We start from the raw sequence: 46,344 nt of genomic DNA, 5'->3' as shown, positions 1-46,344 counted from the left end.
CTGGTAGTGCTGTGCGGCTTCCGGAATATTACCGATAAAATTTGAAAGTTTACTCGATAGCACAACTTGACTCAGCTCTCTAAACCACTAGAGTTTTGTAAGGGCGATCGCGGCGAGGATCGTACAGATAAAGCTGGCTAGGCTGCGGCAGGAAAAACAGCATATTCAGGCCATAGCTGCTGCTGTTCTCCGTCTCGCTGTTGCTTTTAGCACCGCTAACATCGCTGGTAATACTGCCACCGTTGACAGTAGCAGATTCTCCATCGGTTAGTTCGATGAAGAGTGAACCTTGTTGATTTTCTGACATAAATAACTCCTATTAATACCTATGTACTTACTTACTATCTACGCATACAGGAAAAACCCGGTAACAGTGCCAAAACTCATGGCGGAAACGCCGTATTTTCATGAGACTGGCCCGCTGGCTTCACTCCTCTTGATATTTGGCGAAGTTTGTGGGTGGGAACGGCAAAGCTGTGCGGATTTTTACCTTTACCCTGTGAATTTTGATTTAGACTTCTAAACCTATGCTTGGTTTCCGGAAAGGTGAGAGTAAAAGTGACAAAAGAAATCAGCGATTGAGCTCTCCCTCTCCCCCAACTCAAAACTCAAAACTCCAAACTATTCCCCTCTCCCCCTTGCCGCCATGTCTCTCACTCCCGAAGCCACACCCACTGAAACCTTTGATAACGACCAGTTTTTGCCCCCTGTCAGCCGCTGGACGACTTTGGGGGGCATTTTGATGGTGGCGACCTTTGGCGGGGCGATCGCCCTCGCTAGCGTCACCAAATACAGCGCTACAGTCAAAGCAGACGCGATCGTCCGTCCAGCAGGAGAAGTGCGCGTCGTGCAAGCAGCAACCGAAGGAACCGTCGAAAGCATTGCTGTCAGCGAAAATCAGACAATAAAAGAAGGAGATGCGATCGCCGTTGTAAATGCTTCGCGTTTGGACGATCAAAAAAAGCAGTTACAAGAAATAATTAATCAGTCTCAAACAGCAGCACAGCAAATCAACCAGCAACTGCGCGACTTAGAAAATCAAATTTTGGCCAGCGCCCAATTTAAAAGCATCCAAAGTGAAAGTTCGGCTCAACAGGAATTAATCGAAGCCGCTTTAGTAAAATTCGCCACATCGCTGCCAGATGTCGCCGAAAGACTGGGCAGAAGTCGGCGGGTTTTGCTCGTTAAGCGATCGTCCCTTCAACAACAATTGATTCAAGCTAAAAAAGAACTAAATCAAATTGACTTAAAACTCGAAAATAGCGTGATCCGCGCGCCCGCTGATGGTACAATTCTCAGATTGGAAGTACGAAATACCGGTCAAAGCGTACAAGCCGGCAGCGCGATCGCCCAAATCGTCCCCAGCGACGTACCCCTGGTAGTCAAAGCCAAGGTGACATCCCAAGACATCGCCCGCATCCAAATCGGCCAACCCGTACAGATCAGGATTTCAGCTTTGCCTTTCCCCGATTACGGCACATTAAAAGGAACTGTCAGCGAAATCGCCCCAGATGCGATCGCCACTCAAAATCCCACTAATAATTTAGGTACAGCTTATTACGAAGTGGCAATTAAGCCCGAACAAACTTATTTAACAAAGCTCAAATCCGCCAACGGCCAATTCTTCGGAAACTCCCAGGCTAATGTCCCCCGCCAGTATTCCATTCAATCGGGAATGGAAGGCAGAGCCGATATTATTACCGGCGAAGAAACAGTTCTGACATTTGTTTTGCGGAAAGCAAGGTTGCTGACAGATTGGTAATTAGTCAGTTGTCAGTTGTCAGTTGTTAGTTGTTAGTTGTCAGTTGTCAGTTGTTAGTTGTCAGTTGTTAGTTGTCAGTTGTCAGTTGTCAGTTGTCAGCAGTCAGCAGTCAGCAGTCAGCAGTCAACAGTCAACAGTCAGCAGTTAACAGTCAACAGTCAACAGTCAACAGTCAACAGTCAACCGCCAGAAAATTAGAGGCTCTGAAATTGAAATAACGTGTCAATATAGAAATGTGAGTTCAATTCTATTCTTTCCTCATGGGCAAACAGCGCGTTCTTTCGGGAGTTCAGCCAACCGGCAATCTTCACCTCGGCAATTATCTCGGTGCCATTCGCAACTGGGTAGAAAATCAAAGTCAGTACGAAAATTACTTCTGCGTAGTCGATTTGCACGCAATTACCGCACCGCACAATCCAGCAACTCTAGCCTCCGACACTTACACGATCGCCGCACTCTATTTAGCTTGCGGCATCGATTTAGAATATTCTACTATTTTCGTGCAATCCCACGTCTCGGCGCACACAGAACTAGCATGGCTGCTCAACTGTATTACGCCGATTAACTGGCTCGAAGATATGATTCAGTTTAAAGAAAAAGCAGTTAAACAAGGCGAAAATGTCAACGCCGGTTTGCTAAATTATCCCGTGTTAATGGCAGCCGATATTTTGCTTTACGATGCCGACAAAGTGCCAGTGGGAGAAGACCAAAAACAGCATTTGGAACTCACCCGCGATATTGTCATCAGATTAAATCACCAATTCGGCACACCCGAAAAGCCAGTATTGAAACTTCCCGAACCCTTAATTCGGACTGACGGTGCGAGGGTGATGAGTTTGACTGATGGCACGCGCAAAATGTCGAAATCTGACCCTTCCGAACAAAGTCGAATTAATTTATTGGATTCGCCAGATACGATCGCCAAAAAAATCAAGCGCTGCAAAACAGATGCCGTGCGGGGTTTGACTTTTGACGACCCCGATCGCCCCGAAGCTAGAAATTTGCTGACACTTTATCTCCTGCTTTCCGGCAAATCTAAGGAAGAAGTAGCAGCGGAGTGTGAAAACATGGGTTGGGGAGATTTTAAACCCTTGCTGACAGAGACGACAATTAATGCCCTCAAACCAATTCAGGATAAATACAAGGAAATAATGGACGATCGGGGATATTTGGAGTCTGTACTACGTCGCGGAAGAGAACAAGCAGAAGCTATTGCTAATCAAACTCTAACTAAGGTTAAAACAGCTTTCGGTTATTCTCTGCCTAATTAGTCTTCCTTCTTCCTTCTTTTTACTCTGAACAAATCATGCAAAGCGTAGCCGAAGGGAAGTAAGTCGAAGGGTTTTGTTCCTTCATCCTCAGAAGGAACCCTCGATAATTAATCCGTGTATCCGTGTCAAAATCAGTGTCGTGCCTTCTTCCTTGAAATAACTATGAACCGTTTTCGCACAGCCTGCACCACCCCCGGAGAATTTATAATTACCGCCGAAGTTGCCCCCCCAAAAGGCGGCGACATAACTCACACAATTCAAATGGCGGAACGCCTCAAAAACAGAGTGCACGCCATTAATGTCACAGACGGGAGTCGCGCAGTTTTGCGAATGTGCCCCCTAGCAGTTTCGGCGATTTTAGTGCAGCACGGAATTGAGCCAATTTGTCAAGTTGCTTGTCGCGATCGCAATCAAATTGGCCTGCAAGCCGATCTCATGGGAGCCCACGCTTTAGGAATTCGCAATGTATTAGCACTTACAGGCGATCCCGTGAAAGCCGGCGACCATCCGAAAGCAAAAAGTGTATTCGACTTGGAATCAGTACGACTGTTACAAGTCATCCAAAAAATGAATGGCGGCAAAGACTGGAATGACAAACCTTTAACAGACGGATTTACCGATTTATTTGTCGGTGCTGCCGTCGATCCGCAATGCCCCAGTTGGTCTGGTTTGCAAAGTAGATTTGAGAAAAAAGTAGAGGCGGGAGCCCAGTTTTTTCAGAGTCAATTAATTACAGATTTTGAAGTTTTGGATAAGTTTATGCACCACGTGGCTGCGGGCTGCAACAAGCCAGTTTTAGCAGGAATATTTTTGTTTAAATCAGCTAAAAATGCTGAATTTATTAAAAAATACGTGCCGGGAGTTCACATTCCGCAAGAAACGATCGATCGTTTAGCAAAAGCTCCAGAACCATTGCAGGAAGGCATGAAAATTGCTGCCGAACAAGTCAAGCTAGCGCGGCAGATTTGTCAAGGAGTTCACATGATGGCCGTCAAACGAGAAGATTTAATTCCTCAAATTTTGGATTTGGCAGGAATCGAGCCACTAAGCTAAAATTAAACCTAGGCGCGGGTTTTACCAACTATCAATACCTAAAACTAACGAGTTCGTAAACTCGTAAACCCGCCCAGTCCCGCGCTACCATTTTGAACATCAATAAAACAATCATGCTTCAAACTGTAGACAATCCAAGCAGTTCTCCCGCAGTCGAACAACGTTTCACTTGGCGCGGTTTGACATGGCATCAATTCAAGACCATTCAAGCTGGTTTTGAAGACGTTCCGGGGGTGGGATTATTTTACTGCGATGGAGTGTTAGAAATTGTTGGGAAGATGGCACTCTAGAGCTTTACCATCGGCCAGAGGAAGATTACGATCGCATTGCTAGCAGTGAAATACTGCCGGATTTAGACTTGTCTTTGCTTAAACGCTGCATTTTGTTTGCTTCCCCTTTGGATGCGCTTGAGGAGTTTTCTAGAGGAATGGGCGATCGGCAAAATTGACCAATAAACTACTTTTGAAAGTGCTCGATCGACTAAACGGTTATTAAATAGGAGCAACTGGCAATGACTGACTCAGAAATACTTAATTCTGATACCCTCAAAACACTAGATACTAGCATATCAGAAGTTACAGTTTACACCGATCGCGCTTTGGTGACGCGCCGCGGTACAGTCGCTTTGACGGGAAACGAGCGAGAATTGGCGATCGTATCTATTCCCGCAACCCTCGAAACAGAGTCAGTCAGGGCTACGGGTGCGGGTACAGTTGCTGTGCGATTGCTGGGAGTACGCAGCGACAGAGTGTTTAGCAGGGAACCTGTAGCGGATCGCATCGCCGAATTAACCCAACAAATCCAAGAATTAGAAACCCAAAAACGGGCAATAAAAGACAAGTTAGATGCCCGAAGAATTCAACTCAAATTTGTCGAAGATTTAAGCGAAAAAAGCGTCCGTTTCTTTTCCCGCAGCATCGCCAAACAGCAGGTAGGTTTAAACGAAACTGGCGAAATGCTCAACTTTTTAGGAACTAATTACCTAAAATATGTAAGTGCGATCGCGCAGCACGAAAGACAACAGCACGAATTAGACACTCAAATACAAATTTTAAAGCATAAGTTAGTACAAGTAAGGACTTCCCATTCCCAGCAAAGTTTTAACATCATTGTCGCCATCGAACCAAGCGGCAGCGGCAACTTTGAACTAGAACTTTCCTATGTAGTAAAGCGAGCATCTTGGACTCCCCTTTACGACTTGCGAGTCAATACCACCAACAACCAAATTAATCTCCATTACCTAGCCGATGTCAAACAAAATACAGGCGAAGATTGGACAGGAGTAGCGCTGACATTATCTACAGCAAAACCCGGATTGGGAAGTCTCCCACCACAACTAAAGCCTTGGTATATCGAGATATTCGAGTTAATGGCACCCGCTGGTCGGGGTTCATCAGAGGATGATTTATGGGACCTAGAAGAGATCCTAGAAGAAGGTTATGCAGGCGCTTCACTCCCCAGTGAAGGACGGCGCATAGAAGCTGAAATAGCAACAGCTCAAGTATCCAGAGAAGGCGGCACAGTCTCTTTTCAAATAGCCGGAAATACCAATATTCCCAGCGACAGTTCGAGGCAGAAAGTGACTATTTTTAGCGAAAATTATCCCTCTCAACCTGAATATATTGCCGTCCCACACTTAGTCAGTTTTGCCTATTGGCAAGCAGTTGTTGTGAATCCGCTGACAGGTGCAACTCTTCTGCCCGGTAAAGCAAATATCTTTCGCGACAACACTTTTGTCGGCACTGTGCAGTTAGAAAATGTTTCCCCCGGGCAAGAATATAAGCTGAATTTAGGAATAGATGAAGGGTTAAAAATAGAGCGGCAATTAGTGGAAAGACAAGTAGATAAAAAACTTATCGGCAATCAGCGGCGCACGAGTTACGCCTATCGTTTGAGTGTGACTAACCTGCGGCAGGTGCAGGTACGCCTGACACTACAAGAGCAATTGCCAGTCAGTCGTAATGAACAAATTAAAGTGCGGTTGACTCTCACTAATCCGAAGATAGTAGCAGGTGAAATGGGACTACTAGAATGGATAATGTCTCTGCCGCCGCAAGCAAAGCAAGAGTTATATTACCAGTTTGTTGTCGAACATCCTCCCGATTTAACAGTCATCGGTTTAGATATTTAATATTAAGTCGATAAAAACTTGTTTGTAGTCAGGACTTTAGTCCTGATTCGTCACCACGTATGAGGACTGAAGTCCCGAAAAACTCTCAAATCTAGCGGTAATTTGTAAACTGCAAAGCTACCGGATAATCTTCTTGCTTCAAGCGTTGAATCACCAACTGCAAATCATCCTTGTCCTTAGCCGAAACGCGCACTGCATCACCTTGAATCGAGCCTTGAATCTTTTTAAACTCATCTCGAATTAATTTAGTGATTTTCTTGGCAATTTCCTGGTCAATCCCTTTTTTCAGCTTGATTTCTTGACGCACCCGACTGCCGCTAGCAGCTTCAACTTTGCCGTAATCAAAAATTTTCAAAGATAAATTCCGCTTCGCGGCTTTAGTTTGCAAAACAGTGTGAATCGCGTCGAGAGTAAATTCACTGTCGGTATTGACAGTAATTGCTTCAGCGCCCAATTCTACAGTGGTTTTGGTATCTTTCAAGTCGTAACGGCTTAGGATTTCTCGCGTTGTTTGGTCAACAGCATTGACTAATTCTTGCCGATCGAAATCGCTGACAATATCAAAGGAATAACTAGCAGCCATAAATTAGTAATTGGTAATGGGGCATTGGGCATTGGGCATTGGGCATTGGGCATTGGCAAAACAGGGCATTGGGCATTAACAACTAACCAATAACCAATAACCAATAACCAATAACCAATAACCAATGACTACTGAAAATTAGCCGTTAACAGCCATTAAACTGAAATAGAATAAAGAAACAGTGCAAGAAGAACTAATCGCAAACATGAGCGATCGCCCCAGCGGCACATTCAGAATATAGAAAACCGAAAACAACAACCGGGCGATCGTAAAAGCGATCGCAGCCCAACCCGCCGGTTCCGAATCTACCCCCGTCACAAAAGCCATCAAAGCCGCCGCTGAAAACAGCATAAACGTCTCAAACGAATTTTGGTGAGCCCAAGTTGCCCGCTGAGCGTAAGCAGGCAACCTCTCAAACATAGCGCGGGGGGCTGCTTGGTCATAGCCTAGCTGCAAGCGGGCGAACGCAACCACCAAAAACGGTGCGTACACCAGCGCAGCAGCAGCAGCAATACAATCAAGCAGAATAACCGACACAGGTAATCCCAACAGCATCATCCGCCTCGCAGTTCAATCAAAATAGAACAGAGTAACCACCTTGCGCTGTTCCTCCGCATCCTGGCAAGTTTTCAGCAAAGTGTGGCTTTCGTGAAAAGCAAAACATATCAGTTGCTGGCAGCGAGAAATAATCTCCTGATTGCACATGGCGCTTGCTTCCGGGAGAGACAAGCTATCATTTTTGGGATTTTCTACCAAATGTATCACTTGTTCGAGTTGCTCGCGAGACTCCCGAGGCTGGCGGCTCATGCTTTGCGGCAAAATCACCGTCAGCAGATTAGGATCTGCTCGCATTGCCCCCCGAATTGCTGCTGAATTGGTGCCTGTTGCGCCAGAAGTGATGAGCTGATTGCCTCCCAGAACTATGGCGTAGCTCAGCATCTCAATTAGCTGCTGGTGGGTAATAGGAACGTGGCGAGAACCCAAAAGAGCAAGCCGCTTGGAGCTGGTTTGCTGGATCGCCGCTAGTTCTTGTAAAAAATCATCTACTCTGGGTAGCTCAATTGATTGACTCAAAGAATTTATTAAATTAAATAAAACTACGTTGTGGATTTTAGCAGACTCACTAGCCATTGCCGCCAAAAAGAAGTTAAGAATTGCTGATTTACGGGATCAGACTAGAGGATCGGGAGATTTGAGGAAGCCAGAAGGCAGAATGTCTTCCGACATTGGCCAGCCGGAGCTCAAGGTAGAATTCAAGAAAAATTGAGAATTTAAGAATTTTAGCTTTTTATTTATTTAAACAAAAAGTTCTCTCTGCCGAATACCTTCTTCCCTCAGCTCCGGCTCTCTTCTTAATGGACTCGATCGCTCAGGCCCAAGGATGCCATCATGCCATCAAGGTCAAAATGTTCTGCCATTAGCTGAGTAACGCATTCCACCTTGATCGGTTCGTGCAGGCGCACGCTGCCAAAGGTGCTGTCGATAATTTCTACCGTGGTTAAGGTATCCAAATCAACAGACAAAACCGGAATTTCCATTTCTTCTGCCCTGCCGAGCACTAGGGGAGAAGGAGGCAAGTGGCCTGTCAAAATTAAGCACTGAGTCGAGCTCTCCAGAGCAGCTAGCTGAATGTCCGTGCGATCGCCCCCCGTCACCACCGCCATATTTCTCGCTTTGCGGAAATACTTCATAGCCGAACTAACATTCATCGCGCCAATTGTCAAGGTTTCCACCATCAAGTCCAAACGGTCTCGACGGCACAGCACATCAGCTTTCAATTGGTGCACCAATTCTTTGACGCTGACACTTCGCAGCAAAGCACTTCTCGGCAGCATTCCCAAAACTGGAATACCCGCAGCCTCCAGAAAAGGCCGCACAGTCGCCGTTACGGATTCGAGTTTGTCCGAGGGAACGTCGTTGAGTACCACGCCCAGCAACCGCGAACCCAAACGCTGTTTAGCCGACAGCAAATCGTCTACATACAGATCGATCGGGCGGGCTACCAACAGCACAGAGGCATCAATTGCCTCAGCGATTTGAGCCAAAGACAAGTCAAACAGACTGCCTTCCTCCAAATTAGCTGGGCCTTCTAACAGCGCCAAGTCTCCGCTGGGAACTTGCAAATATTGCGCTAAAGACTGGCGGTAATCTGTCTTGTCTTCTCCCCGCAAACGCTTGTGAACCGTCTCTTCATCCAAATACAGCAATGTTGACGGCATCTGACTTTCTGAGAGATTCAGCGTCTCTACCGCGAACCGCACGTCTTCGTCCTCGATCCCAGCTCCTGGCGAGCTGAAACAGGTTCCCAGAGGTTTGCCGTAGGCGACGGCCAGTCCTTTTCCCCGGAGTCCGAGTGCCATCCCTAGGGCGATGGCAGACTTGCCACTGTAAGCTTTTGTGGAACCGATCAGCAAATATTTAGTCAATTTTGGTACGCCTTCAATCCTCAATTTGCACCTGTCTATTTCAATAAATTTAGTTTTTTCTACAGTATTTCTGAACTGCGACTCAAATTGGCAATACTATTATACTCGATTTTGTCGCTTTTGGGCACATTGTTTTTTTGCGAAAATTTTTTATTCACCTGTTCGTAACGCTTTTCTTCCCATTCTTTTTACTTGATTTTGGGAAAACCCGTTTTTAAATTGTTTGTTTTACCAGCAGTTTTTGATAAGTATTTATCGCCCCTAATTCCTTTAAAAACCGATTTTAATTGTAATATTTTTCGGCATTCGGATTGCGTACCTTAGATATTAACCTCAAATTTTATCGAGTAAAAATAACACGGTAAAAATGGTTTACCTTACCTTAATAGCCTACTTAGAGGGTTGAAGATAGTTTTTTTAGTGGCTAAATAGAGGATTGTATAGGAAGAGAACACGGTGCTTGCATAGGCAGTTTTGCATAGAATTGAAAATCGATATAGCGGTTCTCAATAAAATGAGGTACACACCGATCGCAACTGATGCCCTATGCCCTATGCCCTATGCCCGCGAGAGCACCTCATGTTACTGAGAAAGGCTATATGTATTATTAGTTATTAATTATTAGTGCGATCGCCCGCGTTAAAACTGAGCGGTGGCACTGCGAGCAATAAGCTGCTTAGAATCGGGCTTCTAGCTTCTCAATACATAAATTGTCGGGCGGCGTTGGCTGGAATTTCGGCAGCCCGAAGGCTGATTGCGATGCTAGGCCCGATCGCCGTCAAGGGCTGTAGATTAATTTTCCTTGGGCGGATCTACAGCGCTTTCCTCTCAGCTACCGAGTCGCAAAATTTGAACGAAATCGGACGGCGCGATTCGCCTCACGGCGATAGCTTCGCTCGCGCGTACTCGCACAGCACCAATATCCGAAACAGGCTTTTGGGCTTGTCCCACAACAAATACAGCAGTTTTCAATTGGATGAAATACAGGTAGGGACTCAGGCTTTGTCTGAATCCCTACGCGAAATCTGTATCACGCTCAACAGAAAACTGCTGTAGATTTACTTTAGGAATGGGGATAAGTGCTGATCCCCAAAGATTATTGAGAATGATCCAACAACTCCCTTACTATTTCCACTTCTCAAATAGGACTGGCGCACCCATCATGTAATGTTGCCGTTCCCGTGACGTTACACTATTGGTGCGCCAGTTATACCGCCCGTCAATCGATTTTAGATTTTAGATTTTAGATTTTAGATTGAAGAAAGCAACCCCACTGATAAATCCGGGGGCTGGCGATCGGGAGCAAGGAGCTTTTTTCTCGATCCACGAATCAATCCGGGGGCCCCGGATTAAATTGCTTGATTGTCAATTGCCGACTTTCGGGAGTGCGGCTGCGGTGAAAGTTATTCATCCATTCGCATCAGCTTGCGGTAAAACGTTTTAGAAAAATCGACGGTACGAGTTCGCTGAAAAGTTAGGAGAACCTCAATTAAGCAACTAACAAACTCAGAGCTTTGCATAGTCACTTCGTAGCTGAGTTCAGCATTGCCGTCAAACAACACCCGACAGCGGGTTAAGTCGATCGGCAGCGACGAGATATTCCAACTAGCGACAAACGGCACGCTCTCCCCGCCGTCAATTTTTCTTGCCCCCTCCAAGCTTTTGAGCTTGTAGAGGGCAATAGCGTGCGGTAAAAACTTGCGCCTGGGCTCTTGACAGAAAGGCGCGTAGACTTTCACTTCTTTGTCATCGGCTGGCTTGAGTTGAGGAATAGACATATTTCCACCTCAGACAATTATTACTAACAGATAGTTTAGATCCCCTGAAAAAACTAGCAGATATTCCCGGTCGATCGCAAGCAAAAGTCAACCCAAATACTCTATGCAGTACCCGTTTACCAAGGCCGTACAAGCACCTAACCCGCTGGTTGTCCTCCCGTCCGCTTTCGACAAAAGCCCAGAAACTGATACAGTAGATGCTTATATCTAAAATCAAAAACTATTGGTGGTTGAATCAAGTAACCTATGCAGGAGAGTTCTTGGCCAGAAAACGACGCTCGCAGCGAGCTTAACTTGGACATCTCTGATTTAGCTCAAGAAGAGCTCAAGAGTTTGACCTCGCACTCGAAGCTCAGCAAAGTATTTGCTATACCAGACATTGGCGACAGGGTGTTTGACGCGGAAACAAAAGCAGAGCTCCCGGTTGCGGTGTCTGTGCCGGGAACTCCCTCCTTTCCTCAAAATCTGTACCGGGGACGCCGCGGAAAAGCCGCCGCAGTGCTGACTGCGATTTGGGCTGGCACGATCGCCCTGCACTTGATTTCTTGGGGTGCGTGGGTAGTGTGGGGGTTGACGGGACTGCTGTGGATGCAAGCATTTCGAGTTTTGTTCGCTTCGCCCAAGCCCGCACTGCCGCCTCTTGCCGATGAAAGTCGAGAGGATTGGCCTTACGTGTCGCTGCTGGTGGCAGCGAAAAATGAGGAAGCGGTGATTGCCCGATTCGTAGAATCCATCTGCAATGTAGATTATCCGATCGACCGCTACGAAGTTTGGGCGATCGACGATCACAGCAGCGACGCCACGCCGCTAGTATTGGAACAGCTAACCAAAAAGTACCCCCAGCTCAAAGTATTTCGCAGAGGAGCAAATGCCAGCGGCGGGAAGTCGGGAGCACTGAATCAAGTGTTACCGCTGACTCGCGGGGAATTTGTGGGAATATTTGACGCCGACGCGACGGTAACGCCGGATTTGCTGCGCCGGGTGCTGCCAGTGTTCGATGGAGAAAAGGTAGGGGCTGTGCAAGTCAGAAAAGCCATCGCCAATGCTTCGGTAAATTTTTGGACTCGTGGCCAAGAAGCAGAAATGGCTCTCGACAGTTTTTTCCAGCAGCAGCGGATTGCGATCGGCGGCATTGGAGAATTGCGCGGTAACGGCCAATTCATGCGCCGCACCGCCTTGGAAAGCTGCGGCGGCTGGAACGAGGAGACGATTACCGACGACCTAGATTTGACGGTGAGGCTGCACCTAGACCGATGGGACATTGAATTTCTCGCTTTCCCAGCCGTGTCAGAAGAAGGAGTCACTAACGCTCGCGCTCTGTGGCATCAGCGCAATCGCTGGGCAGAAGGTGGCTATCAGCGTTATCTTGACTACTGGCGGCTAATTTTGCGGAACCGCATGGGAACTGGGAAAACTTGGGATTTATTTGGATTTTGGGTATCTCAATATTTCTTACCCACAGTAGCCCTACCCGACTTTGTGATGTCAATTGCGCTGCGCCGGATGCCGATCGCCAGTCCCATAACTTTTATGACCCTTACATTGTCGGTGGTGGGAATGTTTGTCGGTTTGCGCCGCACTCGCAAAGAAACCAAATTTGACGTTAAAAGAGTTTTTCTCACCTTGCTGCAAACGCTGCGGGGTACTGTGTATATGTTCCACTGGCTGCTGGTAGGGACTGTGACGGCTCGGATTGCGGTACGGCCCAAGCGGCTTAAATGGGTCAAAACCGTCCATCAAGGCGCTGTTAATAGCATCAAGTAAACAATTCGCAGAAATATCTCGGCACAGTATGGCCGAACGTCCGAAGATTTTCCGAGACAAAAAAACACCAACGCTCGCCAAATATCTCCCCGCCAGAGCCTAAGAGTAAAATTGGGCAAGTCCGAGAAAAAAACACTTTGAAACAGCTTAGGTAATAGGTAATCGGCGAGCGGTAATAGCGAATAAGTAATCGGCCATACAAAAGTCTAAAATTAAAAGATAAAAGCGAGAATTTTTAACTTTTAACTTGACAAAAAACCAATTACTATCTATTAATTATGAATTGCCAATTAGGACGAATTGCTTGTTGCCAACTACCCGTCACCCGTAATTGATAAATGGATTTGTTAGAGTACCAAGCTAAATCTTTATTTCGCCAGATGGCAATTCCGATTTTGCCGTCGCAGCGCATTGACAATCCCGCCGACCTCAAAGGACTGAAAATTCCTTACCCCGTTGTACTCAAATCGCAAGTGCGGGCTGGGGGACGGGGCCGGGCGGGCGGTATCAAGTTTGTGGAAAATACGATCGATGCAGTAGCTGCCGCTCAAACAATTTTTAATTTGCCGATCGAGGATGAATATCCCCAAGTCCTGCTGGCAGAAGCAAAGTACAACGCCGACCAAGAATTGTATTTAGCGGTACTCCTAGACCCCGTAGCACGCCGCCCGGTGCTTCTGGGTTCGAGCCAAGGAGGTATGGATGTCGAAGGGTCGATCGAGCAAATGCAGCAAGTTGCCGTAGATCAAGAATTTTCCCCATTCTACGCGAGGCGTCTCGCGCTGAAAATGGGATTGCAGGGAGACTTGATTCAATCGGTGAGCACCATAGTCGAAAAAATGTACCGGCTGTTTGTCGAAAAAGATTTAGATCTAGTAGAAATCAATCCTCTCGGCATCAGTCCGACGGGAGAGGTAATGGCTTTAGATGGTAAAGTCACCGCCAACGACGATGCCTTGGGGCGGCATCCAGATTTGGCCGCACTATCGGGAAAGAAGCAAAGCAGCGGGTTGGCACGGGAAAGAAGAAGTCCCCATGCTGGGGGCGATCGCTCCCATTCCCAGTCCAAGGTTCAGCAGTCGCCGGAGTTTGACCCCAAATCTAAATCTTCAATCTCGAATTCCGAATCCCTGCAATTAATCGAACTAGACGGGAATATCGCGATTTTGTGCAACGGAGTGGGCCTGACAATGGCAACTTTAGATGCTGTAACCCACCAAGGAGGAAAACCAGCTAATTTTGTGAATATTGGTTCCCTAGACCGCTACTATGCAGCAAATGCCCTGCGCGATCGCACGGAGTTGGGTCTTGAGTTAGTCGCTCAGGATAAAAGCGTTAAGGTGATACTTGTAAATATTTTGGGCAGCGCCTCCAAGACCGAGGAAATAATCGCTGCAGTAGCCGGCTATTTGGAACGGAAAGCTCGCGCTAACCGCCACATCCAGGTTGTGCTGAGGCTGGTAGAGCTCGATGCTGATGCTGTTAAAAAGCGTTTGGGACAGTTGCCGGTGCAGCTAGCTAGCACTTTGGATGAGGCCGCGGCCGCTTCTGTATCCTCCGTCAAGTAGCGGCAGTCGATCGGCAAAAAATGAGATTTCTGTACACATGAAGGCCTTCTGCTTTTTACAGATCGAGTGTCAAGTGGGAAAAAGTCAATCACCCGGCGCTGCTCGGAGTACCGAGACAGCGCGGGCACAGAAAGAGCCTAGTTGACCAGTCTAAGTGGTCCGCCCACTACGTTTAAGGTAAGTGTTGAAGTACCTACCGGAAGATGCGTGCTAGTCTTCCGCTCTAGAACTTAAAAGTTAAACAGGTGTAAGGGTTAAGCCAGTGCTTTTAAGATAGTTACCGACCTTAAACATTGACGAAGCAAACATTACCCCGTAAGGGAGGACTTAAATGTCTAATTTGGTTTTTGTACTTGATACCAAAAAACGACCGCTCAATCCAATCCGCCCCGGATTGGCACGTAAATTGCTAACTAATGGCAAAGCTGCTGTCTTCAAAGGGTATCCATTTACGCTAATTTTGAAAGTAGAGGTAACAGTACCGCAAAAACCAATCACTCTCAAAATAGATCCTGGCTCTCGAACTACTGGAATTGCGTTAATACAAGAAGAAAACGTAATCTTTGGTGCAGAGCTAACTCACCGAGGACAAGCTATTAAAGCCAGTCTGGAGTCTCGCCGTTCATTGCGTAGAGGCAGGAGAAATCGCCATACCCGCTATCGTCGGGCTAGATTCTCAAACAGGACTCGCCCTAAAGGTTGGTTAGCACCAAGTTTGCAACATCGTGTCGAAACAACCCTAACATGGGTAACTAGATTGATGAAACTCGCCCCCATTGCTTCTATCGCTCAAGAGCTTGTGCGATTTGACTTACAGCAATTAGAAAACCCAGAAATCTCTGGAATCGAGTACCAACAAGGCGTTTTGCATGGCTATGAGATCCGCGAGTATTTGTTGAACAAATGGGAGAGAAAATGCGCTTACTGTGGTGAAATAAATACACCATTACAAGTCGAGCACATTCATCCAAAAGCCAAAGGCGGAGCTAATCGCATTTCTAATCTTTGCCTTGCTTGCGATGCTTGCAACAAAAAGAAAGGTACTCAAGATGTTGAGCAATTCTTGTCTAAAAAGCCAGAGATTTTGAAGCGGATTCTATCTCAAGCAAAACGTCCGTTAAAAGACGCAGCAGCCGTTAACTCAACTCGTTGGACATTATTTAATCGACTCCGTACAACTGGCTTGCCTGTTTCTACAGGTAGTGGTGGCTTAACGAAGTTCAACCGCATTCAATTAAATTTACCTAAAACTCATTGGCTAGATGCAGCTTGTGTCGGAAAGGTTGAGTCATTGAAGATTTTAACAAGCAAGCCACTATCGATCAAAGCAACTGGTCACGGGACACGTCAAATGTGCCGCACTGGCAAATTCGGCTTTCCATATCGCTATGTTCCCCGGTTTAAGTTTGTTAAAGGTTTTCAAACGGGAGATATTGTCAAAGCGATTGTAACCTCTGGCAAAAAAAATGGTACATACGTTGGGCGTGTTGCCGTAAGAACCAGTGGCTCATTCAATATTTCCGCCTCAGAATTAGTGTCAGGAATTAGCCACAAATATTGTTCAATTATTCACAAAAAAGATGGTTATTCGTATGCAGCATAAACCTTGCCCCCCTTTTCCTCTCGCCGCTGACCTGGGTACAGGTACAGCGGGAGTCTCCAAGGGGGAAGAAAGATGAATTTAACTCCAGAAAGCAAAGTCCTAGTACAGGGCATTACAGAATCTCCCGCGTCAACCCGCGCAGCCCTGATGATGAAAGCATACGGCACCAATGTAGTCGCCGGTGTCAGTCCCGGTCGGGGGGGGCTGGAAGTGGAGGGAATTCCGATTTTTGATTTGGTAGAACAAGCAGTGGCTGCAGTGGGTCACGTTGACACTGCGGTAATTTTTGTAGACGCTTACTCGGTGCTGGATGCGGCTCTAGAAGCGATCGCGGGAGGAATTCGGCAAATCGCGATCGTCACTGGGGGAGTGCCTCCTCTGGATATGGTGCGCTTAGTCAGAAAAGCAGAGGCCACCGAAACTTTGGTAATCGGGCCCAACAGTCCGGGGATAATTGTACCCGACAAACTGCTGCTGGGAACTCACCCCAAGGAATTCTACACTCCCGGCCCGGTGGGAGTGATCAGCCGCAGCAGCACTTTGACTTACGAAGTTGCCCTAGAACTGACGGAGGCTGGATTGGGACAGTCGATGGCGGTTTGTATTGGCTGCGACGCGATTGTTGGTTCTTCTTTTATGCAGTGGCTGCAAATTTTGGACGAAGACGACAGTACCGAAGCGATAGTTTTGGTGGGAGAAGTTGGCGGGTGGAGTGAACAAGCTGCTGCTTCTTACATCGCCTCGGCGATCGACAAACCCGTGGTTGCTTATCTGGCCGGCCACTACGCTCCCAAGGGGCCATCTTTGGGCCACGCCGGCATCCTGATCAGTTCTCGCGCGGCTGCCCAGAAAGCCTTTGGAGTTTCGGCCCCAAACAAAATGGCTGCCTTTGAAGAGGCGGACATACCTGTGGCGGCTCGACCTTCAGAGATTCCTAAGTTACTCAAAAAATTGCTCAAGAAAAATTGATTGCTTTGGAGTTTCCACAAAAGTCCTAACCCTCTTGAGGGTTGGGATAGGGGTAGGGCGGGGGCGGGTTTGCTCTCATATCATTTCCGGTTACACTCATACATGATGTTGACGGTTGACTGTTGACGCCGTGAACAGTCAACAGTCAACAGTCAACAGTCAACAGTCAACAGTCAACAGTCAACAGTCAACAGTCAACAGTCAACAGTCAACAGTGAACTCGGATTTACTATTCCGATGCTAAGGGATTGGATATCAAAAGTGTCTGCAGAATGCCACAACAGCCGCTTCAACCCGCCTTTAGGACATTTTTATGATTTTTTTACCAAAGCCCTCTGACAGGCGTCACCGGCTGCGGTGCGCGTGCTGGCAAGGGGGCGGCGCGGCGCGACGCTGGAGGCGGAGTTGTTGGCTGCACGCTGCGGCGAGGTTCGATCGGACTTTCGGTGGGAGTTGTTTCAGTTGTGCGAGTTGTCGATCGCGTCACATCTTCAAGCAGGCTTCGCAGAGTTCCGGCTATACTCTGAACTTTCCCAACAGTGGTGCGAAGGCTGGCAACATCTACGTAAACCTCGTTGAGAGGATACTTTTTCAGGATTTCCAGCAGCGATACCTTACCGTCGTCCCCGGCAGCCAGGATCACCGCTGCCCGCAAAGCTTTCCCGCTTTCTGTGCGGCGCTGAGTCCGAATTGCTTGACCGATGTCGTCAGTGATTTTTTCTCCAGGGGTGCTGTAAACTACCCTCGCCAGATTAGCAGGCTTTAAACCAATTTCTAAACCCATGAACCCCCGCAGCATTTGCGCGTCCATTTTGGAGAACCGGATAATTTGTTGGAGGGTTGGCGTCGTCGTGCCGTTTTTAGCAAATTCTTCTAAGTCGCTGACATTGATGCCTTGTCTGATCGGGCCAAATGTGAGGACAACTTTTTCGGCCCCTAATGCTCTACTGCTGCTAGATAATATGCTCCCGCTTGCTCCTAAAAGTAGGGCAATGCCGATCGATACAAATTTTGTTAATTTCATATTCACCGCTAGATTAAAATTATTTTTTCGAGATTTGTACATTTTTGTACATTATAGATGCAGCAGTTATATTCTACAAGGTCGCCCGTGTAATTTGTGCCCGCGTCACACCCACAATCTCGACCGAGACTTTTTCTCGATCTTGACTTGAAAAATAAGTTACCACATCTGCCGAAATCTGTTCGCTTCTATTCCTTCTGCCTTCTACCTTCTAAATCTCCAGTCTTCTATATCAGAGTGTCTTCCGCCTTCTACATAAGTGCCTTATAAAAATTATAGGAACCGCCCTGACGGGAGGACGTTCTTAATTGCACAAACATAAGGACTCGATTGCTTCTTCTTTGTCTCTTAGGCAACTAAATCCCTCTTCCTTCTTCCCTCCTTCTTCCTTCTTCCTCTTCCCTCTTCCTCTTCCTCTTCCCTCTTCCTTCTTCCTGACATCCGTTACAGAATCCGTTGCCGAACTTCCTTCTTCCTTCTGCTATATGTTGAAAACCCAGGGCAAATCCAAGAAATCCAAACACAAGCACAGCGAAAAAACAACAGCGCTAAGCAAAAAAGAAGTCGCTGCACAAAAACGCAAAATTTCAGAAAAGCGCAATGAATTGGTGCAGGCGATCGCCATAAGCTGCTTAGTCACCGTTGCTCTCAGCATTCCCCTGTTTTTCGTAGCCGGCCCTAAGATTGCTATTGCAGGAGGCGCAGCCGCAGCCATCTTGCTGCTTTCCTACAAATACCCCCGTCAAGCTTTGTGGACTTTTCTAATTTACCTGCCTTTCAGCGGTACAATTACCTACGCAATTGGCGGCGGGAATGCTGCATTTCAAATAGCCAAAGATGCTTTCTACATACCAGCTCTCATCGCCCTAATTCAAAGCTGCAAAAAGAAACAGTTGCCCCTGTTCATTCCCAAACAAATGCTTTCTACCTTCAGCATCCTGTTGATGATGGCAATGCTGACTTTAATTTTTGTCAACGGGGAGATGCAGCTCAACCCTAGGGGGGGCGACAAACCAATTCTGCAAGGAATTCTCGGCTTAAAAGTATTGATAGGTTACATACCGCTGATTGCTTGTACCTATTATCTGCTCCGCACCAAGAAGGATTTGGTATTTTTTAGTCGAATGCACATCGTTTTGGCGATCGTTTGCTGCCTTCTCGGTTTGATTCAGTACCTGTTGCTGCAAAGTGGAAAGTGTGCGGGAACCAGAGGCATGATCGGAGCAGAATTATATAAAGCAACGCTGGAAGCTAGATGTTTTGTCGGCGGTTCCTTGGTGTTCAGTCCAGAAGTCAAGTTTGTCCGCTTGCCGGGAACTTTTGTCGCGCCTTGGCAGTGGGCGTGGTTTTTAATTTCTAATGCTTTTTTAACCTTTGCCTCGGCCTTTTGCGATCCTTCATTCTGGTGGCGAGTTATCGGTTTATTTGGCATGGCATTAGTATTTGCCAATGCAGTTATTTCCGGTCAAAGAGCTGCTTTAGTTATGGTTCCCCTTGCTACAGCAATCCTCCTAGTTCTCACCGGTCAATTAGTTAATTTAAAACGATTTATTCCCATCGGTGCAGGACTGGCGATTCTGCTGTTTGTCGGTGCAGCTATTAACCCGGGAATTGTCGAGCAGCGGTGGGAGAGTTTTGTTAGTCGCTGGAATGCTGCACCGCCCCAGCAGTTTCTCTTTAATCAGTTCGAGCAGAGCCACAATTTTATCATTGACAAACCTCTCGGTAGAGGTGTGGGACGAGCAACTAATTCAACGCGAATATTTGGTGCCACGCAGCTAATTGAAACTTTCCAACCTAAGTTGATCTACGAACTCGGTTATCCGGGAATGATTAGTTTTCAGATCATGCTTTTACACTTAGCTTTTCTCACTTTTAGAGCTTACCGATCTGTCAAGGACAAAAGTTTGCGGAGTTACGGAGCTAGTTTTTGGGTGTTTGTTGCATTTATTACGATCAATACTCAATACTATCCGCTGGATGTAGATCCAGTGTCCGTGTATTATTGGGTTTTAGCTGGGGCGATTTTAAAGTTGCCCAAAATTGATAAACAGGTGCAGGATGAAAAACAGCAGGAATTTGAGTCAAATGAATTGCAAGTTCACCAGCGATTAAATGAGAAAAAAATTATTGCATCTTCCCCAATTTGAGAAGAGTTTTGAGTGTTGAGTTTGGTGGATTCTTTCTTGTTCAGTAACCCGCTTTCGCTCCAAGGCGATGCAAAGATAGCCCGCCCTTCTGGGTTGATCTGTGCTAAAACCACCCCTACAGCATATTTTTGCTCTTAATTTTACTGCGGTTGCCAAACCGGATTGCTAGCATTCAAATCTTTGTCGTTTGTCACTTTAGTCAATCCCGAACCGTCCCGATTAATTACATACAAGTTGCTTTTGTCGCCTTCGGTTTCATTATATATAAAAGCCATTTGCTGGCTGTCAGAAGACCAAGCTAATTGAGAAATTCCCGACGGTTTTAGCCGGGTAGCTAGTTGATTTAGCTGGTTCCCGTCAGCATTGATTGTGTAGAGTTTTTGATTGTTGAACTCTCCGGCGACGAAAGCAATAAATTTGCCATCCGGCGACCACGAAATTTCGTCGTAGTTTCTAGGCTTTTGGGTGAGGTTCTTGGCTGTCCCCCGGTTAATGTCGAGCAGGTAAATATCTTGCTGTTCGCCTGATGAATCGCCGGGTTTATTGTAATAGTAAGCAATGCGGCTGCTGTCGGGCGACCAAAATAGTTTGACGTTGTAAACCTCATTTTGCGGGTTGTTTGTCAAATTTTTGATGTGGGTTCCATCGGCATTAATTGTGTAAATTTGCTGTTTCGGATAAGCGCCGAACAGGAAAGCAATTTTTGTGCCATCTGGCGACCAAACAAGTTCACTTCCGCCGGATACATATTCGCCGGCAATTTTAGTTAGTTTGGTCATTTCCGAACCGTCGGCATTCATTTTGTAGATATTTCTATCCTTGACAAATGCTACCTGCTGGCCGTCGGGTGAAATGTAAAATTCCGATGAAATTTCTGTTTTAGGTGGCTCCCCTCCTACTTCCAAATTCCGAACTACTTTAGTTCCTTTAATGCCAGAAGTGTCGCTTATATAAAGTGACTGACTGCCGGGAGTATCAGAGGTAAAACCGTTGCAATAACGGGCAAAAAGAAGTTTCTGGCTGTTGGAAAACCAAGCTATTTCAAAATTAGCTGCTTTGCAAGCATCCCCAGCAAACTGTTTAGTTAGTTGAGAACCGTCAGCATTGACTGTATAGATGTCAGTGTATCCGCTAACGAAAGCCAGTCGCTGGCCGTTGGGCGACCAAACTAGGGTATAGCTAACATCTATGTTTGGGGCAAGTTCGCGGCGGGAGGAACCGTTAGCATTGAGGGCAAATAAACTGTTTCTGAACTCGCTGCCGCGGCTCTGGAGAGCGGTAAACGCTAGTATCCTTGGTTTTTGGGCTGCGGTGGTCGGAGGGCTTTGCCGGCTCAAAAACAAGGTGATTGAGAGTGTTAGGGAGATAAGGGCGATCGGCTTAATTCGCAATAATTTATGCAAACGCATTTTGTCAATATCATCTCCTTACTTTTAAATCTTCACAGTCTTCATTCCTCATATCCCCGACTTCTTAAAGTGCTGGGGGGATATGACAAATTCTAACTCCAAACTATTACCAATGCCGAATTGGCAGCAAGGCCCCATTCCCAATGCCCCATTTAAAGTGTTTGTCTGTCGATATGTCTCGACAGCCTCAAACTCTGTTTAATTCGCCCAATAATTAGCTCGAACATTTTTTTGCGGGACGGATTCTTGCTGCTGGGTGGCATCCCTAACTCGCAACACATCAAGTTCAAGTCAGTTGCACTCATGGCCAACAATTTTTGCCTCACCTCTTCTTCATTACCATTCTTAGCTTGTAAACGCAGTTCTTCATAAACTTCTAGAACATTGGCAGCCGATAAATTAGCAGGTTTATTAACATCAGCACCCCTGGGAATATCCGAAGTTTTTGAGCCAGCAGAAATCACTCCCCGCTTGACTTGAGTCTCAAGCCGGGTTAATTTTCGAGCAACGTCCCGCAAGATTTCCTTAAGTTCGCCAATTTCCTCAACCAACCCCCCGCTTGCTTGTTCGGAAGCAGCCAAAATTTCTTTTTTACTCATTTCAGATACTCCTCACACTCGCGCCATAGTTTTTCAAATTCTCTAACTAATTCTCGCGGCAGTTCTCCCTCATTAATCGCCCGCTTTAGCCCGACGCTTTCCCGAATCGTCGATTCTAAAAATCTAACTTCTATGTTATTATCTTTTGATATCTCATCGCAAAGTCTCTTTACTTCTCTCATGTAAAACTGAACTTCATTTGTCAGCAATCCTCCATAGGTTTTAGCTTTATTCATAAAGACTGCTATCTTAGGAAACGGATAAGGCTCAATCCGTTTCTGAAGCGAGTTTAAAACTAAACTCAATCCCCTAGAACCAAAATAATCGGGATTGACTGGAATTAATATTAAGTCGCAGCAAGAGAGTACGCTGTAGGTGAGGAGACTGAAGGAAGGCGAACAGTCAAAAAGCATCAAGTCGTATTTGGGGAGATTGGCAGAGTTGGCGATTTTGCCGATGAATCTGCGGATAAAGTCTTTAACACTTTTTCCCTCAAATCCATCGATATCTAACCAATACAATTCTTCAACTGAAGGGACAAAATGCAACTGTTCGTCAATCTGATAAATGGTGTCGAAACCAACGGGAAATTTAAAGTTTTGTCCGGCTTTTTTAAAGACTTCTAAAGCGTCGTAAATTGTAAGTCTGTGCTTGAGAGATTTTTCGTACCACTTACCAAATTTGTCATCTAAATGACCTGTATTTTCGTTAAGTCCGATCGCCTCTGTCAGCGACATTTGCGGATCTAAGTCTAACATCAAGACTTCTAAGTCGGTTCCTTGGGAGATAATATTGCCCAGACTCCAAGTGACGGTTGTCTTTCCGACACCGCCTTTGAAGTTGATTACGGCTATTGATTTAGGACTCATGGCTGGCTTTGTTTGGATTTTGCTCAAATATAAATTAAAACATATTGTGTGACTTTGTTCAGCGCGCGATCGCACATTAGGGTCACTAGGTGCCAATTGCTCTATAAAAAGGAAAGTTTGATACTATATCATTAACTAAGTAGAACAACTTAAACGAAACAGAAAACCCAGATACTCGATGGCTTTAAGAAATCGGGGATATAACAGAACATCATGTCACATTAACTAACTCATTCTTTACAACTGTAGCCTTTGCAACTCCCTACACGCATAACGGAGAGAAGGCAAAGCAATGCGATCGACTCCTTGAGGACATATTTCTATAGCCAACTTTTTTGCCGCTCTTTTAGCTAGTTCAATCCTCTCTTCTGCACTCATTTTTTTATCTTTATAATCAGTAATTTCATTACATTCTTGCCCTTCCATATTGTTATTAATGTAATAAAACCACGTTTCAATATTTCGGGCTGGCACAAAAATAGCCACTTTCTCATTAGGCAGTCGCGGATCTTTGTTTAAATTACCTGCTGTTTCGTCTAATGCTATATTTAAAGAACGCATTCGATCGTCCAAGCTATCTTCATCAGCATCAATCATCACTACTACAGCAATATTTCTGTACTTACGGCTTCTATAACTTTTAATCAGCTCTGGATAATGCTTGAGTATCAAAGCATTGTTATTCTTAATTGTTTTCCCTTTAGGATTGCCAAAGTCTTTAATTTTGCGATCGTCCAAGCCGCAGCAGATCAGATATTGTCTGATAAATCGTTCTTGGTCAATATCTTCACAGAGAATAGTTACTTCGGGTAAATCATCTCTACTCGTCATAAATCCATCCAAGTTCTATAAGCTTAGCAACTGATAAACCTTCTTCTTCAGTATCAGTAATTCGCCGCACGCGGACAGCTTCATTATCTCTTCGTTCAAACCAGTAACCTGAATTGCTTGCTAAGTAATTAATTAATGAGGGGTGATGAGAAATTAACATTACTTGTGCTTGATTTTCCAGACAATAGTCCATCACCCTACCCCACCAAGGTTTTATTTCCGGTAAAGCTAGGAAATTTTCTGGTTCATCAATACACAAAGTAAAATTATCATCAGGAGAACAATATATTAAGGTGTATAGAGCAATTAAAGCTTTTTGACCATGTGATAATTCATTAAGCCTATAAGCAGCCTTGCTGGGACGGGTAAAAGATGCTGACAAAATCCTAACATCACCGGATTTAGAATTTTGAAATGAATCAAATCCTTGGATAATCTTTTGTAATTCCAGCGTTAACTTAAATATTTTACCTTGAGATTCTTGAGATAAATAGCTGTACCAAGCTGCATAATTTGACATATCCCAGTTAGGTGAACTTTCCTCCTTAAGACTTTCTGATTCCATTATATAAGGATTGATCTGTACAATAAAAAAGTTAGAAATCCGTTTTTTGAACCATGTAAGCTTTAGATTGTCAGGCCTCTCGTAAATAAAACCAATGCCAGAACGCGACCAATCAAAGAACGGCAAGAAAGCACCTTCGCGATCGGGATCGTCATTATACAGCCTAGCTTGACCTACAGGCATACCTCTATCGCCTGCATCAACCCAGAAATTAAACAGAGGTTGTCCGTCAAAAGTTAAGCTTTCTAGTCGCATTCTAGGAGGTGCATAGTCTCCTTGATGTTCGATCTCTAGGGTATATTTATAAATGCCACCATTTCCTTGAATATCTAATTCAAATTTTTGAATGTTTGATTTTTGCCACCTTGTTAAATCCTTGCTTGCAAACAAATCTGATACTTTATAATCTTGCTGGGAAGCTTGATCGCCTAAAATAAATTTCTGTAGTTTTCTTAAAACCTCGAAAACGGTAGTTTTGCCCGATCCATTTGAACCCAGAAACAGATTTAAGCTATCTACTGTCAATTCAAAATTGACCAGGCACCTAAAATTATTTACATAAATTCTCTTCAGCATAATTTTTACTATTGATAAGCGTTAAGATAAGTAGGTGTGCAGAATTAATTACACAATATTTCTACTGAAACCCTTGCCTAGCAAGGAGTCTTTATGTAATTAATTTTGTGTGGTTACTTAATGAGCAATTTAAGGGCAGATTATAAATACATCCGTTCTCCCACAAGACTTTGTACTTGCAAAGCCAAGCCAATTAGTTATTTTTATGTCTTGAAATGGGTTAAGCGAAAGGCTTCTTTAACCCATTCTTAGTTAAGTTCAACGGTGGTTTTTATGGTTCCATCTGCTTAATTGCTTATCCCATTTAGAGTGGCCTCATAATTACTCTGTTATTTACAATAATTAATATGGTCTTTAAATACAGTTTGAAGTTGACATTAAGGGCTGGCAAAAAATTGCCAGCCATCAAGTTGTTTTAGCGTTTCACCAACTTCTTAGAAACCTTCCGCAAGCGAATTGATTTCGGTGTTACTTCAACCAATTCATCCTGGCCGATGTACTCCAAAGCACGTTCCAAACTCATATCGACTGGTGCTTGCAATTGCGCCAATTCTTCACCGCCAGATGCGCGGTGGTTTGTCAACTGCTTCGACTTGCAAATATTCAGCTCCATGTCTTCATCTCGGTTGTTTTCTCCGATAATCATCCCTCTGTAAACCTTGGTTCCGGGGGTAATGAAAAATACGCCACGGTCTTCAGCATTTTTCAGTGAATAAGTAGTTGCAACTCCTTCTTCAAAGGAAATCAATACTCCGTTGCGACGGGCGATAATTTCTCCACCGAGGGGGCGATAGTCGAGGAAGCTGTGGTTCATAATTCCAGCGCCGCGAGTCAAGCGCATGAACTCGCCTCGGAATCCAATCAAACCGCGAGCGGGGACTGAAAATTCGATTTGGGTGCGACCGGTGCTGCTGACGTGCATATCTTGCATTTCTGCTTTCCGCTGACCGAGGCGTTCGATGCAGCCGCCGACTGCTTCTTCGGGTACGTCTAACACCAAACATTCAAAGGGTTCGCAGGGACGACCGCCGACTTCGCGGAAGATTACTTGCGGTTGGGATACTTGGAATTCGTATCCTTCGCGACGCATATTTTCGATCAGGATTCCGAGGTGGAGTTCGCCACGGCCTGAGACGAGGAATTTGTCGGGAGATTCGGTTTCTTCGACGCGCAAGGCGACGTTGGTTTGGAGTTCTCGCATTAGCCGATCGCGAATTTGACGCGATGTTACCAAACTACCTTCTTGACCGCAGAACGGCGAATCGTTCACCGAGAAAGTCATCTGCAAAGTTGGTTCGTCTACCTTGATTAAAGGCAGCGCTTGCGGGTCGTTCGGACAAGTAATTGTCTCGCCAATATACGCATCAGCAAAACCAGCAACGGCGACAAGATTACCAGCAGAAGATTCTGGGATATCAATCCGCTTCAGGCCTTCAAAGCCCATCAATTTGGTAATTTTTGATTTGACAAGCGCGCCGCTTTCGGTGATTAAGACTGCTTGTTGACCGATTCTAATCGTGCCGTTGTGGATGCGGCCGATGACGATCCGACCGACGTATTCTGAGTAATCTAAGGTGGTTACTTGCAGTTGTAGTGGCTTGTTGGGGTCGCCTACGGGGGGTGGTACGTGGTCGAGGATTTCTTCAAAGAGGGGCTTCATATCTACCCCTTCGTCTTCGAGGTGTTTTTTGGCGTAACCGCTTAAGCCGGAACCGAAGAGATAGGGAAATTCGCACTGATCGTCGTCAGCACCTAGTTCGAGGAACAGATCCAAAACTTTATCGACGGCTTTGTGGGGGTCTGCTCGCTCGCGATCGATCTTATTCACAAAGACGATCGGGCGCAGTCCTTTTTCTAGGGCTTTTTTGAGCACGAACCGCGTTTGCGGCATCGGGCCTTCGTTGGCGTCTACGATCAGCAGACAGCCGTCAACCATGCCGAGAACTCGTTCGACTTCTCCGCCGAAGTCCGCGTGTCCGGGGGTATCGACGATGTTGATCAGGGTTTCTCCGTACCTGACGGCGGTGTTTTTGGAAAGGATGGTAATGCCACGTTCGCGCTCGATGTCGTTGGAGTCCATGACGCAATCTGGGATTTCTTCCCCTTCGCGGAAGATCCCGGACTGTCTGAGGAGAGCGTCCACAAGGGTGGTTTTGCCGTGATCGACGTGAGCAATGATGGCGACGTTGCGAATGGGAAGACTCATAATGCGTCTGGAACGTTAAACGGATCTAACTAAAGATTTCTTAATAATTGTAGCGCATTGAGTCAAGGGTCGATCGGGCGCGGCTGTAAGATTGGAGTGCTGACCCGCTAAAATTGAAATTATGGAAGTACAACCCAAGGAAATTCAAAGTTATAGCCAGCCTGACGGCAGAGTTCCTTTTGATGAGTGGTTGGAATCTCTCCGCGATTTTAAGGGTAAAGCCAAGATTGTGAAAAGGCTGGAGCGTGTTAGCAATGGCAATTTGGGAGATTGTCGATCGGTTGGCGAAGGTGTCTCGGAATTGAAAATTGACTTTGGCCCGGGCTACCGGGTTTATTTTGGACAAGTTGGAGCAATAATTGTGCTTTTGCTGTGCGGTGGAGATAAAAGCACTCAAGATCAAGATATTCGCACTGCTAAGAAATATTGGGAAGAATACAGGAGCCAAGAAAATGCCTAAAAGTGTCCCTTACCATCCGTTTAAAATCAAATCTCTCAAAGATCCCAATTTTTCTGCTGCTTACATCACAGAAATTTTTGAGGAAGAAGAGGGAGATTTGGAATTAAGAATCATGCGAAAAGCGCTGAGAGATGTATTTGAGGCTCTGGGCGAACCAAATATGTCTGCTGATGATGCTAAGTTGCATTTGGAAAAGTTAGATACTTTGTTGTCGGGAGACGGAATTGCGACAATTTATGGTTTGGCTAGTTGGCTCAAGGCTTTGGGATTGAAGTTAACGGTTGCGGTTGATGCAGGAGATGAGCAAATTTCTGCAAATATTGCTGAGTTTGCAGAAGTTGGTAATGTTTGATGAGGCGCAAACTTCCCAGACTTGGCTTTTGAAGTATTTTTGATTTCAGGATAGCACTATGTCAGAAACCGAACTAGATTTAGTATCAATAGCCACGAGAGTATTGCAGCTTGAAGAAGAGCAAGTTATTCTGAAAAAATATTTAGCCAAACTTAAGAGGCAGTTAGAGGCACAGGAACAGCGATTTAACGATCGCCCTGAACCGCAAATGCTAGAAAGTTTGACTGCTGAAATTGCGTCCCTGCAACAGCCGTGTGATTTGGGAAATGGCGATATGTCTGTCATTGCCGATCGACCGATCGAGCTTGACACCGAGACAGAAAAGCCAAAGTCAGACTTTCAGTATCAGTTAGTATGCGATCGTCCCAACAGTCGCGCTGTGTTGATGGAAGCCCTATCACTAGCTCAAGAGCGGCTGATTATTGTTTGCCCTTGGCTTAATTGTAACAGCATTAATGATGAATTGCTGCAAAAATTCAGGGATTGTTTGAACCGAGGATGTTTGATAAATATTGGCTGGGGTTATCTGGGGGATCGGCAAAATATCGGCAAAGGATGGCGCTACAATGCTTTAGTAGATTTGCAAGAATTAGCCAGCGAATATCCCGATCAATTTTGTCTCTCTTTATTGGGAACTCACGAAAACTTTTTAGTCTGTGATTCTAGTTTTGCCATGTTGGGTAGCCATAATTTTCTGACTAACTGCGACCAAAGTGCAGAAAAAGAAGTAGGAATCCGCACGAACGACTGCCAAATTGTCAAGCAATTAATTGAGCGATTTGACAGCAGCGAACTATTAAATGAGGAGGAGATAGAAAGGCGGTTTGTCGCGAGTTCGGATTACTTGGATAGATCGGATTATTTGGAAGGATTGGCGCCGGATGCTGAAGATATGGCTTTAGAGGATAGCTGTGAGGATGTGGAGGATGAGTCTGAGGAATGTCTGGAACCCGTTGTTAGTGTTGAGGATTTTTGGGAGCGTTACACTCAGGGAGAAAGAGATTTTACAGGGATAAATTTAGCCGATGCTAATCTAACCGGTAAAAACCTAGCTTCTGATGTCAACCTGAGTAAAGCTAATTTGAAAAAAGCTAATTTAAGGGGTGTTAATTGGCAGAGCCTCAACCTCAGCGGGGCAATTTTGACGGGAGCCGATATGAGGGATGGCTCTTTCTCTAACACAAATTTTAGCGAATCTAAATTATGCGGTGTCAACCTTTCTAAGGCTAATTTATCCAGTGCCAATCTGAATCAGGCAAACTTAGTCATGGCCAACCTCGCTCAGGCTAATTTATATAGTGCTAATCTGAATCAGGCAAACTTAGTCAAAGCCAACCTCGCTCAGGCTAATTTATCCGCAGCCAATCTGAATCAGGCTAATTTATCAAGAGCCGACCTTGCTCAGGCTAATTTACAATCAGCTAAACTAGAGAAAGTCAAATTAAGCAAAGCAAGCTTAAGATTAGCAAACCTAGAATCTGCAAATTTTAGTGAGGCCGATTTGAACGGTGCAAACCTCAGCGGTGCGAAACTTAATCACCAAACAAAATTCACAACTGCAAATCTCGCTGAAGCTAACTTAAGCGGGCTATACTTGAGGAAAGTAGACCTAAAAAATGCTGATTTGACAAATGCAAATCTGAGTAATTCTAACCTTTTAGAAGCCAACCTCGATCGAGCAAATCTCAAAGGAGTTCAACTTCAAGGAGCGACTTGCAATCAAGCAACTTTATTTCCTACTGATTTCGATCCCGTGAAAGCGGGCGCTTACTTAATTGCTCCTTATGTATCGCTGGCTAATGTCGATCTAACGGGTAGGGACTTGAGCAGTGTTAACTTGATGGGAGCCGATTTACAAGGGGCTAATTTGAGTTCAGCAACATTGAATAGTTCCGATTTGAGAGATGTTAATTTAAGTGGGGCAAAACTTCAGGGAGCAAAACTGGATAGCACAAATTTGAGCAGAGCTAATTTAAAACAGGTTAACTTGAATGATGCAAGATTACACAGTGCCGATTTAACTACAGCAGACTTAACCGAAGCTGATTTGCGACAAGCTGACTTAAACAGTGCAAAACTGAGTGGTGCTGACCTAATTTCAGCCGACCTCCGCGCAGCTAATTTAAGTTATGCACACTTATCTGGCGCTAACTTAACTGGTGCAAAAATAGGAGGAGCAAACTTTACAAATGCTAAACTCACTGGTGCAATTATGCCAGATGGATCTACTCACGAATAAAATTAGTTAAGGGGTTTGCTAAACAAACTCTACTCAAAAAGCCTCAATAAACTCTTTCACCACACAATAAATATTCCGCAGCAACTGCACCTGCAATTGTGACAACCCTTGCTTAATCTTACCTACCAACTTACCCCAGTTGTAAAGTTCTTCCACACTACGAGACTGCCGAAATTTCCCCTCATAAAAATCTACCCAAAATATCGGTGCTTGATGTTGGCTGATTCTCCAGCGTTTCCGCCACCGAATGCAGTCTTGCAGTGTCGGCGGTTCGACTCCTAAAATTGGCGGCATATCTGCGTAGCTGACAAATCGACTAATCCCAACTCCCACAACGTGGATGACGTAAGCCCAGCAGCGAATGTCCCGAATCTGTTCTGGCTTGACTTTCAAGACTTTGGCAACTGCTTCTGTGGTGACAAAGCGAGCAAGTGGATTTATTTGCTTGGCTTCTGAGTTTTGTTTTGGTATCATGGTTGGTGACTCGGTGACTCCGACTTGTTTGGGGTGACTGCGACTTGTTTGGGGTGAATCCGACTTGATTTTGGGTGAATCCGACTTTTTGTTGGTGAATCCTACTTTTTGTTGGTGAATGCCAAATTGTCGGTCATTTGAATAAATAGCTGTTCGCTCTTCAGTTTTCGAGGCCGGGGGGCGATCGCTATTTATGATGTAAATATTTTAAGACCAATACTGGCCTATTGTCAAGAATGGGATTGATTAAGTTGCGGATTCGAGAGCTGGCTGCCGAGAAGGGTTGGACTTTGACAGAGGTTTCTGAGCGATCGGGAGTTCACTACAGCACGCTTAAGAATTATGCTCGTTCGCCCGGGTTAGCAACGGTTGACGTTACTCATTTGCAAAAATTAGCTCGAACTTTTGATTTGTTGATTGAAGATTTGTTTGATGTTGTGGAAGATTAGGCCCCGGGAGTGCGGTTGCGGTGGTCGGCGCTTTATATCTCATAATATACTATAGGTGAAATTTCACCCTAATGTCAAGAGGCGAATTGGTTAAATTGCGGATCAGAGAGTTTGCTGCTAGGGAAGGCTGGACGCTGAAGGAAGTAGCCGATCGCTCTGGAGTATCCTACAATACTGTTAAAAGTTATGCCCGATCGCCCGGTATGGCAATGGCTGACATCGGTGCTCTGCTAAAATTGGCGCGGACGTTTGATGTGTCGATCGAAGAATTGTTGGATTTTGTGGAACAGTAACAAATTACACTTAAAATAAACCAGCGCTACCAGCGCCAACCAGTTCGACCTCGCAGGGACGATCGACTGTGGGCCCAAGTAATAAATGCGAGAGTTGGCGGATGGGACAGGGCGAGGTCAGAAAGAGATGATATATTCTCAGCGGCAATTGTAGCTGTTCGATCGCCCATATCGGTCTACAATTTGTAACGTTGAGCCTTATTGAAGTGCAGGAGTGGAGCTGGCTTGGATAACGCTAGTCTGTCAAGAAAACCCCCGCAAGCCTCGGAGCTTGTCGCCGACGAAATTCCAGAAGCAGTGCGAGATCACCCATACCCCGAAGCAGGGCAGAGTCAGTCTAAGAAAAAAGGGCTGATTTGGAAACTGCTAGGGTTGGCCGCACTAGCCTTTGGGGTCAGCATCTGGCTGCACCTCAACTTTAACTTGTTCCCAGCCACCAGTCAGGCAGAGCAAACTCAACAAAACCCAGCAACGGTGAGTTCGCCGTCTCCGTCTGTCCCAAGTCCAGCTACCACCCCCAAAGTCCCCGCAATCCCAGAAAACCTGCTGGGCCACTTGCCGTACCCAGAAGCACCAGCAAAAGACTTGGTAAGCGTCACCCCCGACGGTAGCGTCAAACTCCGCTCCTCAGCAGCAGCAAAATATCAGGAAATGGTCAACGCCGCGGCAGCATCAGGCATCTATTTCGCTCCCATATCCGGCTTTCGCTCCCTGCAAGACCAACAACACGTATTTTTTGACGTGAAAGCCGAACGCAGGCAAAACGCCAGCAAGCGAGCCGAAGTCAGCGCTCCTCCAGGTTACAGCGAACACCACACCGGTTATGCGATCGACATCGGCGACGGCACCGCCCCGGAACACAACCTCAGCCCCAGTTTTGAAAATACCGAAGCATTCAAGTGGTTAGAAGCGAACGCCGTCGCCTTCAGCTTTGAAATGTCATTTCCCAAAAACAATCGCCAAGGCGTCAGTTACGAGCCTTGGCACTGGCGGTTTGTGGGCGACAAGCAAAGCCTCGAAACTTTCTACAAAGCTCATTCCATGAAAAAGTAGAGGGAAGTTCGGCAACGGATTCTGTAACGGATGTAACGGATGTAACGGATGTAACGGATGTAACGGATGTAACGGATGTAACGGATGTAACGGATGTAACGGATGTCAGGAAGAAGGAAGAAGGAAGAAGGAAGATTTTCCACATCTCCGGCTTTGCCACTCTCCCACTCTCCCACTCTCCCACTCTCCCACTCCCCCACTCTCCCACTCCCCCACTCTCCCACTCTCCCACTCTCCCACTCCCCCACTCCTCCACTCCCCCACTTCGTTGAGCCAAACTCGTGATTGCAATCTATCCAGGCAGCTTTGACCCCATTACCTTCGGTCACGCAGACATTATTGAGCGGGGATCTAAACTGTTTGACCGGGTAATTGTTACCGTAGTCAGAAACCCCAGCAAAACCCCTCTCTTCACCGTAGAGGAACGGATCGAGCAGATCCTGCGCTCTACCCAACACTTGCCAAACGTAGAAGTAGACAGTTTTGAGGGTTTGACAGTAAACTATGCTAAGATTCGACAAGCCAAAGTGCTGCTGCGGGGGCTCCGGGTACTAACAGATTTTGAAATGGAACTCCAGATGGCCCACACCAATAAAACCCTTCTGGGCGAAATTGAAACAGTTTTTTTGGCAACTTCTAACGAGTACAGCTTTTTAAGTAGTAGTGTAGTTAAAGAAATAGCCAAGTTTGGTGGCTCCGTAGATCATCTTGTTCCGAAACACGTCGCCCTAGATATTTACAAATGTTACGCCAGCAGGAACCAACTCGCATCGAACCCGACATTACCGGACGCGGCACTGAGAACGAATCACCTCAGAACACAGCCGCCTTCGGAGATCCCACCCGAACCGCAGGAGTAGACATCCAGCGGGAATTGAACAGGCTTGAGGAAATTGTTCTCGACAGCCCGCGAATTCCCATGACCAGACGCACTCTGGTGGATGAAGAACAGTTGCTCGATCAGTTAGACTTGGTGAGGCTAAATTTGCCGATCGCCTTTCAGGAAGCCGAGACGATCATCCGGCACAAGGACGACTTGCTTCAAGAGGCGGAACTTTACGCTCAGGAAGTGATAGAAGCAGCAGAACAGCGAGCTGCAGAAATTTTAAACGATATGGGCTTGCTCCAGCAGGCGAAGATAGAAGCAGATCAGTTGCGGCAGCAAGTTTTGCTCGACTGCGAGGCAATTCAGCAGGCCACGCTGGCAGAAGTCGAACAAATTCGCTACCAGGCTCAAGAGGAATTGGAAGAGATGAGAGTCAGGGCGATGGCTGAATGCGAGGAAATTCAAAACGGAGCCGATGATTATGCCGACCAAGTGCTCGATAATATCGAGCACAAGCTGAGCGATATGCTGCGCGTGATCCGCAACGGGCGCGATCAGTTGGATAGTGTTTCTGCGTCGCACATCCCTCACAACAACGGTTAGCCCACAGTGAACTCAATGCTTGAACATTTCTAAAAGTCTACCTAATTTAGGTAGATTTTTTTTCGCAATAGTCTCTATAGTCTTGATTCCTCAGTCCCAGCACTCGGTGACTTATTTTTTTTTGCCGAGATAAGTTTTGTGAAGATAGGCGCAAATATAAAATTTTATGCTAGAGTTTGGTGAAAACTGATCAGACAAAAAATTCCTAATTAAATTCAAATTTTTACAATCTAATTGTTACCATGCAAAAAGTTTCTAATCGGTTCGCTGAATTTGATTTGATCCGAGCTTTAGCTATCGTCAGTGTGGTGATTACTCATGCGGGGTTCTTTACATTTCGCGATACCAGAATTCTATTTGTCGCGATCGATACATTTCAACTATTTTGCGTACCTGCATTTTTACTGTTGAGCGGTTTTTTTCTCACCAACAAACTGGAAAATCAAAATAATCCCGCACTGGTAGTCAAAAAAAGACTGTCAAAAATTATACCGCCTTATCTGTTTTGGTCAGTCGCTGTGTACATATTAAATAATTTGGGAGAAATCGAAAAATTTGATTTACTTTCATTACTCAGAGATATCTTGACGGGTTCAGTGATTCCTCCCTATTACTTCATCGTTGTGATTATTCAATGCTACGGCTGGTGGTGGCTTCTCGTGAAATTAAGATTTTTAGAACCCAGAAAAGTTTTGGCTTTGGGGTTAACAATTCAAACAATTTTTACAATCTTCTTCTACTTAACCGCTTTCCAATACATATCAATACCTCTACCTTTGATGGAGCGCTGGATTTTCAGTTGGATTTTGCCATTTTCAACGGGTCTATTTTTGGGCAGCTCCTATGACAGAATTCAACCCGTTCTCGAACGAAAAAAATTGCCAATTTTAGGAGCAACGCTCCTTTTTTATCTAGCTAGCATTTGGGAATATTACCTGATAAGTGGAGTTAATTCGGATGCCTGGTTTTTCCGAGCGTTTTTTAAACTATCTGCTCAAGGATACGCAATTTTGTTCGTATTATCGATCCTCGCATTTTCTAAGAGTATCGCACTTCCCAGTAAAGTATCTGGGTTAGTCAAAATATTGGCTGCTTACTCATTCCCTATATATCTCCTGGATTCGACTGTACTGAAATATGTGTTGTTAGTGTTTTATAAGTTTATTGACCCGGTAAATCCGCTGCTGAAGCTCGGCTTTTTAGTTACGGGGACTTTGCTAGGTTGTTGGGCGATTATTTACCTGTTGGAAAAAGTTTTGCCAAAAAATTACAGGCAGTACATTTTGGGAATTTAATCAAATTTTGTGTTTCAGCGGATGTCTTCATAAAACTGCTTGAGATACCTTGGGGAAACGCCAAAACCCCACAAAAAACCAATCGAAAGATAGATCGCAATAGCTTTAAATTCGCCCCAATTCGCAACTCGACGATCGCTACTTTCCACCACCCGATTGACTAACTGAAGTCTCCCCCGTCGCACTAACTTCAAACACAAATCCGCTTCCTCCATAATTGGCAGCGCGGCATCAAAACCCTCGCATTCCCAAAAATCGGTACGGCGACAAAAAATAACTTGGTCGCCAAACAGCAGGCGTAATCCTTTTAAAAATAAATGAGGTCGAAATAACAGTGGCGCGTAATAAGTTTTCAGGTAATTGTGGAGGGAAAAACCCCATCTTGTTTGCTGCGAACCAGCCATCAGGGAGATAAACCCGCCGCCGGCAATTTCGGCATCGGACAATGTTTTTTGGATGACTGCTACAATGTCGTCGGGAACTAAAGTATCGGCGTGGAGAAAGCACAGAATTTCACCGGTGGCGACTTGGGCACCTAAGTTCATTTGCAGGGAACGTCCGGCTATACTGCTAGAAATAACGCGGATGCCGGCGGAAAGTGCGATCGCCACTGTTTCGTCTTGACTGCCGCCGTCTACCACCAACACTTCCCAAGCGGGAGGATTAAGAATGCTGAGTTGGCGGAGGGTGCGTTTCAGACAAGTCGCTTCGTTAAGGGCTGGGATGATAATAGAAACGCGATCCATCTTGTTGAAATTTGTGCCAGAGCTATTATAATAAACAACTGTGGCGATTCACAACTTACGAGAAAATAGAACTTACGCGCACAGATTCAAAAACCCGGTGTCTGCCTGTGAACTCGTCACAAAACCTCCGATTTTTTACAGAAATTGGATTTTTTGGCGTCAGTCCTATAAAATCACGCAAAAGTGCGATCGCCCTATATATTTTCCACTAATCAGGACTGAGAAAATCGTGCAGAAAACAGAAGTAAAAAATGATTTAGAATTTTATGATGAAAATGCCGATAATTGGTGGGACGAAAATGCTAAAATTTATGCCTTATACCATCTCAACAAACCCAGATTTGAGTTTTTTGACAGACACGCGACTAATTGGCAAGGGCTGAAAACCTTAGATGTCGGGTGCGGCGGTGGCTTTTCTTGCGAGTTTATGGCCGAGAGAGGCGCTATTGTTTCTGGAATAGATCGATCGGACAAATGTATTTTAGCAGCTCAAAATCACGCATTTACCAGCGGTTTCGAGATTGACTACAGGCAAGGTTTTGCCGAAAATATGCCCTACGCGGACAATACCTTCGATGTGGTAATTTGCGTGGATGTTTTAGAACACGTTGCAGATTACAAACAAGTTGTGTCAGAGGTTCACAGAATTCTCAAGCCCGGAGGAATGTTCTTTTTCGATACCATCAACCGAACTTTTTCCTCGCAAGTGGTGATGATTGGCCTGATGGAAAATATTTTGCAAGAAATTAGGCGGGGGGTTCACGATTGGGAAAAGTTTATTAGCCCGGAGGAACTGTCTGCGGTAATGCGAGATACGGGTTTTGGGAATATTGAAATTAAAGGTTTTGATATGTTTGGAGAAATGGGTTCTGTTTTAGCCCAGATGCACGGTTTTTGGGGTGATTTTACACGCGGAAAGCAGTTGTTTCCTTCCGGGGCAGTTTTCAAACAAGCGGCTCAACTTTTAACAGTTAATTTCGCTAACTATATTGATTACAAAAAGTCTGGGTTGTTTAAAATCCAAATCAATGAGGATACGTCGATTATGTATGTTGGCGTTGGGGCGAAGAATTAGTCAGTTAATTGTTGACTCTTGTCATTAGGGGCGGGTTGGAGACGGATTTTTGCGATCGACAAATCCCGCTAAAACCCGCCTCTATTGCATTTTTTAGGGTACGCACGCAGCGGTACACCTTATCCTGTGGAGTGCAATACACATATTCCGTGGGGACACCACGACGCCTTATCATTACTGTATTGCGGGCAATTGAGAATTGCTATCTTGGCGATCGCACGACAAACCTAAGCCTCGGTTGAGGGATACTGAGTATCTATCGAATTTTAATGATTCGCCCCAACTCCTCAAATAGCGATCGAGCAAGCATATATACTTAAATGTTAGGGCGGACAGAGTGGCATCGCCCCTACCGATTCACAATTTATCAAGAATTATGCCAGCAAGTTTTCTGCCAAAATCGATCGCACAACTCACAGAATCTACCTCAATAGCCTTAGCCCAAAGCATTCAACGGGAAGCAATTACAACTCCCCTATCTTCTGAGCCAATTACCACAACCTACGTGCGCCAAGGCAGGGGCCAAACACCGATTTTGCTACTTCACGGCTTCGACAGTTCCTTATTTGAATTCCGCCGCCTGTTGCCGCTGCTAGCTGCCGAAAATGAAACTTGGGCGGTTGATTTATTGGGTTTTGGCTTTACAGAAAGAGCGGCAGGTTTGGCATTCAGCGCGAGGGCAATTGAAAGTCACCTTTACTATTTTTGGAAAACGCTAATTTCGCAGCCTGTAATCTTAGTCGGTGCTTCAATGGGAGGTGCAGCCGCAATTGATTTCACTCTCAATTATCCCGAAGCTGTAAAACAATTAGTGTTAATAGATAGCGCAGGTTTTGCCATCAGTTCTAATAAGGGAAAGTTTTTAATTCCTCCTTTAGGATATCTGGCAACTTCATTTTTACGCAATCCCAAAATTCGCCAGCGAATTAGCGTCAATGCTTATTTCGATAAAAATTTGGCTTCTCTAGACGCTCAAACTTGTGCTGCTTTACATTTGGAAATGCCCAACTGGAATCAAGCTTTAATTGCGTTTACCAAAAGCGGCGGTTACGGTGGTTTTGGGGAAAAATTATCGCAAATTCAGCAGCAGACGCTGATTTTGTGGGGAAAACAAGACCGGATTTTGGGGACGGCGGATGCGGAAAAGTTTGCAAGGGCGATCGCAAATTCTCAACTAATTTGGATACCCGACTGCGGGCACGTTCCCCACTTAGAAAAGCCACAGATTACCGCGCAGCATATTTTAGAATTCATCACAAAAAGCGGACTCACGCAAAAAAATTAAACCTAGGGTGCGCTGCGGCGCACCTTACATATATGTTTTCCCTGGCACATTTGGTATAGTTTGAGGTCAAATAGACAGGTTTCAAACTTTCGGTAAATACTTTTGTACTATCGTCCATCCTGTGAGCAACACAGTCACAAATCCCCCAGCCAAGGCCAAATTAGTGCCGATGTGGAGGGGACGCGCCCAAGGATGTTTAGGACCAATTTGCAGCCCGCTTCCAACAGAAACCAACACCAAAGCCACAACAGCTAACCCCGCCGGTAAATGAGCCGAGTGACCCAAATTGCCGTAGTGTCCTAGCGTACCGACTACACCAATTCCCAGCAGTAAAATTACCAAAGTTGCCATCCCCGCACCAGTCGCCACATGGAAAGGACGCAGCCATTTTGGGCGCGGTTGTTTGGTATTCCTAGTGGCAAACATCCACGTTCCAGTAACGGCCAGCAACAGGTAAGCCAACAGGGAAACACCCATTGACCAAGCCGCTATTTTCCACAACCACAAGAAAGAAGGCAGATTCATCGGTTGCATCCCTAATTAGGATTTTCCACAAAAGGTTTCTTTCCGATTTTACCTGGACTTGAAAGCAAAAATAAATTATTTTGAGATAAAGTGCGATCGGACTATCCACAGATTGCATCAGTCTTACCTTGAAGTCAAACCCACTTTCTCCGATACTCAGCTTAATTTACGCTAGAGATTTGTGGCTCACCTTTTTAGGAGCCACCTTTCCATTCTAGCTGGCTGGTTTTGCTCTCCATGAAAGGCATTTTATAAAACCCTAATTTTTGTTCTAAGATTAATCGGAAAAAAGGCAGACCTTCAATCAAATATCTTTTCCACAACCTTCTCGGTTCACTTAACAATCGGTACGCCCATTCTATGCCGACTTCGCTCATCCATTTGGGAGCTCTGGCTTTGGAACCAGCTTCAAAATCAATGGTTGCACCTATCCCTAAGAAAATTTTGACGTGTGTAAATTTGCTCCTGTATTTAACCAGCCACTTCTCTTGCTTGGGGGACCCCACCCCTATTGCCAGAACTGTCGCTCCTGATTTATTGATCGCGTCAATTATTGTTTCACATTCTTCCTCATTTTTTTCAAAGCCAAAAGAAGGAGAAAGTGCTTCAACCACTATTTCTCTACCAATTTTTTGGTTAATTTTTTCCTGGGCTTTCCTAGCAATACCTTCAGCAGCTCCTAGCAAAAATATTTTAATCTTCTCGTTATCTTTGTGATACATATAAAATGCAGGAAACAAATCCGAACCTGAAATTTTTTCTTTGAGAGGAGTACCCAAAAACTTCGAGGCATACATCAATATTTGACTGTCGCAGACTCTATAACTAGATTTATTGTAAGCTTCATAGAAGTCGCGGTCATACTGCAACTTAATCAAGTGGTCTACATTTGGTGTAAATACAACACCGCCTTCGCAGTCGAGTTTTTCAAACAACTCTGTTATTGAGAAGTTATCTATCGAGACATTCAATAAATTAACTGTTTTCATGTATTATTCCCTTCCTGCTTTATATTAAACTACAACTCAAACTATTATAACCCACAATACAGTTTCGTGTTTTCACTGCTTGGGCGCTTCAGTGAACATACTTTTCTCAGTATATCCTCGTACACCCTACCTGTCCAGTCAGGATTTTTAAAGATTGTGTAAAGAATCAGCTAGTTTGAGAAAAAGTGTATAAAGCCAATTTTTCATTTTACAACTCGCAACACAGTTTCAATAAAAAAGCCATCCCGTGCTAATACTTGTTGAAGCACGGCCAATGAATGTAAAAAAGAGTTTATGAGATTAAAATTTTCACCGAGTGACAAATATCTCGCAACTTCCGAACTGGATTTGATACAAAAGTGGTAGATTTTTTAGTTTTTGTCTCCTGGGAAGGCAAGATAGTGTCAAGCTTGAAGTGAAGCGGCTCGCCTTCATGAAAATCATCCTGATTTTTGGTGAACTAGCGACTGTCTTCTTGGTGGCGAAGTGGTTTTCTTGGTCTTAAGACTTTCTGGAGCTTTTAAGACCAGACCCGATATTCCTCCAGCAATCATCGCAAAAATCGGGTTAGTCATAGCGTTCAAAACACAGTCAAACACGTACATAGTTAAGGCTACTACTAGGGCGGCTGCGGGTGCTACTTTGGGATTAGACCAGGTTCTGGCGGGATACTTGGACAGGCAAAAGACGATAACAGGAAGTAACAAAGAAGAAAATAAACTAGCTAAACCGACTGCACCGTTGGTGCCAAATGCAATAATCCATAAGCTGTCGGTGACCGAGATATCATTACCGTACCCGTCGTACACGCGGTTTCCGCCGGAATCGCCCCAGCCAAAAAGAAAGCTTTGCCGCGCTTTTTCCCCCAAAATCTCTTCCATGTCAAATCTAAACTTCAGAGAGGCGGCTCGTTCTTCGCCAAATATTTGAGTGATGAAGTCAATCACGTCTTTGCTAGAAAATTGACCCGATGCAGCTAGGTACAGATAAAACACTATATATCCAATTATGAATAGTAGGGGCAAAGAGGTGCGAAACCACTTGGCAGAGAATAATACGATCAACGCGAATACAAATAAACTGTAGGCGCCAGTCGAACGGCACAGGAAAAAAGCGATAGTTAATATAATTGCTAAAGTCTTGATGTTGCGACCCTGAAACTTTTTGAGCGTCCCAGTTTGCCAAAGCCAAACTGCAATTAAGGCGGCTGTCATCATCCACAGGCCCACCATCAAACCGTGCTGCATAAATACTACCGGTCTCCACCCCCCCAAACGCCTTGCTTGACCCCAGTCCTCAAAGGCATTGACGCCGTAAACCATTTGGTGCAGAATTGGGCCCCTCACCCCTTCAATTAAAGTAAAAGGCATGTAGGCCAACCCACCTGCAAAAATCCCGATCGCCAATTGTCGCAGCCCGTCTAAACTACCCACATACAAGCGTCCTAAAAAATAAGGCAGACCCCAAGCAACGATTTGGTTGAGAGTCGGAGAAATCGGGCTGCCACCATTACTAAGTTGTGAAACGATTGGGCACAAACAGTAAATTACCATTGGCAAATCCAGCCAACCGGGCTTAAAAGATGTGAGGCGCGCAGTATCGTAGATAAGAGTCCCCAGCAAAATGCCATAGCAAGCTGCAGAGATTTTGGTATACGCTGGCAATGAGGGGATGGGATAAGAAGCTTGTGGCAAAAAAAGCCACGCTGCTACAAAACTTATAATTACCGCCCGCTGAGCCGGAAACCTCACAAACAGGTAAAAAACGAGTGGAATAAAGCCGAACATAGCAAGTGGGATTAATGCAACCATAAGTCTTTTTTGGCAGTAAAATTGTAGAAAGACAACTCAAATTTCCCGATAAAAATTGTCGCTTAAACGCTCGCCCAACCCCAATCTTTTCAATCAACCTCAATTTTACGTCTTGTTCGTTAATTGTGCTTGACGTTCCAAAGCAGTGTATAGTGCCGCCTCGAAGAGATTAGTTGCATCCTCCCAAGAATAATTTATTACCGTCTCCAAAGCAGTCTCGGACATTGCGCGCCATTCGGCATCAGGCAAGTGACAAATCTGCTCGATCGCTTTTGCCATATCCTCTGGGTCTTCTGGCTTGACAAGTATGCCACCCCCGCCAGCAAGTAGTTCCGGAGCCGCACCAGCAGGAGTGCCGATGACTGGAGTGCCGCAAGCCATAGCTTCTAAAATTGGCAAGCCGAAGCCTTCGGAGCTGCTGGCAAACAGCCAAGCATCGCATTTGCTGTAAAATTCTTTTAGTTGGTCTTGAGTAGGTGCTTTATTATACTCAGTACCCGGGGGCAGAAAATTGGGAGGAGGAGTATCGCCGGAACCAAAGGCAACTAAACGAAGGTTAGGAATTTTTTCAGCAGCTATTGAGAAAGCTTTCAGGGCCAGAGCGCAGCCTTTCCAAGGAGTTGTAGTATAGTACATCCCGACTGTGGGAACTAATTGCTTGCCTCGCGGCTGCTTCGCTCGCGACTGGGGGTCGTAAAACTGTTTGGTGTCCACGCTGGGAGGGACGAGAGATACAGACAAATCGCCGTATTTATTCCGAGCTATGTCGGCCAGCCACTGGGCCACAGCGATTTTGTGCATCGGCAGCAGCCAAGTTGCCTCTACTCGACCTTTTGGTAGGTAGTCAAAAGCCTCATAATGTTGGAGAAAATATACTTTCGTTCCTTTGCTGGGAGAGAGTTTTGCCACCCACTCGGCAGTTTCCCACCAAGTAGCCATGACAATATCGGCATCAGGTACGTCCACATCGGTAATTGGGCGGTTGGTTTCGAGAACTCGACTTTCGACCTCCACTTTATCAAAGTGAGACTTTGGTGTCTTGGGAGGGGACTCCCAACTCCTACCCCTCAGCAACGAGCGCAATTGTTGGATCAAAGCCGGTTGCCACGGGGGTTGAGAGACGATAAATATTTTGTGTCCTCGCTTTTGCAGCAGTTCTGTGTAAATAGATAACACCCTCATGCCACCTGTAAGACCAAGGGTAGGAAGGACAAAAGTAATTTTCATGAGTAGATGCTGAAGATTGATACTGGTTAAAACTCCTCCATAACAAAAACTTCGCACTTACCAGCCTCTGTTTGCCTTTTGTGGGGGGTGCGGCTTTCTGCAGGAGGGATCGTCACTTGATAGTCAAGCCGATCTTACTTTGTCGTCAGGGACTTTTCCCAATTACAAATGGGCAGATGTTTGACGACAAGACAAGTTTAACCGGTAACGGAGCCAGCCTTAAAACCTCCGTTGCCCTCTGGTTCAGATTTTGGCAGATCAATTTATAACCAGTATTCCCTCGTCGCTGCAGTCAGAATTCGTCTCTAGACTGCTGGGTAGAAAACAGGATATGGGCGATTTTAGTTTTGGCAGAAGCACCCCACCAAACGATATTGAGTTTCTGCTGAGAATGCCGCCCCACAGCGAGTGGCTAGCGCAGAATTTCAAATGGCTGCAGTTAGCAAACCGGAATTGGTGGGTTTGCCACTACTGGGTCGGCATAGGGAGAAAAGGAATCTATGTTAACCTCGCGCTGCTTAGATTTGTCTACAGCAACTTTCAATGCCGCTTCAAAATGAGCCGCGGCATCATCCCAAGTATAATTGTTCACCTTGGCATAGGCGGCTTCGGACATGGCTTGCCACTTGGAATTTGGCATCTGACAGATACGCTCTATGGCTTTTGCCATTTCTTCGGGATCTTCTGGTCTTACAAGTATGCCAGTACCGCCGCTCAAAATTTCAGGAGCAGCGCCTGCGGGGGTACTGATGACGGGAGTGCGACACGCCATCGCTTCGATAATTGGCAAGCCGAAGCCTTCTGAGCGGCTCGCCAGCAGCCAAGCATCGCATTTGCTGTAATAGTCTTTGATTTTGTCTTGGTCGGGTTGAATTACATACTCGGCATTGGCCGGTAAGGGCAATTCCGAGGAGGGGGCCCCTGTACCGAAGGCAACCAAACGCAGGTTGGGGATCTTTTCTGCTGCTAGGGAAAAAGCTTTGAGGGCGATGTCGGTTCCTTTCCAGTAGATTGTAGAGTACATTAGGCCAACTGTAGGAACCGATTGTTTGTTGCGAGGACCGGCGTAAAATTGCTTGGTGTCCACGGTAGGAGGAGCTAAGGAAACTTGGTCATCGCCATATTTAGTCCAAGCTAGGTTAACTAACCACTGAGAGATCGTAATTTTGTGCATGGGCAGCATCCAGGTTGCTTCTACTCTTCCTTGAGGTAGATAGTCAAAAACTTCGTGGTGCTGGATAAAATAAGCTTTGGCTCCTTTGCTGGGAGAGAGTTTGGCTACCCACTCGGCGGTTTCCCACCAGGTTGCAACTACTACGTCAGCATCAGGTACATCTTTGTCTTCTACCGGGCGGTAGTGATCGGTAATTTTGTGTTCTACACCTAAGTTATCGAAAAATGAGGGTTCGTTTTCAGGTGGGGAAATCCAACCGCGTCCCCGCAGCAGCGACTTGACTTGCTGGCGCATACTCGGTTGGGGGTGGGGTACAGAGATGACGAACACGGAGTGTCCTCGCTTTCTCAAACGTTCTGCGAAAATAGATATTACTCGTATTCCACCAGTCAGAGACAGAGTAGGAAGAACAAAGGTGATTTTCATTTTTAAGTCCCGCTTAAGACTTTGACTCGCTTTCGGCGCTGCTACCAGCGCTGATGTTAGAGCGCAAAAGGAAAGAGGGGCGGGTGAATATTAATTACCGCTTTCCTAGTGTTTACATAGAATCCAACCGATCGAATGTTCGTAACACCCCAATATCTATCTATCCTAACTTCGCTGTCATTGCAATGATAATAACGATGGATGGGAGCACGGAACAGTTCCCATAGGGATAATTGGCAGGTAAGCGAAAGTTCCTCCTGAAGATAGATACCTCATCAAATAGGAGCTTTGTGCGCGACAAACACCAAGCTAGACAACACCCTCTGTTAAACATAACATCATTTACTCTCCAACAGACAGGAATGTACGGCCAACCGAATATCAGCCAACTTTTAGGGGCATAAAGGTAGCATTAACAACAATACGCAGTAGATTGACATCGCCTTTGGCCAAATTTTATACTGCATTCAATAGGGAAATTCTTACCTTGAGAATGGTGATTTCCCCATCGCTCTAACACATCTAAATATCGATCGGTGGCTGTGATTTTTTGGTAACGGTACGGTCGGTATTGCGTGACATAATATCCTATTTTCTCAAGATGTCAGAGATGGTGGTTTTCTCAGATACCTGCAGGGGCGCGATCGCGCGAATGACCGTTGTGGACGCGCGAAAGAGGGGAGAAAGCCGATTTTTCAAGCGATATCCCTCGCCCTCACTTGTCGTATGTTCCTGAAAAAACCTGCTTGAGGCGTCCACAGTTTGAAAAAATAGGTTGCCCAATCGTGCTACAGAACATAGAGTTTCACCGATATAAATTTAATTAGCTGCCTGAGTTTTAAATGTGTTAATAAAAGGCGATCGCCTGAAAAATTTGCCACAAGAGACTGCCACTGCGGGGCAGAGTATATGTAGCATTCCTGCCCAATTCCTGTCTAAGTAATTACCGTAACAAAACTTATGCAGAAATTATCAAATGACCCTATAAAGATCAAAGGAATACTCAAGGTGGATCGGCCTATCTCGTGCAAACCTTGACTCCTAAGCAGTAGCAGCAGCTTCGTGGTATGTATCAAACGATTTCGCCTACAAAAAATTTGATGTTATGAAAGCATAATTTTTCCTAAGTTGGCAATTCCAGATGACAATCGGTGTGCTCTTGAGGGCCGGGCCGCCGATGCTTGTAGCGATATGTTGGCCAGTTTTCATGCAGCTAAAATTATGCGATCGCAAGCAAAACAAAACCTACAATTCAATGCAGATGGCTTAAGGGAAAGCATCTGCCGGTGGGAAGATATGAACTTCGATTATTGCACAGCATCAGTCAATAGCCGAGTTCGGATATTCCGGCTGCTGAAGAATGGATTAGTTTCACAGTCAGCGATACTGGAATTGGAATGAATACAGAGTAAATTGAGAGAGTATTTCAAGCTTTTAGGCAAGCGGACGAGTCTACTACTCGCCGATACGGCGGTACGGGTTTGGGATTGGCAATCGCCCAGAAATTCTGTCAGATCATGGGGGGAGATATTAGTCGGGAGAACGAGTTGGGAAAAGTGTCAATTTTTACTGTATAATTGCCGACGATAGTCGCTGAAAAAGCAGCTAGTTAAAGAGGATTTGCCAACCAATAATTGCCAAGGCCAAATCTGCGATCGCGTGGCTGATATAACTCGACCAAAGCGAACGGTAAGTCAGATAAGAGTGCGACCAAATTATCCCGGCGGTGAAGACAGCTAAGGAACCTAAGATCACAGCCGGCCAGTCGCTGTAAGCTGCTATTACAAAAATGTGGTGGATCGTGAAAAATAGCGAACTCAGAAATATTGCTTTTGTCCCCGGTATGAGAATCTGGCACTTGTTGCAGACAAACCACCGCCAAGTAAATTCTTCAATCAGCGAGTT

At 45.5% G+C, this 46,344-nt stretch carries 47 protein-coding genes and 1 pseudogene (1 of these 48 cut by a window edge); 26 read left to right on the top strand and 22 right to left on the bottom strand.

Going from position 1 to position 46,344, the window contains the following annotated elements; all coding sequences use genetic code 11:
- Window positions 1-79: 79 nt before the first annotated feature.
- A complete protein-coding gene (locus QUB06_RS09005; RefSeq protein ID WP_333435009.1) occupies window positions 80-307 on the bottom strand; it encodes a secretion protein HlyD in 228 nt (75 codons plus the stop codon).
- Between the two features lie 339 nt (window positions 308-646).
- Here QUB06_RS09005 and QUB06_RS09000 point away from each other — a divergent pair, with 339 nt between their 5' ends.
- The 6 genes from QUB06_RS09000 to QUB06_RS08975 all read left to right on the top strand — a co-directional run bounded on the left by QUB06_RS09000 (window position 647) and on the right by QUB06_RS08975 (window position 6,217).
- A complete protein-coding gene (locus QUB06_RS09000) occupies window positions 647-1,762 on the top strand; it encodes an HlyD family efflux transporter periplasmic adaptor subunit (RefSeq protein WP_333435008.1) in 1,116 nt (371 codons plus the stop codon).
- Window positions 1,763-1,819: 57 nt separating this feature from the next.
- On the top strand, window positions 1,820-1,960 hold the full coding sequence (locus QUB06_RS08995) for a hypothetical protein (RefSeq protein WP_333435007.1): 141 nt from the start codon (window positions 1,820-1,822) through the stop codon (window positions 1,958-1,960).
- Window positions 1,961-2,022: 62 nt separating this feature from the next.
- The gene (gene trpS / locus QUB06_RS08990) at window positions 2,023-3,033 is read left to right on the top strand and encodes a tryptophan--tRNA ligase (RefSeq protein WP_333435006.1); all 1,011 of its coding nucleotides are present in this window, start codon (window positions 2,023-2,025) and stop codon (window positions 3,031-3,033) included.
- Between the two features lie 162 nt (window positions 3,034-3,195).
- Window positions 3,196-4,086 (top strand): methylenetetrahydrofolate reductase, encoded by an 891-nt coding sequence (locus tag QUB06_RS08985; protein ID WP_333435005.1) that lies wholly within the window; start codon window positions 3,196-3,198, stop codon window positions 4,084-4,086.
- A gap of 113 nt (window positions 4,087-4,199) precedes the next feature.
- A complete protein-coding gene (locus tag QUB06_RS08980) occupies window positions 4,200-4,376 on the top strand; it encodes a hypothetical protein (protein WP_333289528.1) in 177 nt (58 codons plus the stop codon).
- A gap of 221 nt (window positions 4,377-4,597) precedes the next feature.
- Complete coding sequence (locus QUB06_RS08975; protein ID WP_333435004.1) at window positions 4,598-6,217, top strand: mucoidy inhibitor MuiA family protein; 1,620 nt, start codon at window positions 4,598-4,600, stop codon at window positions 6,215-6,217.
- 91 nt (window positions 6,218-6,308) lie between these two features.
- On the opposite strand, the gene QUB06_RS08970 is transcribed toward QUB06_RS08975, so the two are convergent.
- From QUB06_RS08970 to QUB06_RS08955, 4 genes are all read right to left on the bottom strand, one after another.
- Window positions 6,309-6,800 (bottom strand): YajQ family cyclic di-GMP-binding protein, encoded by a 492-nt coding sequence (locus QUB06_RS08970; RefSeq protein ID WP_333435003.1) that lies wholly within the window; start codon window positions 6,798-6,800, stop codon window positions 6,309-6,311.
- A 138-nt stretch (window positions 6,801-6,938) separates the two neighbouring features.
- Window positions 6,939-7,355: an MAPEG family protein gene (locus QUB06_RS08965; protein WP_333055489.1), complete on the bottom strand. Its 417-nt coding sequence runs from the start codon at window positions 7,353-7,355 to the stop codon at window positions 6,939-6,941.
- A 15-nt stretch (window positions 7,356-7,370) separates the two neighbouring features.
- Window positions 7,371-7,874, bottom strand: a complete 504-nt coding sequence (locus tag QUB06_RS08960; RefSeq protein ID WP_333258007.1) for a DNA recombination-mediator protein A — start codon at window positions 7,872-7,874, stop codon at window positions 7,371-7,373.
- Between the two features lie 278 nt (window positions 7,875-8,152).
- The gene (locus QUB06_RS08955; RefSeq protein WP_333435002.1) at window positions 8,153-9,250 is read right to left on the bottom strand and encodes a phosphotransacetylase family protein; all 1,098 of its coding nucleotides are present in this window, start codon (window positions 9,248-9,250) and stop codon (window positions 8,153-8,155) included.
- Window positions 9,251-9,850: 600 nt separating this feature from the next.
- Here QUB06_RS08955 and QUB06_RS08950 point away from each other — a divergent pair.
- On the top strand, window positions 9,851-10,282 hold the full coding sequence (locus tag QUB06_RS08950) for a hypothetical protein (RefSeq protein ID WP_333435001.1): 432 nt from the start codon (window positions 9,851-9,853) through the stop codon (window positions 10,280-10,282).
- A gap of 347 nt (window positions 10,283-10,629) precedes the next feature.
- On the opposite strand, the gene ebsA is transcribed toward QUB06_RS08950, so the two are convergent.
- Entirely contained in the window at window positions 10,630-11,004 is a 375-nt protein-coding gene (gene ebsA, locus QUB06_RS08945) for a type IV pilus biogenesis protein EbsA (protein WP_333102571.1), read from the bottom strand.
- 246 nt (window positions 11,005-11,250) lie between these two features.
- On the opposite strand from ebsA, the gene QUB06_RS08940 reads away from it, so the two are divergent.
- The 4 genes from QUB06_RS08940 (at window position 11,251) to QUB06_RS08925 (ending at window position 16,908) form a co-directional block, all read left to right on the top strand.
- Window positions 11,251-12,768 carry a glycosyltransferase family 2 protein gene (locus QUB06_RS08940; protein WP_333435000.1) on the top strand — a complete coding sequence of 506 codons (1,518 nt, stop codon included), beginning with the start codon at window positions 11,251-11,253 and terminating at the stop codon, window positions 12,766-12,768.
- A gap of 338 nt (window positions 12,769-13,106) precedes the next feature.
- On the top strand, window positions 13,107-14,336 hold the full coding sequence (locus QUB06_RS08935; RefSeq protein ID WP_333434999.1) for a succinate--CoA ligase subunit beta: 1,230 nt from the start codon (window positions 13,107-13,109) through the stop codon (window positions 14,334-14,336).
- Between the two features lie 331 nt (window positions 14,337-14,667).
- Complete coding sequence (iscB, locus tag QUB06_RS08930; RefSeq protein WP_333434998.1) at window positions 14,668-15,939, top strand: RNA-guided endonuclease IscB; 1,272 nt, start codon at window positions 14,668-14,670, stop codon at window positions 15,937-15,939.
- 72 nt (window positions 15,940-16,011) lie between these two features.
- Entirely contained in the window at window positions 16,012-16,908 is an 897-nt protein-coding gene (locus tag QUB06_RS08925; RefSeq protein WP_333434997.1) for a CoA-binding protein, read from the top strand.
- Between the two features lie 322 nt (window positions 16,909-17,230).
- On the opposite strand, the gene QUB06_RS08920 is transcribed toward QUB06_RS08925, so the two are convergent.
- Window positions 17,231-17,932 carry an alpha/beta hydrolase gene (locus QUB06_RS08920; RefSeq protein WP_333434996.1) on the bottom strand — a complete coding sequence of 234 codons (702 nt, stop codon included), beginning with the start codon at window positions 17,930-17,932 and terminating at the stop codon, window positions 17,231-17,233.
- A gap of 485 nt (window positions 17,933-18,417) precedes the next feature.
- Here QUB06_RS08920 and hpsL point away from each other — a divergent pair, with 485 nt between their 5' ends.
- A complete protein-coding gene (hpsL, locus tag QUB06_RS08915; protein ID WP_333434995.1) occupies window positions 18,418-20,082 on the top strand; it encodes a hormogonium polysaccharide biosynthesis protein HpsL in 1,665 nt (554 codons plus the stop codon).
- 140 nt (window positions 20,083-20,222) lie between these two features.
- On the opposite strand, the gene QUB06_RS08910 is transcribed toward hpsL, so the two are convergent.
- From QUB06_RS08910 to typA, 6 genes are all read right to left on the bottom strand, one after another.
- Window positions 20,223-21,491: a DPP IV N-terminal domain-containing protein gene (locus QUB06_RS08910; RefSeq protein WP_333434994.1), complete on the bottom strand. Its 1,269-nt coding sequence runs from the start codon at window positions 21,489-21,491 to the stop codon at window positions 20,223-20,225.
- A 152-nt stretch (window positions 21,492-21,643) separates the two neighbouring features.
- On the bottom strand, window positions 21,644-22,090 hold the full coding sequence (locus QUB06_RS08905) for a hypothetical protein (RefSeq protein WP_333434993.1): 447 nt from the start codon (window positions 22,088-22,090) through the stop codon (window positions 21,644-21,646).
- Entirely contained in the window at window positions 22,087-22,959 is an 873-nt protein-coding gene (locus QUB06_RS08900; protein ID WP_333029965.1) for a ParA family protein, read from the bottom strand. Before QUB06_RS08900 ends, QUB06_RS08905 begins: the two co-directional genes overlap by 4 nt.
- Window positions 22,960-23,196: 237 nt before the next feature.
- Window positions 23,197-23,790 carry a hypothetical protein gene (locus tag QUB06_RS08895; protein ID WP_333434992.1) on the bottom strand — a complete coding sequence of 198 codons (594 nt, stop codon included), beginning with the start codon at window positions 23,788-23,790 and terminating at the stop codon, window positions 23,197-23,199.
- Window positions 23,780-24,931 (bottom strand): AAA family ATPase, encoded by a 1,152-nt coding sequence (locus tag QUB06_RS08890; protein ID WP_333434991.1) that lies wholly within the window; start codon window positions 24,929-24,931, stop codon window positions 23,780-23,782. Before QUB06_RS08890 ends, QUB06_RS08895 begins: the two co-directional genes overlap by 11 nt.
- A gap of 415 nt (window positions 24,932-25,346) precedes the next feature.
- Window positions 25,347-27,137, bottom strand: a complete 1,791-nt coding sequence (gene typA / locus QUB06_RS08885) for a translational GTPase TypA (RefSeq protein ID WP_333228704.1) — start codon at window positions 27,135-27,137, stop codon at window positions 25,347-25,349.
- A gap of 121 nt (window positions 27,138-27,258) precedes the next feature.
- Here typA and QUB06_RS08880 point away from each other — a divergent pair, with 121 nt between their 5' ends.
- Genes QUB06_RS08880 through QUB06_RS08870 form a run of 3 tightly spaced genes read left to right on the top strand, consistent with a single transcriptional unit; the run spans window position 27,259 to window position 30,188 of the window.
- Window positions 27,259-27,597 (top strand): type II toxin-antitoxin system RelE/ParE family toxin, encoded by a 339-nt coding sequence (locus tag QUB06_RS08880; protein ID WP_333434990.1) that lies wholly within the window; start codon window positions 27,259-27,261, stop codon window positions 27,595-27,597.
- Window positions 27,590-27,949: a transcriptional regulator gene (locus QUB06_RS08875; RefSeq protein ID WP_333434989.1), complete on the top strand. Its 360-nt coding sequence runs from the start codon at window positions 27,590-27,592 to the stop codon at window positions 27,947-27,949. Before QUB06_RS08880 ends, QUB06_RS08875 begins: the two co-directional genes overlap by 8 nt.
- Before the next feature lie 58 nt (window positions 27,950-28,007).
- The gene (locus tag QUB06_RS08870) at window positions 28,008-30,188 is read left to right on the top strand and encodes a pentapeptide repeat-containing protein (protein ID WP_333434988.1); all 2,181 of its coding nucleotides are present in this window, start codon (window positions 28,008-28,010) and stop codon (window positions 30,186-30,188) included.
- A 33-nt stretch (window positions 30,189-30,221) separates the two neighbouring features.
- On the opposite strand, the gene QUB06_RS08865 is transcribed toward QUB06_RS08870, so the two are convergent.
- Window positions 30,222-30,662, bottom strand: a complete 441-nt coding sequence (locus tag QUB06_RS08865) for a hypothetical protein (RefSeq protein WP_333434987.1) — start codon at window positions 30,660-30,662, stop codon at window positions 30,222-30,224.
- A 236-nt stretch (window positions 30,663-30,898) separates the two neighbouring features.
- On the opposite strand from QUB06_RS08865, the gene QUB06_RS08860 reads away from it, so the two are divergent.
- Complete coding sequence (locus tag QUB06_RS08860; protein ID WP_333055443.1) at window positions 30,899-31,111, top strand: helix-turn-helix transcriptional regulator; 213 nt, start codon at window positions 30,899-30,901, stop codon at window positions 31,109-31,111.
- 71 nt (window positions 31,112-31,182) lie between these two features.
- Entirely contained in the window at window positions 31,183-31,404 is a 222-nt protein-coding gene (locus QUB06_RS08855; RefSeq protein WP_333102590.1) for a helix-turn-helix transcriptional regulator, read from the top strand.
- A gap of 26 nt (window positions 31,405-31,430) precedes the next feature.
- Here the strand turns inward: QUB06_RS08855 and QUB06_RS08850 are convergent, their stop codons facing one another.
- Window positions 31,431-31,574 carry a hypothetical protein gene (locus tag QUB06_RS08850; RefSeq protein ID WP_333434986.1) on the bottom strand — a complete coding sequence of 48 codons (144 nt, stop codon included), beginning with the start codon at window positions 31,572-31,574 and terminating at the stop codon, window positions 31,431-31,433.
- 55 nt (window positions 31,575-31,629) lie between these two features.
- Between QUB06_RS08850 and QUB06_RS08845 the strand changes: the two genes are divergently transcribed.
- The 5 genes from QUB06_RS08845 to QUB06_RS08825 all read left to right on the top strand — a co-directional run bounded on the left by QUB06_RS08845 (window position 31,630) and on the right by QUB06_RS08825 (window position 35,181).
- Window positions 31,630-32,457: a M15 family metallopeptidase gene (locus tag QUB06_RS08845; RefSeq protein ID WP_333434985.1), complete on the top strand. Its 828-nt coding sequence runs from the start codon at window positions 31,630-31,632 to the stop codon at window positions 32,455-32,457.
- Complete coding sequence (locus tag QUB06_RS08840) at window positions 32,385-32,729, top strand: hypothetical protein (protein ID WP_333434984.1); 345 nt, start codon at window positions 32,385-32,387, stop codon at window positions 32,727-32,729. Before QUB06_RS08845 ends, QUB06_RS08840 begins: the two co-directional genes overlap by 73 nt.
- A gap of 9 nt (window positions 32,730-32,738) precedes the next feature.
- Window positions 32,739-33,317 (top strand): pantetheine-phosphate adenylyltransferase, encoded by a 579-nt coding sequence (gene coaD / locus QUB06_RS08835; RefSeq protein WP_333434983.1) that lies wholly within the window; start codon window positions 32,739-32,741, stop codon window positions 33,315-33,317.
- On the top strand, window positions 33,200-33,886 hold the full coding sequence (locus tag QUB06_RS08830) for a DivIVA domain-containing protein (RefSeq protein WP_333434982.1): 687 nt from the start codon (window positions 33,200-33,202) through the stop codon (window positions 33,884-33,886). The genes coaD and QUB06_RS08830 overlap by 118 nt, the downstream gene beginning before the upstream one ends.
- A gap of 242 nt (window positions 33,887-34,128) precedes the next feature.
- Window positions 34,129-35,181, top strand: coding sequence for an acyltransferase (locus tag QUB06_RS08825; RefSeq protein ID WP_333434981.1), 1,053 nt, complete (start codon window positions 34,129-34,131; stop codon window positions 35,179-35,181).
- A gap of 14 nt (window positions 35,182-35,195) precedes the next feature.
- On the opposite strand, the gene QUB06_RS08820 is transcribed toward QUB06_RS08825, so the two are convergent.
- Window positions 35,196-35,927 (bottom strand): TIGR04283 family arsenosugar biosynthesis glycosyltransferase, encoded by a 732-nt coding sequence (locus QUB06_RS08820; RefSeq protein WP_333434980.1) that lies wholly within the window; start codon window positions 35,925-35,927, stop codon window positions 35,196-35,198.
- Between the two features lie 229 nt (window positions 35,928-36,156).
- Between QUB06_RS08820 and ubiG the strand changes: the two genes are divergently transcribed.
- Window positions 36,157-37,002, top strand: coding sequence for a bifunctional 2-polyprenyl-6-hydroxyphenol methylase/3-demethylubiquinol 3-O-methyltransferase UbiG (ubiG, locus tag QUB06_RS08815; protein WP_333434979.1), 846 nt, complete (start codon window positions 36,157-36,159; stop codon window positions 37,000-37,002).
- A 376-nt stretch (window positions 37,003-37,378) separates the two neighbouring features.
- Window positions 37,379-38,287: an alpha/beta hydrolase gene (locus QUB06_RS08810; protein ID WP_333434978.1), complete on the top strand. Its 909-nt coding sequence runs from the start codon at window positions 37,379-37,381 to the stop codon at window positions 38,285-38,287.
- An 81-nt stretch (window positions 38,288-38,368) separates the two neighbouring features.
- Here QUB06_RS08810 and QUB06_RS08805 read toward each other — a convergent pair whose 3' ends face one another.
- From QUB06_RS08805 to QUB06_RS08785, 5 genes are all read right to left on the bottom strand, one after another.
- Window positions 38,369-38,812, bottom strand: a complete 444-nt coding sequence (locus QUB06_RS08805) for a DUF4079 domain-containing protein (RefSeq protein WP_333434977.1) — start codon at window positions 38,810-38,812, stop codon at window positions 38,369-38,371.
- 194 nt (window positions 38,813-39,006) lie between these two features.
- Window positions 39,007-39,801 (bottom strand): WecB/TagA/CpsF family glycosyltransferase, encoded by a 795-nt coding sequence (locus QUB06_RS08800; protein WP_333140852.1) that lies wholly within the window; start codon window positions 39,799-39,801, stop codon window positions 39,007-39,009.
- 440 nt (window positions 39,802-40,241) lie between these two features.
- Window positions 40,242-41,612, bottom strand: a complete 1,371-nt coding sequence (locus tag QUB06_RS08795; RefSeq protein WP_333288572.1) for an O-antigen ligase domain-containing protein — start codon at window positions 41,610-41,612, stop codon at window positions 40,242-40,244.
- A gap of 105 nt (window positions 41,613-41,717) precedes the next feature.
- Window positions 41,718-42,839, bottom strand: a complete 1,122-nt coding sequence (locus QUB06_RS08790; protein ID WP_333318056.1) for a glycosyltransferase family 4 protein — start codon at window positions 42,837-42,839, stop codon at window positions 41,718-41,720.
- A gap of 439 nt (window positions 42,840-43,278) precedes the next feature.
- Window positions 43,279-44,439, bottom strand: coding sequence for a glycosyltransferase family 4 protein (locus tag QUB06_RS08785; RefSeq protein WP_333434976.1), 1,161 nt, complete (start codon window positions 44,437-44,439; stop codon window positions 43,279-43,281).
- A 1,128-nt stretch (window positions 44,440-45,567) separates the two neighbouring features.
- Here QUB06_RS08785 and QUB06_RS08780 point away from each other — a divergent pair.
- Together QUB06_RS08780 and QUB06_RS08775 are read left to right on the top strand one after the other, a co-directional pair.
- The gene (locus QUB06_RS08780) at window positions 45,568-45,840 is read left to right on the top strand and encodes a hypothetical protein (RefSeq protein ID WP_333434975.1); all 273 of its coding nucleotides are present in this window, start codon (window positions 45,568-45,570) and stop codon (window positions 45,838-45,840) included.
- Window positions 45,795-46,016, top strand: a pseudogene (locus QUB06_RS08775) (ATP-binding protein); the annotation flags it as partial. The gene QUB06_RS08780 and the pseudogene QUB06_RS08775, both read left to right, overlap by 46 nt.
- A gap of 28 nt (window positions 46,017-46,044) precedes the next feature.
- Here the strand turns inward: QUB06_RS08775 and QUB06_RS08770 are convergent.
- On the bottom strand, window positions 46,045-46,344 hold the 3' end of the coding sequence (locus tag QUB06_RS08770) for a type II CAAX endopeptidase family protein (protein WP_333434974.1). The gene runs 390 nt beyond the window's last position; only the last 300 of its 690 coding nucleotides appear in the window; its start codon lies off the right edge, out of view; the stop codon is at window positions 46,045-46,047.

Origin of the sequence: Microcoleus sp. D2_18a_D3, assembly GCF_036702455.1 — a bacterium.
Taxonomy (GTDB): Bacteria; Cyanobacteriota; Cyanobacteriia; order Cyanobacteriales; family Microcoleaceae; genus Microcoleus.
Note: the sequence above shows the minus strand (reverse complement) of the source record. Positions and strands in the feature narration are given on the sequence as shown.

Excerpts from the sequence above, each read along its gene's own strand:
- QUB06_RS08890 (WP_333434991.1), bottom strand. The coding sequence starts at position 24,931 with ATGCTGAAGAGAATTTATGTAAATAATTTTAGGTGCCTGGTCAATTTT.
- QUB06_RS08865 (WP_333434987.1), bottom strand. The coding sequence starts at position 30,662 with ATGATACCAAAACAAAACTCAGAAGCCAAGCAAATAAATCCACTTGCT.
- QUB06_RS08830 (WP_333434982.1), top strand. The coding sequence starts at position 33,200 with ATGTTACGCCAGCAGGAACCAACTCGCATCGAACCCGACATTACCGGA.
- QUB06_RS08880 (WP_333434990.1), top strand. The coding sequence starts at position 27,259 with ATGGAAGTACAACCCAAGGAAATTCAAAGTTATAGCCAGCCTGACGGC.
- QUB06_RS08940 (WP_333435000.1), top strand. The coding sequence starts at position 11,251 with ATGCAGGAGAGTTCTTGGCCAGAAAACGACGCTCGCAGCGAGCTTAAC.
- QUB06_RS08910 (WP_333434994.1), bottom strand. The coding sequence starts at position 21,491 with ATGCGTTTGCATAAATTATTGCGAATTAAGCCGATCGCCCTTATCTCC.
- QUB06_RS08925 (WP_333434997.1), top strand. The coding sequence starts at position 16,012 with ATGAATTTAACTCCAGAAAGCAAAGTCCTAGTACAGGGCATTACAGAA.
- QUB06_RS08970 (WP_333435003.1), bottom strand. The coding sequence starts at position 6,800 with ATGGCTGCTAGTTATTCCTTTGATATTGTCAGCGATTTCGATCGGCAA.
- QUB06_RS08825 (WP_333434981.1), top strand. The coding sequence starts at position 34,129 with ATGCAAAAAGTTTCTAATCGGTTCGCTGAATTTGATTTGATCCGAGCT.
- hpsL (WP_333434995.1), top strand. The coding sequence starts at position 18,418 with ATGTTGAAAACCCAGGGCAAATCCAAGAAATCCAAACACAAGCACAGC.
- QUB06_RS08900 (WP_333029965.1), bottom strand. The coding sequence starts at position 22,959 with ATGAGTCCTAAATCAATAGCCGTAATCAACTTCAAAGGCGGTGTCGGA.
- QUB06_RS08795 (WP_333288572.1), bottom strand. The coding sequence starts at position 41,612 with ATGGTTGCATTAATCCCACTTGCTATGTTCGGCTTTATTCCACTCGTT.
- QUB06_RS08820 (WP_333434980.1), bottom strand. The coding sequence starts at position 35,927 with ATGGATCGCGTTTCTATTATCATCCCAGCCCTTAACGAAGCGACTTGT.
- QUB06_RS08965 (WP_333055489.1), bottom strand. The coding sequence starts at position 7,355 with ATGCTGTTGGGATTACCTGTGTCGGTTATTCTGCTTGATTGTATTGCT.
- QUB06_RS08980 (WP_333289528.1), top strand. The coding sequence starts at position 4,200 with ATGCTTCAAACTGTAGACAATCCAAGCAGTTCTCCCGCAGTCGAACAA.
- QUB06_RS08785 (WP_333434976.1), bottom strand. The coding sequence starts at position 44,439 with ATGAAAATCACCTTTGTTCTTCCTACTCTGTCTCTGACTGGTGGAATA.
- QUB06_RS08875 (WP_333434989.1), top strand. The coding sequence starts at position 27,590 with ATGCCTAAAAGTGTCCCTTACCATCCGTTTAAAATCAAATCTCTCAAA.
- QUB06_RS08870 (WP_333434988.1), top strand. The coding sequence starts at position 28,008 with ATGTCAGAAACCGAACTAGATTTAGTATCAATAGCCACGAGAGTATTG.
- typA (WP_333228704.1), bottom strand. The coding sequence starts at position 27,137 with ATGAGTCTTCCCATTCGCAACGTCGCCATCATTGCTCACGTCGATCAC.
- QUB06_RS08975 (WP_333435004.1), top strand. The coding sequence starts at position 4,598 with ATGACTGACTCAGAAATACTTAATTCTGATACCCTCAAAACACTAGAT.
- QUB06_RS08985 (WP_333435005.1), top strand. The coding sequence starts at position 3,196 with ATGAACCGTTTTCGCACAGCCTGCACCACCCCCGGAGAATTTATAATT.
- QUB06_RS09000 (WP_333435008.1), top strand. The coding sequence starts at position 647 with ATGTCTCTCACTCCCGAAGCCACACCCACTGAAACCTTTGATAACGAC.
- QUB06_RS08850 (WP_333434986.1), bottom strand. The coding sequence starts at position 31,574 with ATGGGCGATCGAACAGCTACAATTGCCGCTGAGAATATATCATCTCTT.
- QUB06_RS08855 (WP_333102590.1), top strand. The coding sequence starts at position 31,183 with ATGTCAAGAGGCGAATTGGTTAAATTGCGGATCAGAGAGTTTGCTGCT.
- QUB06_RS08895 (WP_333434992.1), bottom strand. The coding sequence starts at position 23,790 with ATGACGAGTAGAGATGATTTACCCGAAGTAACTATTCTCTGTGAAGAT.
- QUB06_RS08805 (WP_333434977.1), bottom strand. The coding sequence starts at position 38,812 with ATGAATCTGCCTTCTTTCTTGTGGTTGTGGAAAATAGCGGCTTGGTCA.
- QUB06_RS08860 (WP_333055443.1), top strand. The coding sequence starts at position 30,899 with ATGGGATTGATTAAGTTGCGGATTCGAGAGCTGGCTGCCGAGAAGGGT.
- QUB06_RS09005 (WP_333435009.1), bottom strand. The coding sequence starts at position 307 with ATGTCAGAAAATCAACAAGGTTCACTCTTCATCGAACTAACCGATGGA.
- QUB06_RS08905 (WP_333434993.1), bottom strand. The coding sequence starts at position 22,090 with ATGAGTAAAAAAGAAATTTTGGCTGCTTCCGAACAAGCAAGCGGGGGG.
- QUB06_RS08920 (WP_333434996.1), bottom strand. The coding sequence starts at position 17,932 with ATGAAATTAACAAAATTTGTATCGATCGGCATTGCCCTACTTTTAGGA.
- trpS (WP_333435006.1), top strand. The coding sequence starts at position 2,023 with ATGGGCAAACAGCGCGTTCTTTCGGGAGTTCAGCCAACCGGCAATCTT.
- QUB06_RS08810 (WP_333434978.1), top strand. The coding sequence starts at position 37,379 with ATGCCAGCAAGTTTTCTGCCAAAATCGATCGCACAACTCACAGAATCT.
- QUB06_RS08935 (WP_333434999.1), top strand. The coding sequence starts at position 13,107 with ATGGATTTGTTAGAGTACCAAGCTAAATCTTTATTTCGCCAGATGGCA.
- QUB06_RS08800 (WP_333140852.1), bottom strand. The coding sequence starts at position 39,801 with ATGAAAACAGTTAATTTATTGAATGTCTCGATAGATAACTTCTCAATA.
- QUB06_RS08790 (WP_333318056.1), bottom strand. The coding sequence starts at position 42,839 with ATGAAAATTACTTTTGTCCTTCCTACCCTTGGTCTTACAGGTGGCATG.
- iscB (WP_333434998.1), top strand. The coding sequence starts at position 14,668 with ATGTCTAATTTGGTTTTTGTACTTGATACCAAAAAACGACCGCTCAAT.
- ebsA (WP_333102571.1), bottom strand. The coding sequence starts at position 11,004 with ATGTCTATTCCTCAACTCAAGCCAGCCGATGACAAAGAAGTGAAAGTC.